Below are 57,671 nucleotides of genomic sequence, written 5' to 3' on the forward strand. Positions count from 1 at the left end.
GTCATCGCAGCCCGGCATGCGAGGAATACCAAGTAAGTGTCCGAGGGGGGACTTGAACCCCCACGCCCGATAAAGGGCACTAGCACCTCAAGCTAGCGCGTCTGCCATTCCGCCACCCGGACCAGGTGTCTGCCGCCTTGCCAGGGCTCTGCCCCGCGGCGACATGGACAACCATACCAAGGTTTCGCAGTGCCTTTCACCTGCGTTTCCTTCCCCAGGGCGGGGGTCCGGGACCTCGCCGCCCGATGCACCTAGGGTCACACCATGAGTGACTGGATGGTTACGCAGAGACCCAACGCGGGGCGCCGCCCCCGTGCGCTGTCGCCGCTCAGGGAGCATCTGCGGGACACGTTCTGGTTCGCCCCGACCGCGGCGATGGTGAGCGTCTTCGTGGTCTGGGTGGGGGCCCGGGCGCTGGACACGGCCGTCGTCGAAGCGCTCCAGGACGACCGCGACTACGACACGCTCGACGAGCTGCTGCGGTTCGCGGAGGACGCGAAGGCCGTGGTGAGCACGGTCAGCTCGGCGATGATGACCTTCATCGGCGTGGTCTTCAGCATCTCGCTGGTGGCCGTGCAGATGGCGAGCGGGCAGTTCACCCCGCGCGTGGTACGGCTCTTCGTCCGGAGCCGGATCACCAAGGCGACCTTCGCGGTCTTCCTGGCGACCTTCGTGCTGACCCTGCTGGTGCTGACCTCCTTCGACACCACCGACGACCCGCGTGCCGTCACCACGGTTCCGCTGGTGCAGTCGGTCCTCACCCTCTGCATGGTCGCGCTGAGCCTGTTGCTCTTCGTGCTGTACGTGAACACCACCTTGCGGCTGATGCGGATCAGCCATGTGATCACGCGGATCGCCGCGGAGTCGTTCCGGGTGGCCACCTCGATGCCCGTGCCGGCGGGCGGGCCGGACGCCGCCCGTCTCGGTGCCGCGACCGCGTGGGTGCCGCACGAGGGCCGGGCGGGGGTGCTGCGGGACGTGAACATCGCGCGACTGGTGCGGGTGGCGCGCAAGCACGGGGTCGTGCTGCGGCTGATCCCGCGGATCGGCGACTTCGTGGTGCCCGGCACTCCCGTGCTGGCCGTGCACGGCGGGCCGGCCCCGTCGCGCAGGGCCCTGCGCTACACGATCTCGGTGGGGGTGGAGCGGACCTACCACCAGGATCTCGGCTTCGGACTGCGCCAGTTGTCCGACATCGCGCTGCGCGCCCTGTCACCCGCGATCAACGATCCGACGACCGCCGTCCAGGCGCTGGACCGCATCGTCCAGTTCCTGGCCGCGCTCGGCCGGCGACCGCTCGACGCCGCCCTGCACCGGGACCGGCGCGGGGCGGTACGGCTGGTGCAGCCCGTGCCGGGGTGGACCCAGCTGGTGGATCTCGGGTTCACCGAGGTACGGGGGTGCGCCACCGGGAGCCCGCAGGTCTCGCGGCGCATGCTGGCCGGGCTGGACGACCTGCTCATGCTCGTGCCGCCGGAACGGCGGGAGCCGCTGCTCCGCCATCGCGAGCTGCTCCGGCAGGCGGTGGACCGGTCCGGGCCGGCCCCCGCGGACCGGGCGTTCGCCCTGCGCCCGGACCGGCAGGGCATCGGCTGACCGGCGCCGGAGACCCGCGGTGACGACCGCGTGGTGATCCGGCGCCGGTCGCGACGGCCTGGCCTCAGGGCAGCATCTGGTACTCCGGGAAGTTGCCCGGCAGCCGCTCCCCCGCCGGTCCCCGTGTCACCGCGCGCACCAGCAGCTCACCGCCGACGAACGCGCCGTGCCAGGACGCGCCGAGCCCGCCGAACAGCTCGTCACGGTCGCCGCGGGAACGGGGCCGGCCGTGGCCGGTCTTGAACGCGCGGATCTGCGGTGCGAGTCGCTCGTAGGTCGCCCGGTCGTCCGTGGACAACGTGGCCACCAGCGCGCCGTTCGAGGCGTTCATCGCGGCCAGCAGCTCCGCCTCCGTGTCGACCAGGACGATGGTGTCGACCGGGCCGAACGGCTCCGCGTGGTGCAGCGGAGAGGACCGGGGCGGGTTGAGGAGCGTGACCGGCTGGACGTAGGCCGAGGTGTCCTGGCCGGGCAGGAAACGGGCGTCGGACGGACTGCCGCGGTGCAGCGGTACCGCGCCGCGCTCGATCGCCTCGGCGACCTGGTCCTGCAGTTCCTTCGCCTTGGCCGCGTTGATGACCGGCCCGATGTCCAGCTCGGGGTACGGGTCGTCAGGCTGCTCCACGGCGAGCGGGTGACCGACCCTGAGCGTGCGGACCGCCGGGAGGTACGCCGCCAGGAACGCGTCGAACAGGTGCCGCTGGACGACGAAGCGCGGGTATGCCGTGCAGCGCTGTTTGCCGTAGTCGAAGAGCTTGGGGACCACCGCCGCGAGCGCGTCCCAGTCCGAGTAGTTCCAGATGCCCCAGGTGTTGAGTCCCTCCTGTTCGAGGACGTGTCGTTTGCCGAGGTCGGCGACGGCCGTGGCCACCGCGGCGCCGGTGTCGCGGCCGCCGACGAACGAGACGCAGCCGATCTCGGGCGCCCGCACCAGCGCCTGGGACAGCTCGCCTCCGCTGCCGCTGACGAGGGTCACTGGGATCCCCTCGCGGGCGGCGAGCGCCGAGGCGAGAGTCAGACAGGCGACGCCGCCGTCGGTCGGGGTCTTGGCGATGACCGCGTTGCCTGCCAGTGCCTGGACCAGCACTGCGTGAACGAGCACGCTCATCGGGTAGTTCCAGCTGGCGATGTTGGACACCGGTCCGTCCAGCGGGGCCCGGCCGGTGACCATCTCCTCGATGCCGTCGACGTACCAGCGGACCCCGTCGATGGCGCGGTCGACGTCCGCCAGGGCGAGCCGCCAGGGCTTGCCGATCTCCCAGACGAGCAGGAGGGCGAGCAGTCGGCGGTGTTCGGCGAGGACGTCGAGGGTGGCCGCGACGCGGGCCCGGCGCTCCGGCAGCGGTACGTGACGCCAGGCGCGGTGCTGGTCGAGGGCGGCGCGCACGGCCTGGCGGGCGGTGGCCCCGTCCAGGCGCGGCGGGCCGGCGATCCGGCTGCCGTCGACGGGGCTGACGGCGGGCAGGACCCGGCCGTCCGCCTGCCAGGCGGCGTTCCAGAGGTTGAGGACCCGCTCGTCGCGGAAGGCCTCGGGCGCGACGGCGAGGCAGCGCTGCCACGCGTCGGGCCAGCCCGTTCCGGACTTGAGGGTGAGGGTGGGTGCCATCGGGTTGCTCCGCTCTCGGTGCACGGTCGGGGGCGGGACCTGGCTCACTGCCGTTGTTCTCCGAGGCGAGCGAGCACGAGGTGCGCGGTCTCGGTCGGCGTGCTGCCCACGCTCACCCCGGCCGCCTCCAGCGCCTCCTGCTTCGCCTGCGCGGTGCCGGACGAGCCGGACACGATGGCGCCGGCGTGCCCCATGGTCTTGCCCTCGGGTGCGGTGAACCCGGCGATGTAGCCGACGACCGGCTTGGTGACGTGCTCGCGGACGTACGCCGCCGCCCGCTCCTCCGCGTCGCCGCCGATCTCGCCGATGAGGACGATGAGTTCGGTGTCGGGGTCCTCCTGGAAGGCGGCGAGGCAGTCGATGTGCGTGGTGCCGACGACCGGGTCGCCGCCGATGCCGACACACGTCGAGAAGCCGATGTCGCGGAGCTCGTACATCAGCTGGTACGTCAGCGTGCCCGACTTGGAGACCAGGCCGATGCGGCCCGGTTTGGTGATGTCGGCCGGGATGATGCCCGCGTTGGACTGGCCGGGGGTGATCAGGCCCGGGCAGTTGGGGCCGACGACCCGGGTGCCCTTCTCCCTGGCGTACGCGGTGAAGGCGACGGAGTCGTGGACGGGGATGCCCTCGGTGATCACGACCGCGAGGCCGATGCCCGCGTCGGCGGCTTCGACCACGGCCGCCTTGGCGAAGGCGGGCGGGACGAAGACGACGGTGACGTCGGCCCCGGTCGCGCGCATCCCGTCGGCGACCGTGCCGAAGACGGGGACGGCCCGGTCGTCGAAGTCGACGGTGCGGCCCGCCTTGCGCGGGTTGACGCCGCCGACGACGTTCGTGCCGGCGGCCAGCATGCGCCGGGTGTGCTTCATGCCCTCGCCTCCGGTCATGCCCTGGACGAGGACCTTGCTCTCCTTGGTGAGGTAGATGGCCATGACGTCCCCTCAGGCTGTGGTGGCGAGTTCGGCGGCACGGCGGGCGGCGCCGTCCATGGTGGTGACCTGCTGGACCAGCGGATGCGCGTGCTCGTCGAGGATGGCGCGGCCCCGGGGCGCGTTGTTGCCGTCGAGGCGCACGACGAGCGGCTTGGTGAGGCGGACGGTGTCCAGCGCCTGGACGATGCCGTCGGCGACGGCGTCGCAGGCGGTGATCCCGCCGAAGACGTTGACGAAGACGGACTTCACGGCCGGGTCGGAGAGGATGACCGACAGTCCGTCCGCCATGATCCGGGCGCTCGCCCCGCCGCCGATGTCGAGGAAGTTGGCGGGACGCGCGCCGCAGCCCGCGACCACGTCCAGGGTCGACATGACGAGTCCGGCGCCGTTGCCGATGACGCCGACCTCGCCGTCGAGCTTGACGTAGTTGAGGCCCTTGGCGGCGGCCGCCGCTTCCAGCGCGTCGTCGTGTTCGGTGTCGTCCGCGCCCCAGCGTGCCTGCCGGAAGCGGGCGTTGTCGTCGAGGGTGACCTTGCCGTCGAGGGCGAGGATCTGCCCCTGCCTGGTGCGGACGAGCGGATTGACCTCGACGAGGAGGGCGTCCTCGCGGACCAGGACCTCCCAGAGCCGTACCAGGACGTCGACGGTCTGCGGCGGCAGTCCGGCCGCCTCGGCGATCTCGCCCGCCTTCGCGGAGGTGACGCCCTCGGCGGGGTCGACGGGGACGCGGGCCACGGCGTCGGGACGGGTGGCGGCGACCTCCTCGATGTCCATACCGCCTTCGGCCGAGGCGATCGCGAGGAAACCGCCCGCCGCGCGGTCGAGTACGTAGGACACGTAGAACTCGGTCCCGATGTCCACGGGCTGGGCCAGCATCACCGTGCCGACCCGATGTCCCTCGATGTCCATACCGAGGATCTGACGGGCGGTGAGCTCGGCGGCTGCCGGGTCCGCGGCGAGCTTCACACCGCCTGCCTTGCCCCGCCCACCGGTCTTCACCTGGGCTTTCACCACGACCCGGCCGCCGAGCCGGCGTGCGATCTCACGGGCCTCCTTGGGTGAGTCCGTCACCTCGGCCCGCGGCACCAAGATGCCGTGTTCTTCGAAGAGTTCCCTTGCCTGGTGTTCGTACAGGTCCATTTCGGCTCCTGACTGAAAGTGCCGCACGCCCCCTGGACACCACCCCACCGGATGCGGGATAACAAGCTTCATACAGTATTCGTCGACTGTATGCAATGTACTGCGAGCCGTTCCAACCCCCTACGAAGGGACAGGACTTCGCCATGCCCGACGACACCCAGGACGTGATCTCCGGTGGTCATCTCGTAGCCAAGGCGCTGAAGGCCGAGGGGGTCGAGCGCATCTACACACTGTGCGGCGGCCACATCATCGACATCTACGACGGCTGCGTCGACGAGGGCATCGAGGTCATCGACGTCCGTCACGAGCAGGTCGCCGCCCACGCCGCCGACGGTTACGCGCGCATCACCGGCAAGCCAGGCTGCGCGGTGGTCACCGCGGGACCGGGGACGACCGACGCCGTCACCGGTGTCGCCAACGCCTTCCGCGCGGAGTCGCCGATGCTGCTGATCGGCGGTCAGGGGGCCCTCACCCAGCACAAGATGGGGTCCCTCCAGGACCTTCCGCACGTCGACATGATGAACCCCATCACCAAGTTCGCGGCGACCGTGCCGGACACGGCGCGTGCGGCCGACATGGTGTCCATGGCGTTCCGCGAGTGCTTCCACGGCGCGCCCGGCCCCTCCTTCCTGGAGATCCCGCGCGACGTGCTGGACGCCAAGGTGCCCGCGTCCAAGGCCCGCGTGCCGCAGACCGGCGCCTACCGCGCCTCGACCCGCTCGGCCGGCGACCCCGAGGCGATCGAAAAGCTCGCCGACCTGCTGGTGCACGCCGAGAAACCGGCCATCCTGCTCGGCAGCCAGGTGTGGACGACCCGGGGCACCGAGTCGGCCATCGAGCTGGTGCGCACGCTGAACATCCCGGCGTACATGAACGGCGCCGGCCGCGGCACCCTGCCGCCCGGCGACCCGCACCACTTCCAGCTGTCGCGCCGGTACGCCTTCTCCAATGCGGACGTCATCGTCATCGTCGGTACGCCCTTCGACTTCCGCATGGGCTACGGCAAGCGGCTGTCGCCGGACGCGACCGTCGTGCAGATCGACCTCGACTACCGGACGGTCGGCAAGAACCGCGACATCGACCTCGGCATCGTGGGCGACGCCGGGCTGGTGCTGAAGTCGGTGGCCGAGGCGGCCTCCGGGCGGATCAACGGCGGCGCGTCGAAGCGCAAGGAGTGGCTGGACGAGTTGCGGGCGGCCGAGCAGACCGCTCTGGAGAAGCGGCTGCCGAACCTGAAGTCGGACGCCTCACCGATCCACCCGTACCGGCTGGTCAGCGAGATCAACGACTTCCTCACCGAGGACTCGATCTACATCGGCGACGGCGGCGACATCGTCACCTTCTCCGGGCAGGTCGTGCAGCCCAAGTCACCCGGTCACTGGATGGACCCGGGTCCGCTGGGCACGCTCGGCGTCGGCGTCCCCTTCGTGCTGGCGGCCAAGCAGGCGCGGCCCGACAAGGAGGTCGTCGCGCTCTTCGGCGACGGCGCGTTCTCCCTCACCGGCTGGGACTTCGAGACCCTCGTCCGCTACGACCTCCCCTTCGTCGGCATCGTCGGCAACAACTCCTCCATGAACCAGATCCGCTACGGCCAGGCCGCCAAGTACGGCAAGGACCGCGAGCGGATCGGCAACACCCTCGGCGACGTCCACTACGACAAGTTCGCCCGGATGCTCGGCGGTTACGGCGAGGAGGTCCGCGACCCCGCCGACATCGGCCCGGCCCTCAGGCGCGCCCGCGAGTCGGGCAAGCCGTCCCTGATCAACGTCTGGGTCGACCCCGACGCGTACGCCCCCGGAACCATGAACCAGACCATGTACAAGTGAGGTGCCCGCGATGACAGGAACCAAGGCCCTCGAAGGCATCCGCGTCCTGGACATGACCCACGTCCAGTCCGGGCCGTCGGCGACCCAGCTGCTCGCCTGGCTCGGCGCGGACGTCGTCAAGCTGGAGGCGCCGACCGGCGACATCACGCGCAAGCAGCTGCGTGACCTGCCGGACGTCGACTCCCTCTACTTCACGATGCTCAACTGCAACAAGCGGAGCATCACCCTCAACACCAAGACCGAGCGCGGCAAGGAGATCCTCACCGAGCTGATCCGGCGCTCCGACGTCATGGTCGAGAACTTCGGGCCGGGCGCGGTCGACCGGATGGGCTTCACCTGGGACCGCATCCAGGAGATCAATCCACGGATCGTCTACGCCTCCATCAAGGGGTTCGGCGAGGGCCCGTACACCAACTTCAAGGCGTACGAGGTCGTCGCGCAGGCCATGGGCGGGTCGATGTCGACCACCGGATTCGAGGACGGGCCGCCGCTGGCGACGGGGGCCCAGATCGGGGACTCGGGGACGGGTGTGCACGCCGTGGCGGGCATCCTCGCCGCGCTCTACCAACGGGAGCGCACCGGGCGCGGGCAGCGGGTCAACGTGGCCATGCAGCACGCCGTACTGAACCTGTGCCGGGTGAAGCTGCGGGACCAGCAGCGCCTGGCACACGGGCCGCTCGCTGAATATCCCAACGAGGACTTCGGCGACGAGGTTCCCAGGTCCGGTAACGCGTCCGGCGGCGGCCAGCCCGGCTGGGCGGTCAAGTGCGCGCCGGGCGGCCCGAACGACTACGTGTACGTCATCGTGCAGCCCGTGGGCTGGCGGCCGATCAGCGAGCTCATCGGCCGGCCTGAGCTGGCGGACGACCCCGAGTGGGCGACGCCCGAGGCGCGGCTGCCCAAGCTCAACAAGATGTTCCAGCTGATCGAGGAGTGGTCCTCGACGCTGCCCAAGTGGGAGGTGCTGGAGCGGCTCAACGCCCACAACATCCCGTGCGGGCCGATCCTCTCCACCAGGGAGATCATCGAGGACCGGTCACTGGTCGCCAACGAGATGGTCGTCACCGTCCCGCACCCCGAGCGCGGTGAGTTCGTCACCGTCGGCAGCCCGCTCAAGCTGTCCGACTCCCCCGTCGAGGTGACCAGTTCGCCGCTCCTCGGCGAGCACAACGAAGAGGTCTACGTCGGCGAACTCGGCCTCGGCGACGAGGAAGTGCGCCTGCTCAAGTCGAACGGAGTGATCTGACGTGATGGCCGAAGACCGCCTCCTGCGGGTGCGGTCCCTCCTGGACTCCGTGCGGGCCGAGGGACGGACCGCGCTGACCGCGCCCGAGGGCAAGGTGATCGCCGACGCGTACGGGATCTCCGTACCGGGCGAGGAGCTGGCGACCGACGTGGACGAGGCCGTGGCGTTCGCGGCGCGCTTCGGCGGGCCCGTCGTGATGAAGATCGTCTCGCCGGACATCCTGCACAAGACCGACGCCGGCGGCGTGATCGTCGGGGTCGAGGGCGCGACGGACGTACGGGCCGCGTTCCACACGATCATCGACAACGCGCGCGCCTACGACGCCGATGCCCGCATCTCGGGCGTGCAGGTGCAGGAGCTGCTGCCCAAGGGGCAGGAGGTCATCGTCGGCGCGGTCACGGACCCGACGTTCGGGAAGGTGGTCGCGTTCGGTCTCGGCGGGGTGCTCGTCGAGGTGCTCAAGGACGTCACGTTCCGGCTCGCGCCGGTGGACGCCGACGAGGCGCTGTCGATGCTGGACTCCATCAGGTCGGCGGAGATCCTGCGCGGAGTGCGCGGCCAGGCCGGCGTGGACCGGTGGGCCGTCGCCGAGCAGATCCGCCGCGTGTCGCAACTCGTCGCGGACTTCCCGGAGATCGCGGAGGTGGACCTCAATCCGGTGATCGCCACCGCGGAGGGGGCGGTGGCGGCCGACATCCGGGTCATCCTCGCCGAGTCGCAGCCCGCGCCTCGCCGGAAGTACTCGAGGGACGAGATCCTCACGTCGATGCGCCGGCTGATGCAGCCGAGTGCGGTCGCCGTCATCGGTGCTTCCAACGAGCAGGGCAAGATCGGCAACTCGGTGATGCGCAACCTCGTCGACGGAGGTTTCGCGGGCGACATCCATCCGGTGAATCCCAAGGCCGATGACATTCTGGGCCGCAAGGCGTACAAGAGTGTCACGGACGTTCCCGGTGAGGTGGATGTGGCGGTCTTCGCTATTCCCGCCAAGTTCGTGGCCGCCGCCTTGGAGGAGGTGGGACGCAAGGGCATCCCGAACGCCGTGCTGATTCCGTCCGGGTTCGCCGAGACCGGTGAACACGAACTGCAGGCGGAGATCGTGGCGATCGCCGAGCGGTACGGAGTGCGGCTGCTGGGGCCGAACATCTACGGCTACTACTCGACCTGGCAGGACCTGTGCGCCACGTTCTGCACGCCGTACGACGTCAAGGGCGGGGTGGCGCTGACCTCGCAGTCGGGCGGCATCGGGATGGCCATCCTGGGCTTCGCGCGCACCACCAAGACGGGTGTGTCGGCGATCGTCGGGCTCGGCAACAAGTCGGACCTGGACGAGGACGACCTGCTGACCTGGTTCGGGGAGGACCCGCACACCGACTGCATCGCGATGCACCTGGAGGACCTCAAGGACGGGCGGGCCTTCGTGGAGGCCGCGCGGGCGACCGTGCCGAAGAAGCCCGTGGTCGTGCTGAAGGCGGGGCGTACGGCGGTGGGCGCGAAGGCGGCCGGCTCGCACACCGGCGCCCTGGCGGGCGACGACGCCGTGTACGACGACATCCTGCGGCAGGCCGGGGTGATCCGGGCGCCGGGGCTGAACGACATGCTGGAGTACGCGCGCGCGTTGCCCGTGCTCCCCGCTCCCAAGGGCGACAACGTCGTGATCATCACGGGGGCCGGCGGCAGCGGTGTGCTCCTCTCGGACGCGGTGACGGACAACGGCCTGTCACTGATGGAGATCCCGCCCGACCTGGACGAGGCGTTCCGGAAGTTCATCCCGCCCTTCGGGGCCGCCGGCAACCCCGTGGACATCACGGGGGGCGAGCCGCCGTCGACGTACGAGGCGACGATCCGGCTGGGGCTGGAGGATCCGCGCATCCACGCGCTCGTCCTCGGCTACTGGCACACCATCGTCACCCCTCCCATGGTCTTCGCGGAGCTCACCGCGCGCGTGGTGGCCGAGTTCCGGGAGCGCGGTATCGAGAAGCCGGTCGTGGCGTCGCTCGCCGGGGACGTGGAGGTCGAGGAGGCCTGCCAGTACCTCTTCGAGCGCGGGGTCGTGGCCTACCCGTACACGACCGAGAAGCCGGTGGCCGTGCTCGGGGCGAAGTACCGCTGGGCGCGGGAGGCGGGGCGGCTGGGGGGCGGTACATGAGGTGAGGGAGCGGGGGGCCGGCCGACGGTGCGCGTCGGCCGGCCCCGGGACCCGCACGCGCACGAAAGGCATGGGACAGGGGGCGCTGGCCAGATCTTTCGACGCAAGGGGTGCGACACGACATGACAACGACCGATCTGCCCACCACGGTTCCCTACCGAGAGGTCACGGACGCGAACGGACGCGTCTACCGCATCGGTGAGACCGACATCGACATCATGGGCCGCAAACGCAAGTGGATGGTCATCCTGCCGTGGATCGGCATGATGGGCATCTCCTCCGCCGAGTACGCGTTCGCGTCCGCCGAGGACACCCTGCACACCGCGCACCACTGGGACAGCATGCACATCTTCTGGATGATGACCGTGTGGGTCTTCTTCCAGGCCGCGGTGGCCTTCCCCGCGGGCAAACTGCGTGAGAGCGGAAAACTTCCGGCCCGCTGGGCGATGATGCTCGGCGCGACGGGCACGCTGCTGGGCTATCTGTCGCTTGCCTTCGCGCCGCACGTGGTCTTCGCCTACATCGGCTTCAGCATGTTCAGCGGCATGGGCGCGGGCATGGTGTACGCCACCTGCGTCAACATGGTCGGCAAGTGGTATCCGGAGCGGAAGGGCGGCAAGACCGGCTTCGTCAACGGCGGCTTCGCCTACGGCTCGGTGCCCTTCGTCTTCCTCTTCAACGGCTACATGGACCTGACCAACTTCCGCTGGGTACTGGTCTCGGTGGGTGTGTTCCTGGCCGCTTTGGTCGCGTGCTCCGGCTACTTCTTCAAGGACCCGCCGAAGAACTGGTGGCCCAGCACGATCGACCCGCTGAACCCGCCGGACGACCCGCGCGCGGCGCGCTCCCTGCGGATGAACCCGCCGGCGGTGCGACAGTACTCCCCCAAGGAGGCGTGGCAGACCGGCCGGGTGGCCCTGATGTGGTTCTGCCTGGCGTGTACGTCCGGCGTGAACATCTTCGGTATCGCCTTCCAGGTGGACATCGGCGAGGAAGCGGGATTCGCGGGCGGCATCGTGGCCACGGCCATGTCCCTGAAGGCGGTCGTCAACGGCACCGGCCGCGGGGTCATCGGCTGGCTCTCCGACCTCTACGGCCGCAAGCGGTGCCTGCTCGTGGTCTGCCTCATCCTGGGCCTCGCCCAGTACGGCATCCTCTGGTCGGCCGAGAGCAAGAACCTCACGCTCTTCCTGATCTTCTCCGCGATCTCCGGCTTCGGCGGCGGCGCCATCTTCCCGATGTTCGCGGCCCTCACCGCCGACTACTTCGGCGAGAACAACAACGCGTCCAACTACGGCATGGTCTACAGCGCCAAACTCGTCTCCGGACTGGGCGCGGGCATGGGTGCCGTGGTCGTCAGCGCCTGGGGACACTCCGGTGCGTTCATCGTGGCCGGCTCCATCTCCCTCTTCGCCGGCTGCGTGGCACTGTTCCTGACCCCGCCGGGACGCGACAAGGAAAGGCGCCGCATCGCACCCAACCCGCAACCGCTCGGCGAGGACACAGCCTGACATGACGGCAGATCCGTACGCAGCAAGCAGTTCGTCCACACCTTCCGACGCCGCACACCGTCCCTACCGCGAGGTCACCGACTCCCACGGCCGCGTCTACCGCGTCGGTGAGACCGACCGGGACATCCTGGGGCACTCGCGCAAGCTCATGGTGTATCTGCCGTGGATCGCCATGATGGCCATCAGCGTCTTCGAGTACGCGTACGGCTCCGCGGAGGACACCCTGTCCCACGCGCACGGCTGGACGCAGAGCAACACCTTCTGGATCCTCAGCGTATGGGTGTTCTTCCAGGCCGGCATCGCCTTCCCCGCGGGCTGGCTGCGGGAGAAGGGCCGTCTGACGGCGCGCACGGCCATGTACCTCGGGTCCGGCATGTGCCTGCTGGGGTTCCTCGCCCTGTCGCACCTGGACAACGTGCTGCTGGCGATCCTCGGTTTCGGCGTGGTCGGCGGGATCGGCGCCGGGCTCGTCTACGCCACCTGCATCAACATGGTCGGCAAGTGGTTCCCGGAACGGCGGGGCGCCCGCACGGGCTTCGTCAACGGCGGGTTCGCGTACGGGTCGCTGCCGTTCATCTTCATCTTCAACTACGGCTTCGACACGGCGAACTACCACCGCGTCCTGGACCTCATCGGCTGTTACGTCATGATCGTGGTGCTGGCCTGCGCGTTCTTCTTCAAGGACCCGCCGAAGAACTGGTGGCCGGCCGACATCGATCCGCTGACCCACTCCGGCGACCGGAAGAACGCCACGAGCCTCGCCAAGAACCCTCCGGCGGTGCGCCAGTACACCCCGAAGGAGGCCATCAGGACGGGCATGCTGCCGCTGATGTGGCTCTCCGTGGTGATGACCGCCGGCGTGTCCATCTTCGGGATCTCCTTCCAGGTCGACTTCGCCAAGGAGGTGGGCTTCGGCCCGCTGGTGGCGGCGTCGTCCATGGGCGTGATGGCGGTCGTCAACGGCGTCGGCCGCGGCGTGGTGGGCTGGCTGTCCGACCGGTGGGGCCGCAAGTCCACCCTGGTGTTCGTCATCGTCGTCCTGGGCCTCGCCCAGTTCGGCGTCATCTGGGCGGGCGACCTGAAGAGCGAGTGGCTGTTCCTGTTCTTCGCGTTCCTCTCCGGCTTCGGCGGCGGCGCGTTCTATCCGCTGTTCGCGGCGCTCACCCCGGACTATTTCGGGGAGAACTACAACGCCAGCAACTACGGGCTGATCTACAGCGGCAAGCTGATCAGCGGCCTGTTCGGCGGCGGGCTGGGCTCCATGGTGGTCGCGGCCTGGGGCTACAACGGCGCGTACGCGCTCGCCGGGGGCGTGTCGATGCTCGCGGCGGCGGTCGCGCTGCTGCTGCGCCAGCCGGGACACGGCCAGGCACAGCCGGTGAACTGACCGTCCCCCCACTTACATGAGGAGGCCCCTCCCCGCCGGGGAGGGGCCTCCTCATGCCGGTACGGCCCTCAGCACTTCTCCCGCAGCGAGTGCAGGTGCGCGCTGGAGCGGCGCGCGAAGGTGAAGGACTCCGCCGGGTTGTCGTGCTCGGCCTGCCAGTGGTGGGCCATGCGGTGGCCGCGCAGCCGGGTCACGGCGGAGATGAACCGCTGGTAGTCGATGTCACCGTCGCCGACGTCGGTCATGCGGTAGCCGTACGGGTTCGACGGGTCGCTCTCCCCGTCCTTCACATGGAACAGCGGGTAGCGGTCGGGCTGCTTGAGGACGTAGTCCAGCGGCTCGAACGGGGCGGGCGTGCCGTCGGGCCGCTCGGAGAAGCGGAACTGCCCGACGTACGCCCAGTAGATGTCCATCTCCAGGTGGACGAGGTCCGGGTCGGTCTCCTTGAGCAGGACGTCGTAGAGGCGGACCTTCGGGTTGTCGGTGGCGAAGCTGAACTCCTCGGAGTGGTTGTGCTGGTAGAACTTCATGCCCCGGGCCCTCGCCGCCGCGCCGTAGGTGTTGAAGTCCTCGGCGGCGCGCTTCCACGCGTCGACGGTCGAGCCGTAGCGGAACGGGCCGGAGGCCGTGCCGATGTGCTTGAGGCCGAGGGCCTGGGCGTCGTCGAGGACCTTGGTGAGGTTCTGGGCGAAGGTGTAGGCGTTCGGGTCGCTGGAGTAGTAGCCGACGTGGCTGCCGATCGGGTTCAGGCCGTGGTTCCGGGCCAGCCGCTTGAGCTGGGCGAGTGTGATGGGGCCGGCCGAGCCCTGGGTGTAGCCGGCGAACTCGACCTCGTCGTAGCCGTACTTCTCCAGTTCGGCGAAGACGGGGCCGAAGCCGAGCGTGGAGACCTTGTCGCGGAGGCTGTAGAGCTGGATGCCGAGGCGGCCGGGCGGCAGGACGGGGCGGCCGCGGCCCTTGGCGCCGGCGGCCGTGCCGGTGGCTCCGGACACGTTTCCGGTGGCGGCTGTCGCGGGGGCGGCGGCACCGAGCAGGGCGGCGGCGGTGGCGCCTGCGGCCACGCCGAGCATGCCTCGTCTGCTGAGGCGGTGGCTGAGCTCGGGGTCGGGCTGGGAGAAGCGGCTCATGCGTGGATCTCCTCGTGATCGCAGGGCGTTGTCAGTGGTGAGTGCTTCACTTGTGACCAGTCGGGACTGAGGGTTGCGGCCTCAGTCGAGACCGGCGAGTCGGAGCAGCAGTGACTTCACATCGGTGGCCGCGACGCGGTCGCCGACAGCGCGGGGGGTGGAGCAGATGAGGAGCGGACCGTCGTCGTCGCTCGCCGGAAGGCGGCCGTGGCTGCCGCGAATAGGTGAGGGGTCCAGGGGCACGACCGCCATGCGGTAGCGCATGCCGAGTTTCTTGCGCGCCAGTGCGGTGGCCGCCTTGACCTTGACGTAGGGGTCGAGGGGATCCATGAAGAGCTCGACCGGGTCGTAGCCGGGTTTGCGGTGGATCTCGACGAGCTGCGCGAAGTCGGGGGCGCGGGCGTCGTCGAGCCAGTAGTAGTACGTGAACCAGGCGTCCGGTTCCGCCACGGCGACGAGTTCGCCGGCGCGCGGATGGTCGAGGTGGTGGGCCTTCTTGCCCTCGTCGTCGAGGAGTTGCTCGATGCCGGGCAGGCCGTCGAGGGCGGCCCGGGCGGCGTCGAGGTCCTCGGGGCGGCGCACATAGACGTGGGCGATCTGGTGGTCGGCGACCGCGAAGGCACGGGACGCCATCGGGTCGAGGTACTCCATGCCGTCCTGGGTGTGCACCTCCAGCAGGCCGGCGCGGCGCAGGTCGCGGTTGATGTCGACGGGCCGGTTCACCCGGGTGATGCCGTATTCGGACAGCGCGACGACCGTGCGGCCCTCGGCGCGGGCGTCGTCCAGGAGCGGTGCCACGGCGGCGTCCAGGTCGGCGGCCGCCTTCAGGGAGCGCGGGTCGTCGGGGCCGAAGCGCTGGAGGTCGTAGTCGAGGTGAGGGAGGTAGCAGAGCGTCAGGTCGGGGTGCCGGGTGCGGATGATGTGGCGGGTCGCGTCGATGATCCACCGACTGGAGACGAGGTCCGCTCCCGGGCCCCAGAAGTGGAAGAGGGGGAACGTTCCGAGTTCTTCGGTGAGTTCGTCGTGCAGCGCGGCCGGCCTGGTGTAGCAGTCGGGTTCCTTGCGGCCGTCGGCGTAGTAGACCGGACGGGGGGTGACGGTGATGTCGGTGTCGGCGCCCATGGCGTACCACCAGCAGATGTTGGCGACGGTGTAGCCGGGGTGGGCGCGGCGGGCGGCGTCCCAGAGTTTGTCACCGGCCACGAGGCCGTTGTGCTGGCGCCAGAGGAGGACGTCGCCGAGTTCGCGGAAGTACCAGCCGTTGCCGACGATGCCGTGCTCCGAGGGCATGGTGCCGGTGAGGAACGTGGACTGGGCGGCGCAGGTGACGGCGGGCAGGACGGTCCCGAGCGGGGCGCGGGAGCCGGACTGGCCGAGCGCCTTGAGGTGGGGCATGTGGTCGAGGAGACGGGGGGTGAGTCCGACGACGTCGAGGACGAGGAGCGGGGTGGGTCCCGTGCGGTCCGGGTGTGCGCCCGGGGCGGACAGGTCGGTGCTCACGGCAGCTCCTTCAGTCCGAGGTCCGTCAACAGGTCACGGGCGAGGGTGAGTTCGGCGGCGATGCCCTCGGCGAGCTGGCTGCGGCCACGGGGGCGCAGCTCGGACGGGAGGGCCTGCCAGGTGTAGGTCTCGACCTCCAGGTGGCGGGTGAGCGGGGCCGGGCCGCCGACGAGCCGGGTGAGTGCGGTCTTCAGGACCGGGAGTGTGGAGGTGAGGGGTGCGGCGGGGGCCGCGTGCAGGGGGACGTGGAAGTGGGCGCGCCAGGGTGCGCCGTCGGGCAGTGCGTGGCCCGCGACGGCCTCGCCGAGGTCGTCGGTGGCGCGCAGGCCGACGGCGGTGGCCGTGCGGGTCTGGTGCAGGAAGCGGGGTTCGGCGAAGGCGGCGAGGGCCTCGCGGACCTCGGGCAGATGGGGGTGTTCGGCGTGCAGGGCGGCGGAGAGCTGGGATTTGACGACGGGGACGCGGGCCTCGCCGAGGGCGTCCAGGGCGGTGTGCGGGTCTTCGAAGGAGGTGGCGAGGTGGCAGGTGTCGACACAGATGCCGATGCGGTCGTGGGCGATCGCGGTGAGCGGTGCGATGGCGTCGCGGGTGGTCTCGATGACGCAGCCGGGTTCCGGTTCCAGCCCGACGCGGACGGAGCGGCCGGTCAGCTCCTCGATGGCGTCGAGGCGTTCGGCGAGGGTGCGCAGGGCGGTGCGGGCGGTCTTGGCGCGTTCGTCGTCGTACGCGGTGCGCCAGGCGAGGGGGAGGGTGGAGATGGTGCCGTCGGCGACGTCGTCGGGGAGGAGCCCGGCGAGGACGCGGGCCAGGGCGGTGGTGTGGTCGAGGCGTTCCGGGTCGGCCCAGTCCGGCTTGTAGACGCGGTACTTGACCTCTTCGGCGCCGAAGCCCTCGTACGGGAAGCCGTTGAGGGTGACGACCTCGAGGCCGCGCCGGTCGAGCTCGGTGCGCAGGCCGCGCAGTGCGGACGGGTCGGTGTCGAGGGCGTGGGCGGCGTCCTTGGCGAGCCACAGCCCGATGCCGAGCCGGTCGCGGCCCAGGCGGCGGCGGACGGGTTCGCAGTGGTCGCGGAGCTGCGCGAGGACGCCGTCGAGGGTCTCGGCGGGGTGCACGTTGGTGCAGTAGGCGAGGTGGACGGTGGAGCCGTCGGGGTGCCGGAAGCGCATGGTTCACGCCCCCGCGGCGGGGACGCGGGCCGGTCCGTCGCCGTCTCCCGGGCCGAGGTCCGGCTCGTGCGGGTCCTTCGGGACGCCGCGGAGGATGGAGTTGCCCTCGTGGGTGGCCTCCGTGCCGGCGACGTCGAGGTTCAGGCGGCCGCTGAGCCCGTAGAAGGCGACGGGGTTGCGCCACAGCACCTGGTCGACGTCGTCCTCGCCGAAGCCCTCGGCCAGCATCAGGTCGCCGACCTTGCGGGTCTTGAGGGGGTCGCTCTTTCCCCAGTCGGCGGCGGAGTTGACCAGGACCTGCTCGGTGCCGTAGGCGCGCAGGATCGCGATCATCCGCTCCTCGTCCATTTTGGTGTCCGGATAGACGGAGAAACCCAGCCAGCAGCCGCTGTCCCTGGCCTCCTTGACGGTGGTCTCGTTGAGGTGGTCGATCAGGACGCGTTCCGGCGACAGTGCGGACTCCCGGACGACGTCGAGGGTGCGGCGCAGACCGGTGAGCTTGTCGCGGTGCGGGGTGTGCACGAGGGCGGGCAGGCCGTGGTCGGCGGCGAGCTGGAGCTGGGCGGCGAGGGCGGTGTCCTCGGCGGGGGTCATGGAGTCGTAGCCGATCTCGCCGACGGCCACGACGTTGTCCTTGACGAGATACCGGGGCAGTGCGTCCAGCACGGGCACACAGCGCGGGTCGTTCGCCTCCTTGGGGTTGAGCGCCAGCGTGCAGTGGTGGGCGATGCCGTACTGGGCCGCACGGAACGGCTCCCAGCCGAGGAGGGAGTCGAAGTAGTCGAGGAAGGAGGCGGGCGAGGTGCGGGGCTGACCGAGCCAGAAGGAGGGCTCGACGACGGCGCGGACACCGGCGGCGTGCATGGCCTCGTAGTCGTCCGTGGTGCGGGACGTCATGTGGATGTGGGGGTCGAAGATGCGCATCAGGACTCCTTGCCGTGGGGGTGGTCCGTGCCGGGGGGCAGAGTCACGGACTCGGTCAGGTCCAGGACGCGGTACAGGTCCTCGGGGACGGTGCGGCCGGCCGCGGTGCGCTCGGCGGCGTAGTCGCCCAGCATGCGGGCGAGTTCACCGTCGCCCCGGGCACGCCGGGACAGGTCCGCCACGTGTTCGACGGGGACGCCGGTGAACAGGCACTTCAGCAGGGCATGGCGCCATTCGTGGGGGGCCAGGTGCCGGGCGGCGTACGGGCCGACGGCGGCGGTGAGGAGCCGGGTGTCGTTGGTGCGCAGGGCGTCCTCCACGAGCGGGAGGGCGCCGGGGCCGGACACGAGGTGGGGCAGGGCGTGCAGGACGGCACGGCGCTCGTCGGCGGTGCCCTGGAAGTACACCCGGGTCAGGGCGTCGGTGCCGGCCCGGGCCGCGTCGAGGATGAGGACGCGTGCGGCATCGGCGTGGGCGGCACCGCAGCGACGGCCGGCCTCGGCGAGGCGCAGTTCCCACGCGGAGATCGGCCCGTGGATGCCGGGGTGGGCGGCGGCCTCGTCGAGGGCGTGCTCGAGCCAGGCACGGGCGGCGGGGTCGAGGTGGGTGGTGAGGTGGCGGCGGAGGTCGTCCAGCGAGGAGGTGAGGGCGGTGTCGGGGGTGGTCTGGGTGCTGTGGGTGTCCGCGGTGGCCAGGGGGTCGGAGTCCTGGCTGTCCCGTGCGACGGCGGCCTCGTGGTCCTGGGTGTCCCGGGCGGCGGTGTTCTCGTGGGCTCGGGCGCCCTGGGAGGCGTCGGTTCTCGCCGCCGGGGTGGTGCGGGGGTGGGTCATGGGGTGCTGCTCCCTTCAGGGGCGGTGGAGGGAGCGCCGTGGGGTGGCGCGGCCTGCTGGAGAGCCGGAGCAGGACGTGGCGAGCCGGTGGGCGCGGTCTGCTCGGCGTGACGGAGGAACGGGAGGGAGTGTCCGGCGTGGTGAGGACCGGCGTGGGAGTGGCGGGGCAGTTCGACGACGGTCAGCCCCTGGTAGCCGGTGGCGGCGAGGGCCGCCAGGACCGGCGGGAAGTCGATCTCCCCGTCCCCGAAGGGGAGGTGCTCGTGGACACCGCGCCGCATGTCCTCGATCTGGACGTGCCGCAGCCACGGGGCGGCGGCGCGCACGCAGTCGGCGGGAGGGAGGGGTTCGAGGCACTGGCAGTGGCCGATGTCGAGGGTGAGGCCGAGGGGTTCGGGGTCGCCGAGGATGCGGCGGAGGTGATGGAAGTCGGCCAGGGTGGCGAGGAGGTGCCCCGGCTCGGGCTCGACGGCGAGCGGAACGCCGGCGGACGCGGCGGCGGCCAGGACGGGCGTGAGGCTCTCGGCGAGGCGCTTCCACGCGGTGTCCGTGTCGGTGCCCTCCGGGACGGTCCCGCTGAAGCAGTGGACCGCGTGGGCCCCGAGGTCGGCCGCGACCCGCACGGCGCGGAGGAGGAGGTCGGCACGACGAGCCCGGTCATCCGGGTCCGGGTCCAGCAGGGAGGGGCCGTGTTTGCGGCGCGGGTCGAGCACATAGCGGGCGCCCGTCTCCACGGTGACGTCCAGTCCGAGCGCGTCCAGCCGGTGCGCGACCCGGCGGGTGCGGGTGGCGAGGTCCGGGGCAAGCGGGTCGAGGTGCATGTGGTCGAGGGTCAGCCCGACTCCGTCGTATCCGAGGTCGGCGAGAAGGCGGAGCGCGTCGTCCAGCCGGAGGTCGGCCAGGCCGTTGGTGCCGTAGCCGAAGCGGAGGGAAGGCAGGGCGGGCCCTGCTGGGGTGGCTCGGCTGCCGGGGGCTCGGGCTTCGGAGCTCATGTGACGCTCACCTTCTTCCCGAACCTCGCTCCGAGCGGGGCGAGGGCCGCGATGAGGAGGGCGGTGGCCGTGCTCCGGGAGCGGGCGGTCAGGGTGGCCTGGAGGGGGATCGTGGCGCGGATGCCGGCGCCGACCGCTCGCTGGGTGAGAGGAGGCGAGGGATTGAGGGCGGCGTGGACGTAGGGGCGGGCGGTGGTCGCGGCGTAGGCGGCTGCGAGGGCGGTGGTGAGGTGTGCCACGGGCTGTCGGCCCGGCTCGCGCCCTCGGGGACGGGCGGGCGGCAGGCCCGGCAGGACGTGGGCGGCTGCTTCCCGACCGCCTTTCGGGGGACTCGCGAGGCGGTGCGTCACCAGGCGGGTCAGCAGGGCCGTCGTCGCAAGCGCCGCCAGGGGAGTCAGAGGTGAGCCGCTCCGGGCCTCCTGCCGGGAGACCGCCGTGACGGCCAGGGTGTGGGTGCCGAGGAGGGCGGCGGAGGGCAGTGCCCGGCGGGTACGGCCGGTGGTGGCCGCGGCGCCCAGGAGCAGGTCCAGTCCGCGGGCCGCGCCCATGGCCACGGGCCCGGCCGTTGTGTGCTTCAGGGTGAGGTCGTACGCCCAGACGGTCACCGCCAGGGGCGCGGCGACGGCCAGGGCGGGGCGGCCGGCGCGGGCGGCCAGGGCCAGTCCGGCTCCGGTGAGGGCACAGGCGGCGGTGAGCGCGGCGGCGGGCCGGATGCGGCCGGAGGGCAGGGGGCGGTGGGGGCGTTCGACGGCGTCCACCTCGCGGTCCGCCCAGTCGTTGAGGGCCATGCCGGCCCCGTACAGGCAGAGGGAGGAGCCGATGGCGAGCAGGGTGCGGGCGTTGGGCGGTGCGCCGGCCGCGGCCGTGCCGGCGAGTGCGTCGCCCGGCACGCTGAACAGGGCAGGGAGGCGCAGGAGTTCGGCCCAGGCGCGTACCCGTGCCGGGCGGCTGGTGCAGCCGCGGGGCGCCGTGCCGCCGGCGTCCCCTTCATGGGAGGTGTCACCCGTGCCGCCTGAGGCTCCGCAAGGGCGTTCGCGCCGCCTCACCGCAGGCCCTCCGTCCCGTTGGTCTGTTCCCCCGGGCGGAGTTCGCGGCCCTCTCCGGCGCTCTGCGGGAGCCCCGCGCCCTCCCCCGGTCCCGCCGGCTCCGCTCCCCGAAGGCTGTGGGCGAAGCCGATCAGTGCCTCGTACTGCTCGGCCAGGCCCGACGGCGCGTCCCCCACGGGGTCCTTGAAGTAGAAGGCGAGGGCGTCGAGCGGGCCGGACAGGCCCGACTCGTGGGCACGGGCGGTCAGACGGGCGAGGTCGAGGACGAGGGGTGCCGCCAGGGCGGAGTCGCAGCCCTGCCAGGTGGTCTGGAGGATCATGCGGGTGCCGAGGAAGCCGTCGAAGGCGATGTGGTCCCAGGCGGTCTTCCAGTCGCCGAGGGCGGGGACGTCGTCGATGTGGGTCTCGCCCTGCGGGGTGGTGCCGAGGGTGTCGGCGAGGACGCGTTCCTTGCCGGCGTTCTTGGCCGCCGCGGCGGCCGGGTCGGCCAGGGCTGCACCGTCACCGCCACCGAGCAGGTTCGTGCCGGACCAGGCGCGGACGGTCAGGGCCCGCTGGGCGAACATCGGGCCCAGCACCGAGCGCAGCAGGGTCTGACCGGTCTTGCCGTCGCGGCCCGCGTAGGGGAGACCGGACGACCGTGCCTGCGAGGCCAGCGCGGGGTGGTGCAGGCCGGTCGACGGGGTGAAGTTCACGTAGGGGCACCCGGCGCGCAGGGCTGCCGCGGCGTACAGGGAGCTCGGCGGGAGGGCGTCGCCGGTGGGCGCGGCTTCCGTGGAGGCCACGTTCACGACCACCGCACGGGACAGGCCGTGGCGCCGCACGAAGTCCTGGATGTCGGCCGCGAAGGCGGCGATCAGTTCGTCGGCGTCGCGGGTGTCCCCGGTCAGGGGGCCGCCGGGCCTGATATCACGGTCGGCGGCGGCCAGTTCGGCGGTGACGGCGGAGGTGAGGCCCGGCGGCAGCACTCCCCCGGCCGCCAGTGCCTCGGCGCGTTTGGGCAGGGGGCAGTCGAGTGTGTCGTGTCCGCCGAAGACGAGGGACGACAGGGCCGGCAGGCCGCTGTCGGCGAAGGGGGGCGTCTCGGTCACCATGCCCGTCGGCGGTTGCAGACCCGCCGTCACGGCGGCGCAGCCCGCCACGACGGTCGTGGCGACGGAGCCGCGCGCTCCGATCAGCCACACCCCCACACGGGACTCGGAACGGGACACTGACATCGGCAGCCTCCTTGTCGTACCAGGACAGGACCCCAGCGGGGAGGTGAGGACGCCGGAGAGGTGAAGACGGCGGGCGGGAGTCCGGCGTCCCCCGCCCGCCGCCGCTCAGTCGCCCTGCGAGACCTTCGCGGGCAGTTCCTTGATCCGGATGTCGCGGAAGGACACCTTGTCCTCGGCTCCGTGGTTCTGGATGCCGAGGTGTCCGTCGACGAGGCTCCGGGCCGGGTCGGTGTTGGTGAAATCGTTGATCTGCACGCCGTTGAGCCACACGCGGAGGCGCTCGCCCTCCACGCGGATCTCGTACGTGTTCCACTCCCCCGGCGGGTTCAGCGCACGGTCGCGCTTCCTGAGATCGGCGGACTTGAAGCCGTACACCGCGCCGGTGGTGCGGTCCGCGGCGTCGGTCGCGTCGATCTGGATCTCGTAGCCGTTGTTCACCGCCGACCAGGGGTCGTCCGAGGCCGGGAAGCCCACGAAGACGCCGGAGTTGTCGTCGCCGGAGTCGCTGGCCATCTTCCAGTCGAGCTTCAGGGAGTACGAGGAGAAGCCCGACGTGGCGTACCAGAGCATGCCCATGCCGCCCGACGACGTGAGCGTGCCGTCGTCGGAGAGGGTGAAGGAGCCCGGGCCCGCCTGCCGCCAGTCGTCCAGCGAGGCGGGAGTGCCGTCGAAGAGCGGCCGGTAGCCCGTCTCCGGTCGGCAGTCGGCCTCGGCCTCACCGATGGCCCAGCGGATTCCGCCCAGCAGGTGCGTGCGGAAGGCGGGTTCGGCGTAGGACTCCTTGGTGTGGCCGCCGCCGGTGTAGAAGGAACGGCCGCCCTGGTAGTTCTGGCACCAGGCGATCGGATGGTCGCCCTGCATGGTGCCGCCGGTGTAGGACGACTCGTCGAGCGAGGCGAGGACGTGGGCTCTCTCCCGCGGGTTTGAGCGGTAGTTGTACCACTCGTCGGTGCGGTTCCACGCCCGTTCCAGTCCGGAGGTCGCCGGGTGGGCGTGGTCCTCGACGTGCACGGTCGCGGGCTGGATCGCCGGGTGCGACTGGAAGTAGGCGCCGGCGAGGCCGCCGTAGAACGCCCAGTCGTACTCGGTGTCGGCGGCGGCGTGCACGCCGACGTAGGCACCGCCGGCGCGGATGTAGCCCTCGAAGGCGCGCTGCTGCCGGGCGTCGAGGACGTCTCCGGTCGTCGACAGGAACACGACCGCGTCGTAGCGCCGCAGGTTGGACGAGGTGAAGGCGCCCGCGTTCTCGGTCGCGTCGACGGTGAAACCGCCCTGTCCGCCGAGCTGCTTCACCGCCGCGACGCCCTCGGGGATGGAGTCGTGCCGGAAGCCGGCGGTCTTGGAGAAGACCAGGACCCGCTTGCCCTCGGTGTCGTCCTGGGACGAGGCCGGGCCCGAGACGCACCCCAGGAGCAGGGCGGCGCCCACGACTCCCGTCGCGTATCTGCTGGTCGATCGCATGTCGGCCGCCTCCTCTCAGCTGGTCGTGAACGTGAAGTCGTCGACGTCGAACAGGGCGCCGGTGCCGCTCCCCCTGAAGACCAGGTAGAGCGTGGTGGTGCCCCTGGGCGCGCGGGACAGGTTCGCCTGGACGTCCTGGAAGGTCTCCCAGCCGCCGGTCACCGGCACGGTCGTCTTGCCGAGCAGGGTGCCCTTGGCGGAGCCCGCGCGGATCTCGAGGGTGCCGCCGGCGCCGCCGGAGGAGACGCGTGCGGTGATCTTCGTGGCGTTGTTCAGGACGTACGGCGTGAAGGAGATCCAGTCGCCGTTGTCGATGTCGCCGACGGTCTTGCCGCCGTGCGCGGTGTCCTTGGTGATGACCGTGACGCCGGAGGCGTTGCCGTAGTGCTCGGCCTGGCGGTGCCGGGGCTGCACCACGTTCTGGTCGTGCGTGGTCAGCGCGGCCTGGCCGCCGCCTCCGTTGTCGGTGTACTCGGCGTCGAGGACTCCGAAGATGTTGGCGTCCTCGTCATGGCCGCCGTCGGCGCTGGTCTGGATGGTGCCGGTGCAGCCGTTGGCCGAGGTCAGGGGGTGGCCGTGGGTGTCGTGGCCGAGGATGAAGGTGACCTTGACCTTGGAGCAGTCGATGGTCCGGTCCTCCGGGTCGGTGACCTTCACCTTGAACGGGACGGCGTCACCGAAGCTGAACAGCTGCCCGTCCTTCGGCGTCTCCAGGACCACGGTCGGCGCGGTGTTGCCGACGACGATCTGCACGCTGGCGCTGCCGGTGCGGCCGGTCGTGTCCTTGACCGTCAGGGTGGCGGTGTAGGTGCCGTTCTTCCTGTAGCGGTAGGTGGGGTTGGCCGCGGTGGACTTGCCGCCGTCCCCGAAGTCCCAGCTGTAGGTGAGGGCGTCGCCGTCCTGGTCGCTGGTGCCCGCGGAGGAGAAGCTGACCCGCAGCGGTGCCTGGCCGGAGGTCTTGCTCGCCGCCGCCTGGGCGACGGGCGAGTGGCCGTCGGTGGCGTTCTCGATGCGGTACAGGGCGGAGTGCTCGTCACCGCCGAACCACGACAGGCCGTAGTCGAGGACGTACAGCGCCCCGTCGGGGCCGAAGGCCGAGTCCATCACCTGCGTGCCGGTCCAGGGCACGTCGTTGATCGACCGCACGGTGCCGTCGGCGTCGCTGGTGATGCGCTTGATCCAGCGGCGGCCGAACTCGGTGGCGAAGAAGTCGCCGTCGTAGGCCTCGGGGAACTTCACCGGCGAGTCGAGCGCCGGGTCGTAGTGGTAGACCGGGCCGCCCATCGGGGACTCGGAGCCGGTGCCGAACTCGGGCACCGATCCGCCGTCGTAGGGGATCCAGGCGGGCTGGGCCGGGGGCAGGTCGGTCAGGCCGGTGTTGTTCGGGGAGGTGTTCTTCGGCGCGTTGCAGTCGAACGCGGCACCCGATGTCCCGGTCGCGAAGTCGTAGTCGACGTAGGCGTCGTTGTCGCCCGTGCAGTACGGCCAGCCGAAGTTGCCGGGGCCGGTGACGCGGGCGAACTCGACCTGGCCGGCCGGGCCGCGCGCGGGGTCGGCGGCGCCGGCGTCGGGGCCGTAGTCACCGACGTAGAGGATGCCGGTCTTCTTGTCGACGCTGAAGCGGAACGGGTTGCGGAAGCCCATCGCGTAGATCTCGGGGCGGGTCTTGTCCGTGCCGGGGGCGAAGAGGTTGCCCTCGGGGACGGTGTAGGAGCCGTCGGCGTTCACCTTGATGCGCAGGATCTTGCCGCGCAGGTCGTTGGTGTTGCCGGCGGACCGCTGGGCGTCGAAGGCCGGGTTGCGGTTCGCGCGCTCGTCGATCGGGGTGAAGCCGTCCGACTGGAACGGGTTGGTGTCGTCACCGGTGGACAGGTACAGGTTGCCCTGCGCGTCGAAGTCGATGTCACCGCCGACGTGGCAGCACAGGCCGCGGGAGGCCGGGACGTCGAGGATCTTCTTCTCGCTAGCGGTGTCGAGGGTGCCGTCGGTCTTCAGGACGAACCGGGAGAGCCGGTTGACGCCGTCGAAGGGCGCGAAGTCGGCGGCGGTGCCGGTCTCGGGGGCGTCGCCCGCGGGGGTGTTCAACGGGGGCGCGTAGTAGAGGTAGATGAAACGGTTCTCCGAGAAGCCGGGGTCGACGCCGATGCCCTGGAGGCCCTCCTCGTCGTGGGAGTAGACGTCGAGCTTGCCGGCGAGCTTGGTGTTGCCGGCGGCGTCGGTGAGGCGGAGTTCGCCGTCGCGGGAGGTGTGCAGGACCGAGCGGTCCGGGAGGACGGCGAGCGACATGGGCTCGCCGACCTCCGCCTCGCCCTTGGCGAGGGTGACCTGCTGGAAGTCCTCGGCCGCGACGGCCGGCTCGTCCGCGGCGGCCGCGCCGGCCTGCGGTGCGGTCAGGGTGAGGGAGGCGCCCGCCAGCAGCGCGCCGCTGAACAGTGCGACCGCTTGGCGCAGGCGTCGTCTGTGAGGCTCGGTTCTGCGGGCTCTGGCAGTGCTGGCGGTGCGGTGGTTCCCGTGCACGAATGCCTCCAGAATGGGGCCGGTTGTACGGGCGGGTGCGTACGCCGGGATGCGCCGTCATCCCGGAGAGCTCAGGGAGTCTCAGTTGCCGAAGGCCGCGTCGAAGGAGGCCGACGGCGGCTCGAAGTCGTAGGCCTTGAGGCGGGTCAGCGCCTCGGGCGCCCCCTGGAGCCGGTCCATGCCGGCGTCCTCCCACTCGACCGAGATCGGGCCCTGGTAGCCGATGGAGCGCAGCATCCGGAAGACGTCCTCCCAGGGGACGTCGCCGTGCCCGGCGGAGACGAAGTCCCAGCCGCGCCTGGGGTCGCCCCAGGGCAGGTGGGAGCCGAGCCGTCCGTTGCGTCCGTCGAGGCGCTTGCGGGCCTCCTTGCAGTCGACGTGGTAGATGCGGTCGCGGAAGTCCCAGAGGAAGCCGACCGGGTCGAGGTCCTGCCACACGAAGTGGCTCGGGTCGAAGTTGAGGCCGAAGGCGGGACGCCGGTCGACGGCTTCGAGAGCCCGCTGGGTGGTCCAGTAGTCGTAGGCGATCTCGCTGGGGTGGACCTCGTGCGCGAAGCGCACGCCCTGCGCGTCGAAGACGTCCAGGATCGGGTTCCAGCGGTCGGCGAAGTCCTGGTAGCCGCGCTCGATCATCGCGTCGGGGGCGGGCGGGAACATGGCGACCAGGTGCCAGATGGCGGATCCGGTGAAACCGATGACGGTGTCGACGCCGAAGGCCGCCGCGGCACGCGCGGTGTCCTTCATGCGGTCCGCGGCCCGCTGGCGGACCCCCTCCGGGTCCCCGTCGCCCCACACATCTCCGGGCAGGATCGCCTGGTGGCGTTCGTCGATGATGGCGTCGCAGACGGCCTGGCCGACCAGGTGGTTGGAGACGGCCCAGCACTTGAGGCCGTACTTGTCGAGGAGCGCCCGGCGGCCGTCCAGGTAGGACGGATCGGCGAGGGCCTTGTCGACTTCGAAGTGGTCGCCCCAGCAGGCGAGTTCGAGGCCGTCGTAGCCGAAGTCGCGGGCGAGCCGGCAGACCTCTTCCAGCGGCAGGTCGGCCCACTGACCGGTGAACAGCGTGAACGTACGCGGCATGCGCGTCAGCCTCCTCAGACCGCGATCGGGGTGTAGACGGAGTTCTTCTCGGCGCTCTCCTCCACGGCCGCGAGCACGCGCTGCACCTGGAGCCCGTCGGCGAAGGAGGGTTCGGGGCGGCGGCCCTCGGCGATGGCGTGGACGAGGTCGCGGGCCTGGTGCACGAAGGTGTGCTCGTAGCCGAGGCCGTGGCCCGGCGGCCACCAGGCGTCCAGGTAGGGGTGGTCGGGCTCGGTGACCAGGATGCGGCGGAACCCGGCCTCGGCGCCGGGTTCGGTGCCGTCGTGGAAGGACAGTTCGTTGAGCCGCTCCAGGTCGAAGGCGAGCGAGCCGCGCTCCCCGTTGAGTTCGATGCGCAGGGCGTTCTTGCGGCCGGTGGCGTAGCGGGTGGCCTCGAAGGAGGCGAGGGCGCCGGAGGGGAAGCGGGCCGTGAACAGGGCGGCGTCGTCGACCGTGACCTGGCCGGTGCCGGCGGACGAGACGGCGGACAGGCCGCTCGTGGCGCCGGTGGGCAGGGGCCGCTCCCGTACGAAGGTCTCCGTCAGTGCGGAGACGCCCGCCAGCCGCTCCCCCACGAGGTACTGCGCGAGGTCGATGATGTGCGCGCCGAGGTCGCCGAGCGAGCCCGAGCCGGCCTGTTCCTTGCGCAGTCGCCAGGTGAGCGGGAACTGCGGGTCGACCAGCCAGTCCTGGAGGTACGTCACGCGCACGTGCCGCAGTGCGCCCAGGCGGCCCTCGGCGACCATCCGGCGGGCGAGCGCGGTGGCCGGCACCCGGCGGTAGTTGAAGCCGACCATCGCCACCTGCCCCCGCTGGTGGGCCTCTTCGGCGGCCCGCACCATCGAGGTGGCTTCCTCGACGGTGTTGGCGAGGGGCTTCTCGCACAGGACGTGCTTGCCGGCCGCGAGCGCGGCGAGGGCGATCTCGGCGTGGCTGTCGCCGGGGGTGCAGATGTCGACGAGGTCGACGTCGTCGCGTTCGACGAGGGTACGCCAGTCGGTCTCGGTGGACGCCCAGCCGTGGCGGTCGGCCGCCGCCCGCACGGCGGTGGCGTCCCGGCCGCAGATCACGGCCTGCACGGGGTTCAGCGGCAGGTCGAAGACACGGCCCGCGGTGCGCCAGCCCTGGGAGTGGGCGGCGCCCATGAAGGCGTAGCCCACCATCCCCACGCGCAGGGGTGGCTTGCCTGCCTCGGTCCCATCTGACTGCGCTTGCGGCTGTCCCATACGGGTGTCCTCCTCGTCCTTGTCGGGGTGGCGCACGTGGGGGGTGCGGGGTGGATCACTTGAAGCCGGTGGACATGTACTGGTCGACGTTGGTCTTGTCGACGACGGCGGAGTAGAGCGTGATCGACGACGGGATCTCGAACTCGGCCAGACCGCCGATGCCCTTGCCCTGGCCGAGGGCGCGGGCGAGGTCGATCGCGGAGGCGGCCATGGTCGGCGGGTAGAGGACGGTCGCCTTCAGCACGCCGTCGTCCTGCTTGATGGCCTGGAAGGCGGACAGGGCGCCGGCGCCGCCGACCATCAGGAAGTCGTCGCGCCCGGCCTGGTCGATGGCCCGCAGGGCGCCCACGCCCTGGTCGTCGTCGTGGTTCCACAGCGCGTCGAACTTCGACTGGGCCTGGAGCAGCTGGGCCATCTTGGCCTGGCCGGACTCGACGGTGAACTCGGCGGCCTGCCGGGCGACCTTCTTGATGTTGGGGTAGTTCTTCAGGGCGTCGTCGAAGCCCTGGGTGCGCTGCTTGGTGAGCTCCAGGTTGTCCAGGCCGGCCAGCTCGATGACCTTGGCGTTCGACTTCCCCTTGAGCTTCTCGCCGATGTAGTGGCCGGCGTTGAGGCCCATGCCGTAGTTGTCGCCGCCGATCCAGCAGCGGTAGGCCTGCGGGGTGTTGAAGATGCGGTCGAGGTTGACGACCGGGATGCCCGCGCGCATCGCCTTCAGGCCGGCCTGGGTGAGGGCCTTGCCGTCGGCGGGCAGCACCACCAGGACGTCGACCTTCTTGTTGATGAGGGTCTCGATCTGGCCGATCTGCTGGGCGGTGTCGTTGGAGCCCTCGGTGATCTCCAGGGTGACGTCGGAGTACTTCTCGGCGCGGCTCTTGGCGTTGTCGTTGATGGCGTTGAGCCAGCCGTGGTCGGCCTGCGGTCCGGCGAAGCCGATGGTGACCTGCTTGCCGGGCTTGTCGTCGGCGGCGGGCTGGTCGTTGGCGGCCGGCTCGTCCTTGGAGTCGGAGGGCTCGTTGCTCGTGCAGCCCGTGAGGAGGGCACCGGCGGAGACGGCGGCGGCCCCGAAGAGCAGTCCTCTGCGGCTCGTGATCTCGGTCATGGCGGTGAACCCTTTCCTCAGGTCGTGCTCGCGGTACGGCGCTGGACCAGCACGGCGGCGACGATGATCGCGCCCTTGGCGATCTGCTGGACGTCGCTCTGCAGGTTGTTCAGGGCGAAGATGTTGGTGATCGTGAAGAAGATCAGGACGCCGAGCACCGAGCCGGTGATGGTGCCGCGGCCGCCGGTGAGCAGGGTGCCGCCGATGATCGCGGCGGCGATGGCGTCGAGTTCGTAGAGGTTGCCGTTGGTGTTCTGGCCGGAGCCGGACAGGACGATCAGCAGGAAGGCGGCGATGCCGCAGCACAGCCCGGACAGCAGGTAGAGGTAGAGCCGCTGGCGGCGGACGTCGATGCCGGCGAGCCGGGCCGCCTCCGGGTTGCCGCCGACGGCGACCGTGCGGCGGCCGAAGGTGGTGCGGTTGAGCACCAGCCAGCCGATGACCGTCACGACGGCGAAGACCAGGACCAGCGGCGGGATGCCCAGGATGTAGGCGTCGCGCTCTCCCAGGTCGAGGACGGACGGCACGGTGACGATCTGTGTCTTGCCGTCGGTGATCTGCAGGGCGAGGCCGCGGGCGGAGGCCAGCATGGCGAGGGTGGCGATGAACGGCACCATCGAGCCGTAGGCGATGAGCACCCCGTTGACCAGGCCGCAGCCGACTCCGACGACGATCGCCGTGAAGAGGATGCCGGCGAAGCCGTACTCCTGGGTGGCGACCGTGGTCGCCCACACCGAGGCGAGGGCGACGATCGCGCCGACCGACAGGTCGATGCCGCCGGAGATGATGACGAAGGTCATGCCGACGGTGACGACGCCGACCACGGAGGCCTGGGTGAGGACCAGTTGCAGGTTGCGGGTGTCGAGGAACTCGTCGGGCTTGGTGATGCCGCCGACGACGATCAGCGCGGCGAGCACGCCGAGCAGCGAGAGGGTGCGGACGTCGGCGCGGGCCAGCAGGCCGCGCCAGGGTGTGGGCCGGGCCTGGGGCACCTTGTCGGTGCTGCTGTCCCGCGGCGGGGAGACGGGCTGCGTCATGACGCCGGGCTTCCTTCCATGACCAGGTCGAGTACGCGGTGTTCGTCGAGTTCGCGCGCGGGTGCCGTGTGGACGACACGGCCCTCGCGCAGCACCAGGACGCGGTCGGCGAGGCCGAGCACCTCGGGCACCTCGCTGGAGACCAGCAGCACGGCGAGGCCTTCGTCGGCCAGCCGGCGGACGACCGCGTACAGTTCGGCGCGGGCGCCGACGTCGACGCCGCGGGTGGGTTCGTCGAGCAGCAGCACCCGGCAGCCGCGCAGCAGCCAGCGGGCGAGGACGGCTTTTTGCTGGTTGCCACCGGACAGGGTGCGCACGGGCACGGACGGGTTGTCGGGCCTGAGCGACAGCTCGCGGGTCGCGGCCCGGGCGGCACCGAGTTCGGCGCCCCGGTCGATCCAGCCGGCGCGCGAGAAGCGGGACATGGAGGAGACCGACACGTTGCGGGTGACGGACTCCAGCATCAGCAGGGCCTGCGCCTTGCGTTCCTCGGGGGCGAGCCCGAGTCCGGCCCGGACGGCGGCCCGGACGCTGCCCGGCTTCAAGGGCCGCCCGTCCACCAGCACCTGACCGGACGTCGGCTTCCTGGCGCCGTAGACGGTCTCCAGGATCTCGGAGCGGCCCGAGCCGACGAGTCCGGCGAGGCCCACGATCTCGCCGGGCCGCACCTCCAGGTCGAGAGGCTCGAACTCCCCGGCGCGGGACAGCCCCCGGACGGTCAGCACCGGTTCGCCGGGCGGTGGGGCCGCGGGCCGGTCGGGGAAGACGTACTCGACGTTGCGGCCGGTCATCAGGGCGACGACCTCGCGGGTCGGTGTGGTCTTCGCGGGCAGTCCGTTCGCCACGGCCCGGCCGTCCTTCAGTACGGTGACCCGGTCGCCGATGCGCCGGATCTCCTCCAGGCGGTGCGAGATGTAGACGACGGCGACACCCGCGGCGGTGAGGTCGCCGACGATGCGGAAGAGGTTGTCGACCTCGTCCGGGTCGAGGGCGGCGGACGGTTCGTCCATGACGATGAGCCGCACGTCGTGGGAGAGCGCCCGGGCCATGGACACGATCTGCTGCTGTGCCGCCGACAGCTCCCCGACGAGGCGGGCCGGGTCGATCTCCCCGTGGCCAAGTCGCTTCAGCAGGGCTCCGGTCGAGGCCTTGGCCGCCTTCCCCCGCACGACGAACCCCGCGGCGGTCGGCTCATGCCCCAGGTGCACGTTCTCGGCGACCGACAGGTGCTCCACCAGGTCGAGTTCCTGGTAGATGGTCGCGATGCCGAGCCGCATGGCGGCGATCGGCGAGCGGAGCGTGACCTCCTCGTCGCGCCAGCGGATGGTGCCCGTGTCGGGCTGGTGGGCGCCGGCCAGGACCTTGATGAGGGTCGACTTCCCGGCGCCGTTCTGGCCGAGCAGACAGTGCACCTCACCGGCCTGGACGTCGAGGTCGACGCCGTCGAGGGCCCGGACTCCGGGGAACGACTTGGTGATGCCGGACATGCTGAGCAGCGGTGATTCTGGTGCCATGCGGATTCCCCTTGGCGGGCGGGCCGGTGTCAGGGCAGGGCAGAGCAGGGCTCGGTACCGAGAGCGTGGTGCTGTGCTGACGTACTGACGTGCGCTTACGCGGGTGAGAACAGGTGGTCGCTGATGAGCCGGGCCGCGCCGATGACTCCGGCGGCGGGTCCCAACTCGCCCAGGACGATGGGCAGGTTGCCGGTCGCGAGAGGTAGTGACTGGCGGTAGACCTGGGTGCGGATCGCGGCGAGCAGGGTGTGGCCGAGGCCGGTCACCCCGCCGCCGATCACCACCAGGCCCGGGTTGAAGAAGCTCACCAGGCCGGCGATGACCTGGCCGGTGCGGTTGCCGCCCTCGCGGATCAGGTCGAGTGCGGTGGCGTCGCCGGCGGCGGCCGCGGCGGCGACGTCGACGGCGGTGAGGCCGCCGTTGGTCTCCAGCCGCGACGCCAGTTCGACGGAGAGCCCCTGCTGGGCGGCCTCCATGGCGTCACGGGCGAGGGCGGCCCCGCTGAAGTGGGCCTCCAGGCAGCCCCGGTTGCCGCAGGCGCAGGGGCGGCCGTCGGGCACGGCCTGGATGTGCCCGATGTCGCCGGCGCTGCCCGTCGTACCGCGGTAGACCTCACCGCCGACGACGATGCCGCAGCCGATGCCCGTGCCGATCTTGACGCAGAGGAAGTCGGCGACGGTGCGGGCGACGCCCGCGTGCTGCTCCCCCATCGCCATGAGGTTCACGTCGTTGTCGACCATGACCGGACAGCCGAGTTCCTGGCTGAGCGCCTCCCGCACGGGGAAGCCGTCCCAGCCCGGCATGATCGGCGGGGCCACGGGGATGCCCTCGGGGTAACGGACCGGGCCCGGGACGCCGATGCCGGCGCCGTCGAACCCCTCCGCGAGCCCCGAGGCCTTCAACTTGGCGGCCATGGCCAGGACTTGCTCGAAGACCGCGACCGGGCCCTCGCGCACGTCCATGGGGTGGTTGATGTGCCCGAGGGTCTCCAGTTCGGCGTTGGTGACGGCGACGTCGACCGAGGTCGCGCCGATGTCGACGCCGAGGAAGCGCAGCTGGGGGTTGAGCCGGATGTTGTGGGAGCGGCGGCCACCGCGCGAGGCGGCGAGTCCGTCGGCCACGACCAGCCCCGTCTCCAGCAGCCGGTCCACCTCGACGGCGAGCTTGGACCGTGAGAGGTCGACCTGGTCGCCCAGCTGGGCACGGGAGTTGGGGCCGCCGTCGCGCAACAGCTTGAGCAGGCGGGCCTGGTGGGCGTTTCCGGGTCGTGCCGTCATACGTCTCACGAGCCCCTCCCCGCCTCAATCGGCCTGTGCGCGCCGGTTTTCCGCCACCTCGGTGGCTTGCTTTCGAAGGGAACGTAGCAGCGGCTGCCGGAGGTGGGAAGAAGTCGCGCAGGAATTGCCCTCCACTTTTTCCACTCACAGGACAAAGGCGCGAGTCACCTGCCTTACCCCACAGGTAATCGACCGTGCGGCGCGCCCGGGTCAGGCTGGCATCAGTCCTGATCGCCCGACGGGAGGTCCCCCATGACCGACACCCCTGTCCCCGAAGCACTGCTGAGGGCCGTGCCGTTCGCCGACGAGCTGGGCATCGCCCTGGAGGAGGCCACCTCGGCCCGGGTCAGGGCCGCGCTCGCCTGGGCCCCCGCGTTGTGCACGGCGGGCGGCGCCCTGCACGGCGGTGCGCTGATGACGCTCGCCGACACAGCCGGCGCGGTGTGCGCGTTCCTCAACCTGCCGCCGGGCGCGAACACCTCGACCATCGAGTCGAAGACGAACTTCTTCCGCGCCGTGCGGTCGGGCACCGTCCACGCCGAGGCGCGAGCCGTGCACGTGGGACGCTCCAGCATCGCCGTGCGGACGGACCTGCGCGACGAGGTCGGCACCCTGGTGGGACAGACCACGCAGACTCAGGCGGTGCTGACCGCCCGCTGAGGCCTACGAACGCGCTCGCGCGTGGTACGACCGCCTTGTGTGCTCGGTGTGTTCGCGCATCAGACGGGTGGCCCGCTGTTCGTCGCGGTCGATGATCGCCGCGATGAGTGCGCGGTGTTCGACCCAGGACTGATGGCCCCGTTGGCGGGCGACCGGCGTGTAGTACCAGCGGACGCGGCGGTCGACCTGGGCGGCCAGTTCGGCGAGGACGGCGTTGCCCGCGAGCTCCATGATCTTCGCGTGGAAGCGGGCGTTCATGGCGACGGCCCCGTCCACGTCGTCGGCCTCGACGGCCTTCTCACCCTCCGCGCACAGCGCTTCCAGCGCGGCGATGCCGGCCTTGTCCGCGCCGGCCGCGGCGAGCCGGGCCGCCTCGGCCTCCAGGAGCGTACGGACCGTGAGGAGCTGGTCGGCCTCCTGCTCCGTCGGCTCGTGCACGAACGCGCCCTGGGCGGGCCGCAGATCGACCCAGCCCTCGGTGTTGAGCCGCTGCAGCGCCTCGCGCACCGGCTGCCGGGAGACCCCCAGATGCCCGGCGAGTTCGCTCTCCACGAGGTGCTGGCCGGGCTGGAGGGCACGGGTGGTGATGAGTTCGAGCAGTGCCTCGTAGACGCGATCACGCAGCGGACCCGGGCGTTCCAGCTTGGGTACCGCCCCTTGGGGCAGGCCTGTCGACAGCATCGCGGTCCCCCTCCTCGGCAGGGCCGTGCACAGCGCGGCGGAAGCCGGTCTCGCCGTAGCGTCAGTATCGATTGTCTTTCGTCTACAGTCTACGGCGCACAAGAGCCAGGGCTTCGGGGAGTTGACCGCGTCACACGGCGACGGGGTTCACGGGCAGCGGACGACCTGCCCCGCGTACGACAGGTTCCCGCCGAAGCCGAACAGCAGGACGGGGTCGCCCGTGGCGATCGCACCCTGTTCGACCAGCTTGGACAGGGCGAGCGGGATGCTCGCGGCCGACGTGTTGCCGGACCCCGTGACATCGCGCGCGACGACCGCGTTCACGGCGCCGATCTTCTCCGCGAGGGGTTCGATGATGCGGAGATTGGCTTGATGCAGTACGACCGCGGCGAGGTCCGCCGGCGCCAGCCCGGCCCGCTCGCACGCCCGCCGCGCGATGGGCGGCAGCTGCGTCGTCGCCCAGCGGTAGACGCTCTGCCCCTCCTGCGCGAAGCGCGGCGGCGTGCCCTCGATCCGCACCGCGTTCCCCATCTCGGGCACCGAACCCCACAGCACCGGCCCGATGGCGGGCTCGTCGGCGGCCTCCACGACCGCGGCCCCGGCCCCGTCTCCGACGAGCACACACGTCGTGCGGTCGCTCCAGTCCGTCACGTCGGACATCTTGTCGGCGCCGATGACCAGGGCCCGGCTCGCTCCTCCCGCGCGGACTGTGTGGTCGGCGGTGGCCAGGGCGTGGGTGAAGCCGGCGCACACCACGTTGAGGTCCATCGTGGCGGCCTGCGGAACGCCGAGACGGGACGCGACCCGGGCGGCCGTGTTGGGCGAGCGGTCGACGGCGGTGGAGGTGGCGACCAGCACCAGGTCGATGTCGGCGGGGGTCAGCCCGGCCGCCGCGAGGGCCTTGGCGGCGGCGTGGGCGGCCAGCTCGTCGACGGGTTCGTCGGGGCCGGCGATGTGGCGGGTGCGGATGCCCACCCGGCTCCTGATCCACTCGTCACTGGTGTCGACCATGCCCGCCAGGTCCTCGTTGGTGAGCACCTTGGCGGGCTGGTAGTGACCGACGGCGGCGATGCGCGAGCCGTTCATCTGGGCGGTCCCCCTCGTTGGAACTTGGGTAGCGGGACCCACCAGTCTGATCAGTGACTCGCGGGTACGACGGCAGGCAAGGCGACAGGAAACAGGTGCCCGCGTTGTCAGCTTCGGTCAGCTCCTCGGACGACCGGACACCTGTCGAACGGCTAGCCGGTGAACAGCTGGGTCGCCTTGCGGACCAGCTCGTACAGCCCGTAGGCGAGCGGGACGCCCACCCACACCCAGGCGAAGGCGATCAGCCACCGCCGGTCCGGGCTAGGCGGACTCTGGCTGCTGTCGCTGGACATGTGCGGCCTCCTTCGGTGCCGGGACGTGATGACGCGGGTGGACGGGCCGGACGAGTTCGTTGGCGACGAAGCCGACGACGAGCAGCCCGATCATGATGACGAACGACAGCCCGTACAGGGACGCGCCGTGCCGGCCCGCCTCCTCCTGCCGGTCGGCGATCCAGTTCACGATGAGCGGCCCGAGCACGCCCGCCGTGGACCATGCGGTGAGCAGCCGCCCGTGGATGGCGCCGACCTGGTGCGTGCCGAACAGGTCCTTCAGATACGCCGGGATCGTCGCGAAGCCACCGCCGTAGAAGGACAGGATCACCAGCGCGCACAGGACGAACAGCGGCTTGGAGGAGTCGCCGAACAGGGCGATGAGCGCGTACATCAGCGCGCCGACGCCCAGGTAGACGCGGTAGATGTTCTTGCGGCCGATCAGGTCGGACGTCGACGACCAGCCGATGCGGCCCGCCATGTTCGCCGCCGACAGCAGCGCGACGAAGCCGGCGGCGGCCGTGACCGACACGGGTGTGGAGGAGTCCGCGAAGAAGTCCGTGATCATCGGCGCGGCCTTCTCCAGGATGCCGATGCCGGCGGTGACGTTCATGCAGAGCACGACCCACAGGCACCAGAACTGCGGCGTGCGGATGGCCTGGTTCGCGGAGACCTGCGGGCCGGTGGGGGCTGGCCGCGCGGCTCCCCGCGCCCCCGGGACGCCGCTCGGAACCCGGACCAGGAGCACACCGAGCAGCATGAAGACGGCGTACGACAGGCCGTGTACCAGGAAGGCGAGCGCGATGCCGGAGCTGTCGCCGCCGAACGACTCCAGCATCTGCGCCGACCACGGCGAGGCGATGAGCGCGCCGCCGCCGAAGCCCATGATGGCGATGCCGGTGGCCATGCCGGGCCGGTCCGGGAACCACTTGATGAGGGTGGAGACGGGTGAGATGTAGCCGATGCCGAGGCCGATGCCGCCGACGAAGCCGTAGCCGAGGACGATCAGCCAGTACTGCTCCACGGCCGCGCCCAGCGCGGAGAGCAGGAAGCCGGACGAGAAGCAGACGAGGGCGACGGTCATGGCCCAGCGCGGGCCGTTGCGCTCCACGAGCGTGCCGCCGAACGCGGCGGACAGCCCCAGCATGACGATGCCCAGCTGGAAGGGCAGCGCGCTCTGCGTGCCGCTGAGGCCGAGCGCGGACTCCAGGGGCGGCTTGAACACGCTCCAGGCGTAGGCCTGGCCGATGGAGAGATGTACGGAGAGAGCGGCGGGCGGGACGAGCCAGCGGCTCCAGCCCGGGGGCGCGACTGGGGGACTCATGAACCCGGGACGGTAGGCAATCGCAGGGGAGTTGAGAAGGCGGCGCGTCGACCGTATGCGGTGAGCGGTATCCAGCATGCGCCGAACGGTCATCGCACGGACCCTTGCTGAGCCAACCTCCATACTGTAGACAATATTTCGTCGACACAAGCCGGACGACTGCCACCTGGCGGCAGCCGATCTGACGGCAGTCACCTCCGCGGTATCCCTCAAACCGAACGGAGTGTTCCCGTGAAAGTCGCAGTTCTCGGCGCCGGTGCCATCGGCGCCTACGTCGGCGCCGCGCTCCACCGCGCGGGTGCCGACGTGCACCTCATCGCCCGTGGACCGCATCTGGCGGCCATGAGGCAGCACGGAGTCCGGGTGCGCAGCCCGCGCGGCGACTTCACCGCGCACCCCCACGCGACCGACGACCCGGCCGAGGTCGGCCCGGTCGACTTCGTCTTCCTGGGCCTCAAGGCCAACGCGTACGCGGCGTGCGGGCCGCTGATCGCGCCGTTGCTGGGTGACACGACGGCGGTCGTGGCCGCCCAGAACGGCATCCCCTGGTGGTACTTCCACCGGCACGGCGGCCCGTACGACGGCCACCGCGTCGAGAGCGTGGACCCGGACGGCGCGGTCAGCGCGGTGCTCGCGCCCGAACGGGCCATCGGCTGTGTCGTCTACGCGGCGACCGAGCTCGAAGGGCCTGGCGTCGTACGGCACTTGGAAGGGACCCGGTTCTCGATCGGCGAGCCCGACCGCAGCGTCTCCACGCGGTGTGTGGCGCTCAGCGAGGCCATGCAGGCGGGCGGCCTGAAGTGCCCGGTCGAACCGGACCTGCGCAACGACATCTGGCTCAAGCTGCTCGGCAACATCTCCTTCAACCCGATCAGCGCGCTGGCCCGCGCGACCATGCGGCAGATGTGCCTGCACGGCGGCACCCGCAGGGTCATCGAGATCATGATGACCGAGACGCTCGCGGTCGCGAACGCCCTCGGCTGCGAGGTCGGCGTCTCCATCGAGCGCCGGCTCGCGGGCGCCGAGCGGGTCGGCGACCACCGCACCTCCACGCTCCAGGACCTGGAGCGCGGCAAACCGCTCGAACTCGACGTACTCCTCGCGGCGGTCGTCGAGTTGGCGGACATCACCGGCGTGGAGGTGCCCACCCTGCGCACCGTGCACGCCATCTCGGACCTGCTCGCGCTGAGGAGCGCCGCATGAGGAGCGTCGTATGAGGAAACGGCAACCGAAGACCTACACCCGGCTGACGCACCCGCTCGTACGGGACTCCCGCGACGAACCCTTCCGGCGGGCGACCTGGGACGAGGCGCTGGACCGGGCGGCCCGGGGCATCGAGCGCAACCGCGGTGCCTTCGGCATGTTCTCCTGCGCCCGCGCCACCAACGAGATGAACTACGTGGCGCAGAAGTTCGCCCGGGTCGTCATGGGCACCAACAACGTCGACTCCTGCAACCGCACCTGCCACGCCCCGAGCGTGGCGGGCCTGTCGGCGGCGTTCGGCTCGGGCGGCGGGACGTCGTCGTACGAGGAGATCGAGCACACCGACGTCATCGTGATGTGGGGCTCCAACGCCCGCTTCGCGCACCCGATCTTCTTCCAGCACGTGCTGAAGGGGATCAGGAACGGCGCCCGGATGTACGCGGTCGATCCGCGCCGGACGTCGACCGCCGAGTGGGCGGAGAGCTGGCTCGGCCTCAACGTCGGCACCGACATCCCGATGGCCCACGCGATCGGCCGCGAGATCATCCACGCGGGGCTCGCCAACCAGGCGTTCATCGAGCGGGCGACGACCGGCTTCGAGGAGTACGTGCGGCTCGTCGAGCCGTGGACGCTGTCGCTCGCCGAGAAGGTGACGGGCGTACCGGCCGCCGCCATCCGCGAGCTGGCGCACGCCTACGCCCGGGCCGAACGCGCCCAGCTGTGCTGGACCCTCGGCATCACCGAACACCACAACGGCACCGACAACGTCCGCGCCCTGATCAACCTGTCCCTGCTCACCGGGCACGTCGGCCGCTACGGCTCCGGCCTGCAGCCCCTGCGCGGGCAGAACAACGTGCAGGGCGGAGGGGACATGGGGGCGATCCCCAACCGTCTGCCCGGCTTCCAGGACATCCTCGACCCGGAGATCCGGCTGAAGTTCGAGTCGGCCTGGGACACGGTCATCCAGCCGCACTACGGCCTGAACCTCACGGAGATGTTCGAGGCGATGGAGGACGGCACGCTCAAGGCCGTCTACTGCGTCGGCGAGAACCCGGCCCAGTCGGAGGCCGACAGCGAACAGGCCGTCCGGCGGCTGAAGGCCCTCGACTTCCTGGTCGTCCAGGACATCTTCCTCACGAAGACGGCCGAGATCGCGGACGTCGTCCTGCCCGCCACGGCGGGCTGGGCGGAGACCGAGGGCACGACCACCAACAGCGAGCGCCGCGTCCAGCGCGTCCGCAAGGCGGTCACCCCGCCCGGCGAGGCCCGCGAGGACATCGACATCATCTGCGACCTCGCGGCCCGCCTCGGCCACGACTGGAAGTACGCCGACGCCGAGACCGTGTGGAACGAGCTGAGGTCGGTATCGCCCGACCACTACGGCATGACGTACGAGCGTCTGGAGGAGCACCAGGGCATCCAGTGGCCCTGCCCCAGCACCGACGGGCTCGAACCGACCTACCTGCACGGGCGGTTGTGGGAGCCGGACCCCGGCAAACGCGGTCCGCTCGCGCCCTTCGGGATCGTGCAGCACGACCCGCCCGTGGACCTCACCGACGAGGAGTACCCGATCCGGCTCACCACCGGGCGGCGGCTCGACTCGTACAACACCGGGGTGCAGAGCGGCGGTTACGCCTCACCGCTGCGGCGCGGCGAGTACATCGAGCTGTCCCCGGAGGACGCCGAGCGCTACGGGGTCGTGGTGGGCGAGCAGGTGCAGGTGACCTCGCGGCGCGGGTCGGTGACCGCGCCCGTGTGGGTGGACACCGCGCTGCGGCCCGGGCTCGCGTTCATGACCATGCACTTCCCCGACGAGGTGGACACCAACGCGCTGACGATCGAGGCGAACTGCCCGATCGCGGGGACGGCGGAGTTCAAGGCGTCGGCGATCCGGATCGACAAGCTGCCCATCGCGACCATCGTGGGGTGAACGTACGTGGACCTGCACTTCGGTGACAGCAAACCGACGGACGAGGAACGGGCCGCCGTCGACGCCCTGCTCGGGCCTCCGGAGTCCTCCTGGGAGGGCGCCGCCCGCGATGAGATGGGGGCCGCGGATCTGCGGTGGGCCCGTGGCGGGCGCGAGGCCCGGGACCGCCGCGACCTGCTGTTGCCGGGGCTGCACGCGATCAACGACCGGGTCGGCTGGATCAGCGACGGCGCCCTCGACTACCTGTGCCGGCGGCTGACGGTGCCGCCGGCGGAGGCCTACGGGGTCGCCACCTTCTACGCCATGTTCTCCGTCAAGCCGCGTCCGGCGACCGTGCTGCACGTCTGCACCGACCTGGCGTGCGCGGCGGCCGGGGCGCCGGAGCTGTGCGCGGGGATCGAGGAGCGGCTGGGGCCGGGCAGCGGGGTGAGCGTCGAACGCAGCCCGTGCCTCGGCCTGTGCGAACGCGCGCCCGCGGCACTCGCGATCAAGGCCGGGGACCCGGTCCGCACGGCGGTGTCGGCGCCGGCGACCGTGCACGACGCCGTGCTCGCCGCGAGCGCGCCCGACTCGGCGCCCGAGGAGCCGCCCGCCGCCCTGGCGGTGCCCCAGGCCGGGCAGGACGGCCTGATGCTGCTGCACCGGGTCGGCGTGGTCGACCCCGCGTCCCTCGACGACTACCGCGCCCACGGCGGCTACACCGCCCTGCGCCGGGCCTTCGAGCTGGGACCCGCCGGAGTCATCCGCGAGGTCACCGACTCGGGCCTGGTCGGGCGGGGCGGCGCCGCCTTCCCGACCGGCCGCAAGTGGCAGGCCACGGCGTCCCAGCCGGACCATCCGCACCACCTCGTCTGCAACGCCGACGAGTCCGAGCCCGGCACGTTCAAGGACCGCGTGCTCATGGAGGGCGACCCGTACGCGCTCGTCGAGGCGATGACGATCGCCGGCTACGCGACCGGCGCCCACCGGGGCTACCTGTACCTGCGCGGCGAGTACCCGCGCGCCCTGCACCGGCTCGAGCACGCGATCGCGCAGGCACGCTCACGTGGACTGCTCGGCGACGACGTCCTCGGCCAGGGCTACTCCTTCGACATCGAGATCCGGCGCGGCGCCGGCGCCTACATCTGCGGTGAGGAGACGGCCCTGTTCAACTCCATCGAGGGCTACCGGGGCGAGCCCCGCTCGAAGCCGCCGTTCCCCGTGGAGAAGGGCCTGTTCGGCAAACCGACGGTCGAGAACAACGTCGAGACGCTGGTCAACGTCCTGCCGATCCTGAACCTGGGCGCACCCGCCTACGCGGCGATCGGCACGGAGCGCTCGACCGGGCCGAAGCTGTTCTGCGTGTCCGGGACCGTGGAGCGGCCGGGTGTCTACGAGGTGCCGTTCGGCGCGACGCTGGGTGAGGTGCTGGCACTGGCCGGGGTGCGGGACGGGCTGCGGGCGGTGCTGCTCGGCGGGGCGGCCGGCGGTTTCGTCCGGGCCGACGAGCTGGACATCCCGCTCACCTTCGAAGGGACACGGGAGGCGGGCACCACGCTCGGCTCGGGGGTCGTCATGGCCTTCGACGACAGCGTGCCCCTCCCCCGCCTGCTGCTGCGCATCGCGGAGTTCTTCCGCGACGAGTCGTGCGGGCAGTGCGTGCCGTGCCGGGTCGGGACCGTGCGGCAGGAGGAGGCGCTGCACCGGATCGTGGAGCGCGCCGGCGCCGCCGCCGCGGACGACATCGCCTTGCTCAGGGGGGTCGGCCGCGCGATGCGGGACGCCTCGATCTGCGGTCTCGGGCAGACCGCCTGGAACGCCGTGGAATCCGCCATCGACCGTCTGGGGGCGTACGAATGACCGTCACACCGCTGGGGATCCCGCGCCGCATGCTGGAGTTCACGATCGACGGCGAGGAGGCCCGGGTCCCCGAGGGCTCGACGATCCTCGACGCCTGCCGGGCGGCCGGCAAGGACATCCCGACCCTGTGCGAGGGCGACACCCTGCGCCCGAAGAACGCCTGCCGCGTCTGCGTCGTCGAGGTCGAGGGGGCCCGCACCCTCGTCCCGGCCTGCTCCCGCAAGGCCGAGCCGGGCATGGAGGTGCACACCGACAGCGAGCGCGCCCGGCACAGCCGCAAGGTCGTCCTCGAACTGCTGGCGTCCTCCGTCGACCTCTCCACCACCCCGCGGGTCGCCGAGTGGCTCAAGGAGTACGAGGCGAAGCCGGACCGCTTCGGCCCGGACGCGGCCCGGCTCAACGAGGAGCCGAAGGTCGACAACGACCTGTACGTACGCGACTACGACAAGTGCATCCTCTGCTACAAGTGCGTGGACGCCTGCGGCGACCAGTGGCAGAACACCTTCGCGATCTCGGTGGCCGGGCGGGGCTTCGACGCCCGGATCGCCGTGGAGCACGACGCCCCGCTGACCGACTCGGCGTGCGTGTACTGCGGGAACTGCATCGAGGTGTGCCCGACGGGCGCGCTGTCCTTCAAATCCGAGTTCGACATGCGCGCGGCGGGTACGTGGGACGAGTCACGGCAGACCGAGACGACCACGGTGTGCGCGTACTGCGGAGTGGGCTGCAACCTGACGCTGCACGTGCAGGACAATGAGATCGTGAAGGTCACCTCACCGCACGACAACCCGGTGACCCACGGCAACCTCTGCATCAAGGGCCGCTTCGGCTACCAGCACGTACAGAACCGGGACTGATCAGGACATGGGACGAGTCACGGAACGACGCAAGGTGCTCCGCATCCGGGACGGGGCGGTCTCCAGCCGTCCGGACACACTCGTCGCCGAGGAACCCCTGGAGATCCGGCTGAACGGCAAGCCCCTCGCGATCACCATGCGCACCCCCGGCGACGACTTCGCCCTGGCGGCGGGCTTCCTGGTGAGCGAGGGGGTGCTGGGCGGGCAGCAGGACCTCCGGAACATCGTCTACTGCGCCGGGGCGACAGCCGACGGCTCGAACACGTACAACGTGGTCGACGTGCAGACGGCCCCGGGGGTGGTGATTCCCGACATCACGCTGGAACGGAACGTCTACACGACCTCCTCCTGCGGGCTGTGCGGCAAGGCGTCGCTGGACGCCGTGCGCACGACGGCCCGCTGGCCCATCGCCGACACTCCCGCGGTCCGGGTCACTCCCGAGCTGCTCGCGAGCCTGCCCGACCGGCTGCGTGCCGCCCAGCGGGTCTTCGACCGGACCGGCGGTCTGCACGCGGCGGCCCTGTTCTCCGAGGACGGCGAGCTGCTGGACGTCCGGGAGGACGTGGGCCGGCACAACGCGGTCGACAAGCTGGTCGGCCGTGCCCTGCAGAACGGGGAGCTGCCGCTGCCGCGGGCGATCCTGCTCGTCTCGGGCCGGGCCTCGTTCGAGCTGGCGCAGAAGGCCGTGATGGCCGGCATCCCGGTCCTGGCGGCGGTGTCGGCGCCCTCCTCGCTGGCGGTGGACCTGGCAGCCGAGACGGGCCTGACGCTGGTGGGCTTCCTGCGGGGCAGCTCCATGAACGTGTACGCGGGTGAGGACCGCATCGCCCTGCGGGCCGCGGCCGCCCAGGGCTGAGCAGGTTCCCCCGCGACACGGCGGCGGGGCCCCGACCGGCGGGGAGCGCCCCCTGCGCCGCAGGGGCCCCGTCTCGGCCTGCCCTCCCGACGACTGGGGGGCGTGGTCAGTGCGCCGTGTCGGATATCCGGAGCAGCATGCCCGTGAACTGCTCGCGCTCGGCCTGCGACAGCGGTGCGAGCAGCTCGTCGTTGGCCGCGCGGGCCGCCTTCTCGCAGCGCTTGAGCAGTCGGGCTCCCTCCTCGGTGAGGGACACCGCGTTCTTCCGCCGGTCCTTCGGGTCCGGCTCGCGCACCACCAGGCCCGCCGCCTGGAGGTCGTTCAGGATGCCGACCAGGTCCTTGGGGTCCAGCCGGACCCCGCGTCCGAGGTCGGCCTGGGCGACGGGGCCGAGGTCACGGACGGCGGACAGCACCACGTGGTGCCACATCCGCATGTCCTGCTCGGCCAGCGCCGCGGCCACCAGGGCCCGGCCGCGGGCGGCGGCCCGGCCGAGCAGCCAGCTGGGCAGGGAGCGGATCGCGGGGAGGGGAGCTTCCGACATGGCCGCAGCCTAACCAAGAAATCGTTGGTTCTCCCTATGATCCTCCTATACCGTTGGGCATCCCAACGAAATCGTGGGGACCACCAACGACACCCGGAGGTGCGATGCGCCGCGTCCGCTACGAATCCCGAGGCGGCCCCCTGTTCGTGGAGGAGGCACCGGTGCCCGAGCCGGGCCCCGGCGAACTGCTCGTGCGCGCGGAGGCGATCGGCGTCACGCTCCCGGTGGTACGCAAGGTCACCGAGGCGGCGGAGCCGGTCCCGCTCGGCGGCGAGATCGCCGGGGAGGTCACGGCCGTCGGCGAGGGCGTCACCCGCTTCAGTACCGGCGACCGCGTGACGGGGCTCTGCTTCGGCCACGGCTACGCCGACTTCGCGCTCCTGCACGAGGCCATGGCCTCCCCCGTCCCGGCGGACGCCACCGCCGTCGACGCGGTCGCCCTGGTCCGCAGCGGCCTGGTCGCCCTCGGCGCCCTGGAGGCGGCACGGCCGGAGCCGGGCGAAGCGGCCCTGGTCACGGCGGCGGCGAGCGGTGTCGGCCACCTGGCCGTGCAGCTGGCCAGGACGCGGGGCGCCGGACGGGTCGTGGGGGCCGTCTCCGCCCCGGCCAAGGCCGCCTTCGTCCGCGGCCTCGGCGCCGATCACATCGTCACCTACGGCGACGACAGCTGGGGCACCCCGGTCGACTACGCCCTGGACGCGGTCGGCGGGGAGCTGCTCGCCCCGGCCCTCGCCGCGCTCGCCCCGGAGGGACGGCTCGTGGCGTACAGCTCGGGCGGCGGCACCGTCCAGGCGTACGACCTGCTCGTGGGTGCCAAGTCGGTGATCGGGTTCCAGATGGCCCGCATCGCGCGCGGGAAGCCGGAGTTGTACGAGCAGTGGCGCAAGGAGCTGTGGCGGCTGTTCGCCGCCGGAGAGCTGAAGCCCGTCGTCCACGGGGAGTTCGCCCTTCAGGACGCGGCGAAGGCGCACGGGGAGATCGAGGCGAGGGCCAACCTCGGCAAGGTCGTCCTGATCCCCTGACGCACGCTTCTTGTGGGGGGTCTGTGAAGCCAAGTACCGTCTGTGGCCCACACATGGGACGTGGGATGTCCGCTTGTCCGAATGTCCGCTCCCCGGATGTCCGTTCCCATGCCTCGGTGGTCCAGCCGACAGACGCATGAAGGGCAGGTCGCACCATGCCGTCAAGTCTTCGCGCACGCCTGAGATCCACCCTGACAGCCGTTCTCACCGCCGCGGCGCTGCTCACGCCCGCAGGCCCGGCCGGTGCACAACCCGCCACGGACTTACCGGAGTTCGAACAACAGGTCCTCTTCAAGGCCTCCCAGGACCCCGGTTACGCGTGCTTCCGGATCCCCGCGATCGTGCGGACGACGGCCGGCACGCTGCTCGCCTTCGCCGAGGGCCGCGTCCTCAACTGCGGTGACGCGGCCGACATCGACATCGTCCTCAAGCGCTCCACCGACGGCGGCCGCACCTGGGGACCGCTCCAGGTCGTCAACGAGGGCGCGGGCGACACGCACGGCAACCCGGCGCCCGTCGTGGACCGCAGGACCGGCCGGATCCTGCTGGCCGAGACGTACAACACGGGCCGTACGGACGCCGGCAACTGCTCCGTCCCCTGCGACCGCACCCCGCATCTCCAGTACAGCGACGACGACGGCCGGACCTGGTCCGAGCCGCGCGACCTGAGCGGCGAGATCCTGCCCGGGCACTGGAACTCCTGGTACGCCACCGGGCCCGTGCACGGCATCCAGCTCAGCCGCGGGAAGCACGCCGGGCGGTTGGTGTTCGGCGTCAACACCGAGACGTGGGACGGCAGCAGGGTCACCGCGAACCACGCCGCGCTCATCGTCAGCGACGACGGGGGCGACACGTGGCGGATCGGTGCCACGGACTCCTGGCCGATAGCGCAGGACGGCACGTTCCGGCAGAAGCCGTCGGAGGTGACGCTCACCGAACGCGCCGACGGCGCCCTCCTCGTCAGCGGCCGGGAACAGGACGGCACCGACCCGGGCCACCGCTCCCAGACCCTCAGCCGGGACGGCGGCGACAGCTTCGCCACGCCCTTCCGCGGCCTCCCGGACCTCTACACGCCACAGGTCCAGGGCGCGACACTGCGCCTCGGCGACAGGCTCCTGCTGTCGGCCCCGGCCGATCCCGACCGCCGCCGGACGATGATGGTCCGCTCCTCCTACGACGGCGGGCGCACCTGGGACAGCGTGGACCGGGGCACGGTCGTCACCACGGACTGGTCCGGCTACTCCGACATGGCGGCGGTCGACGCCTCGACGGTGGGCCTGCTGTACGAGGGCGGCGCGGTCGACGCCCGCGACGAGATCCGCTTCGCCCGCTTCACCGAGGACTGGCTGGAACCGCGCCGTGGCGCCGACCCGACCACCCGCGACGTCGCGCCGGGCGCGCGGCCCGCGGCGGTGCTCGGCGGTGCCGGGCGAACGGCCGGCGTCCGCGGCGGTGCGCTGTCCTTCGACGGCGCCGACGACGCCGTGCGCCTGCCGTACCGGTCCCGGCTGGCGCTCGCCGACGGCGACTTCACGGCCTCGCTGTTCTTCCGCTACACCGCCACGACCGGCGAACAGCCCTTCCTGTGGATGGGCGGCATCGGCAACAGCCAGCCGCAGGTCTGGCTGCGCGGGGAGCCGGCGAGCGACCGGGTGCGGGCACTCATCACCACCCGGTCGGGCGCGACGACCGTCCGGACGGCCTCGGTGTCGACCGCCGGCGCCCACAACGACGGCCGCTGGCACCACCTGGTCCTGCGCCGGGGCGGCGGGAACCTGACCCTCTTCCTCGACGGCACACCGGTCAGCACCCCGGACGTGCCGGGCTCGGTCAGCCGTAACTCCCCGTTCGGCGTGCACATCGGCCAGCGCATGGACAGCCGGGCGTTCCTGACGGGGGCCATCGACGACGTCCGCGTCTGGAACCGGGCCCTGACCGACGGGGAGTTGACCGCCGCCACCAAGGACGCCGCCACGAGGGGCACGGTGCTGTGGCTCCCCATGGACCAGGTGAGCGGCAGCCACTAACGTCACCCAGCGTGCCCGACGACGCAGGTGCAGCACGAGCACGGCAGCGCACGGGAACCGGGATCGGCCTGCTGCTGGTCCTGGTTCTCGGGGCCGCGCTGCTCATCGCCCTCCCCGAGGAGGAGAGTCCGCACGACGACACCGCCTGCCGGGCGCGCACGGTCCGCTCCTGGCAGCAGGACGACGGCCTCACCGCCGAGTTCGCCCGCTACGGCGACGACGCGACCCGCACCGACGACTGGACCGGCGGCGACGGAACCCACTCGGTGCGGCTGCCGGACGGCCGGGTGCTGTGGCTGTTCTCGGACACCTACCTGGGCCGCGTCCACGGCCCGCCCAACCCGGCCGGCGAGTCCCACGCCTGGCGGGACACCACCGCGCCGCTGGTGCGCAACTCGGCCGTGCTGATGCGCGACGGACGGCTGGAGACCACCCTCCCCGCCCCGCTCTTCCCCGACCCGGCGCCGAACCAGTGGCGCTGGCCGGTCGCCGCCCGCGTCGAACCCCGCTCCCCCGGCTCCTCGGAGCAGGTCGTCCGGGTACTGCTGTGGGTGCGCACGGCCGGCCAGGCCCCGTGGATCTACGGCGTGCCCACCGCGACCGAGGTCGCCACGCTGTCGCTGCCCGAGCTGCGCCTGGAGTCGGTCGTCAAGGTGCTCGACCAGCAGCTGGTCCCCGACCCGTCCCGGCGGGTGCTGTTCGGCACGACGCTGGTCGAGGAGGACGGCTGGAGTTACGTCTTCGGCGGTGACGACGGCCGGGCCGCCTCCCGCCCGGCCTCGCACGCGTACGTGGCGCGGGTGCCGGAGGGCGGGCTCGGGGATCCGGCGGCCTGGCGGTACTGGACCGGCTCGGCGTGGGCGGCCGGCGCCCGCCCCCGGCCGGTGCTCGGGGACGGGCAGCGCAGGGGCGTGGGCAGCGCGTTCTCGGTCGTCCGGGACGGCGGGACGTACGTGCTGTTCACGATGGCCGCGGGCACCAAGGGCCTGACCACCGTCGCCTCGTACTGGGCGTGTTCCCCGGCCGGGCCGTGGCACGGGCCCGCGAAGGAGTTCAGCCCGTCGCTGCCGCAGGGCCAGGTGGCCGCCTACAACCCGCAGGCGCACCCGGTGCTGAGCGGCGGCGGGCGTCTCGTGCTGAGCTACGACGTCAACTGGCTGGAGACGACGGGCGCCGCCGCCCAGCTCAGCCGGAACGTGTCCCTGTACCGACCGCGGTTCGTGGCGCTGCGGCTGGCTCCGCCGCGGTGACCTCCGGGCGCGGGTCGTGCGAGCGGCGCTTGGCGATCACCGCGCAGACCATCAGCTGCATCTGGTGGAAGAGCATCAGCGGCAGCACGGCCAGCGAGGCCTGCGCGCCGAACAGGACGCTCGCCATCGGCAGTCCGGCGGCCAGGGACTTCTTCGAACCGGCGAACTGGAGGGTGATCCGGTCCTCCCGACGGAAGCCCAGCGCCTTGCCGCCGTACCAGCTCAGCAGCAGCATCACGGCGAGGATCACGGCCTCGACGACGAGCAGCCCGGCCAGCCGGAGGGGGCTGACCTGGTGCCAGATGCCCTGGACCATGCCCTGGCTGAACGCGGTGTAGACGACGAGCAGGATCGAGCCGCGGTCCACGAGTCCGAGGATCTTCTTGTGACGGGTGATGAAGCCGCCGATCCAGCGGCGCAGCAGTTGCCCGGCGAGGAACGGCACGAGCAGTTGCAGCACGATCTTCAGCAGCGAGTCGGCGGAGAACCCGCCGCCGCTGCCGCCGAGCAGCGAGGCCGCGAGCAGCGGGGTGGCGACGATCCCGACGAGGGAGGAGAAGGAGCCCGCGCAGATCGCGGCGGGCACGTTGCCGCGGGCCATCGAGGTGAAGGCGATCGAGGACTGCACGGTCGACGGGACGAGCGTGAGGAAGAGCAGGCCCTGGTACAGCGGGTGCGTCAGGATCACCGGCACCAGCCCGCGGGCCGCCAGGCCGAGCAGCGGGAAGACGACGAAGGTGCAGGCCAGGACGGTGACGTGGAGCCGCCAGTGGCGCAGGCCGTCCAGTGCCTCACGGGTGGACAGCCGGGCGCCGTAGAGGAAGAACAGCAGGGCGATCGCCGCCGTGGAGGCACCCGACGCGACATCGGCGACCGTCCCGCGGGCCGGGAACAGTGCGGCGACACCCACCGTCCCGAGGAGGAGGAGGATGTACGGGTCGATCGGCATCCGACGCGGTCGGCGCAGGCGTTTCACGGTGCTCCACTTGCTCAGTACGTACAGGCGGTACAGGGCCGGTACGGCCCCCTTCCATCCTGCTCCTCACCCCGGCGATCGGGAATCCCGCACACCGCTCTCACTGTCATCACGTTCCGCGATAACCTGGGAGGCATGTACGACCCGTCCCATCTGCGCACCTTCCTGTCGGTGGCACAGACGCTGAGCTTCACGCAGGCCGCCCGCCGGCTCGGGCTGCGGCAGTCCACCGTCAGCCAGCACGTGCGGCGGCTGGAGGACGCCACGGGGCGGACGCTGTTCTCCCGGGACACGCACTCGGTGGAGCTCACGGAGGACGGCGAGGCCATGCTCGGGTTCGCGCGCCGGATCCTGGAGGTGCACGAGCAGGCGACGGCGTTCTTCACGGGCACCCGGCTGCGCGGCCGGCTGCGCTTCGGCGCGTCGGAGGACTTCGTGCTGACCCGGCTGCCGGAGATCCTCGAGGGCTTCCGGCACGACCACCCGGAGGTCGACCTGGAGCTGACGGTCGAGCTGTCGGGCACGCTGCACGAGCAGCTCGCCGCCGGGAAGCTGGACCTCGTCCTGGCCAAGCGGCGCCCCGAGGACCCGCGCGGCGAGCTGGTCCGGCACGACAGCCTGGTGTGGATCGGCGCGGAGCGCCTCCGGCTCGACCCGGACCGGCCCGTGCCGCTCATCGTCTATCCGCCGCCGGGCATCACCCGCGCGCTCGCCCTGGAGGCACTGGAGCGACAGGGCCGCGAATGGCGCGTGGTGTGCACGAGCGGCAGCCTCAACGGCCTCGTCGCGGCGGCCCGGGCGGGGCTCGGGGTGATGGCCCACTCCCGCGGCCTCATCCCGCCGGGCCTGGTCCGGGTCCCGGACCGGGCGGGGCTGCCGGAGCTGGGGCAGGTCGACTTCGTCGTGGTCCACGGCCGGCGGCGCTCCTCCGCCCAGGGCGCGGCGGATGCCCTGGCCGCGGCGATCCTGGCTGGCGGCGACCGGCTGAACCGGAGTGACGAAATCCGCCTCCGGGGCGCTGACACAAGAGACGACCGGACGCCGCACGCGAGGAGCCTCGCGCCGTAACCGGGTCGTACAGATTCGGTGGAGATTACGGCACCGAAACTTACTCAACCGTCAGGATTCTGTCCGACCCTTCCCCATGTGAGCGTATTTTCCCTCCCTGACCAGCGCGGACAAGAGCGCCGCTCGCCCTTTCCGCCCCTCCCGCCCTCTGCCCGGTTGGGGTAGCTTTCACGGCGCTGTGCGGAGCGTCACTCAACCGAAGCGCTGAGGAGCGGGGAGCGGGGTTTGCGCGAGTTCACCAACCCTCCGTTGGCGTTGGCACCTCCGGTGGGCGGTCTGGCCGACGTGGTCTTCCAGCATGCCCGGGAGGACCCGCTGCACATCGCGCTGGGCCGCAAGGACGAGTCCGGGCAGTGGCGGGACGTCACCAGCGCCGAGTTCCGCGACGAGGTGCTCGCCCTGGCCAAAGGCCTGCTGGCGAGCGGCATCCGGTTCGGCGACCGGGTCGCGATCATGTCCCGCACGCGCTACGAGTGGACCCTGTTCGACTACGCGCTGTGGACGATCGGCGCCCAGGTCGTGCCGGTCTACCCGACGTCCTCGGCCGAGCAGTGCTTCTGGATGCTGTACGACGCCGAGGTGACGGCCGCGGTCGTGGAGCACGAGGACCACGCGATGACGATCGCGACCGTCATCGACCGGCTGCCCCAGCTGCGCCGCCTGTGGCAGCTCGACTCCGGCGCCGTGCACGAGCTGTACGACGCCGGCGCGCACCTCGACGACGAGGTGGTGCACCGCCACCGGCAGGCCGTCACCCCCGACTCGGTCGCCACGATCATCTACACCTCGGGCACCACCGGCCGCCCCAAGGGCTGTGTCATCACGCACGGCAACTTCATGTACGAGGCGGACACCGTCATCGAGCGCTGGGAGCCGGTGTTCCACTCCAAGCGGGGCGACGAGGCCGCCACCCTGCTGTTCCTGCCGCTCGCCCACGTCTTCGGGCGGATGGTCCAGGTCGCCGGGATCCGCGGCAAGGTGAAGTTCGGCCATCAGCCGCAGCTGAACGCGGCGGCCCTGCTGCCCGACCTGGCCGCGTTCAGGCCGACGTTCTTCCTGGCCGTGCCGTACATCTTCGAGAAGGTGTTCAACGCGGCCCGCCGCAAGGCCGAGAAGGAGGGGCGCTCCGGCCCGTTCGAGAAGGCCGTCGACATCGCCATCAAGTACGCGGACGCGATGGAGGCGAAGGCCTGGGGCACCGGCCCCGGCCCGTCCGCCGGCCTGCGCATGCAGCACCAGTTGTTCGACAAGCTCGTCTACGCCAAGATCCGCGCCGCGATGGGCGGCCGTATCAAGCACGCCATGTCGGGCGGCTCGGCGATGGACCGGCGGCTCGGCCTGTTCTTCGCCGGGGCGGGCGTGCACATCTACGAGGGCTACGGCCTGACCGAGTCCACGGCCGCCGCGACCGCCAACCCGCCCGGACGCACCCGGTTCGGCACCGTCGGGCAGCCCATTCCCGGCATGACCGTGCACATCGCGGACGACGGCGAGATCTGGCTGCACGGCCAGAACGTCTTCCAGGGGTACCTCAACAACCCCAAGGCGACCGACGAGACCCTGCACGACGGCTGGCTGGCCACCGGCGACCTAGGCGCGCTCGACGAGGACGGCTACCTCACCATCACCGGCCGCAAGAAGGAGATCCTGGTCACATCGGGCGGCAAGAGTGTTTCGCCCGGTGTGCTGGAGGAACGCGTCCGTGACCATCCGCTGGTCAACCAGTGCATCGTCGTCGGCAACGACCGCCCGTACATCGCGGCCCTCGTGACCCTCGACCAGGAGGCCGTGGAGCACTGGCTGACGATGCGGGGCAAGCCGCGGATGTCCGCGGCGGAGCTGGTGCGCGACGCGGACCTGGAGACGGAGGTGCGACGCGCGGTGGTCGCGGCCAACACCCTTGTCTCGCAGGCCGAGTCGATCCGCACCTTCCGCATCCTGGCGCAGCCGTTCACCGAGGAGCACGGGCTGCTGACCCCGTCCCTGAAGCTGAAGCGGAAGGCGATCGAGAAGGCGTACGAGAACGAGGTCGAGGCACTGTACCGGGCATGAATTGCCAGGTGACAGGTGAATCACACGCCTGAATTCTCCCGTCAGGAATGCATCACGGCTCGTGATCGTTGACGATGGGAGGCACACCTGACCACAAACCGAAGGATCGAGAGCTCGTGAGCAAGGTCCCCCCGATCATCCTGAACAACGGCGTCGAGATGCCCCAGCTGGGCTTCGGTGTCTGGCAGGTGCCGGACGACGAGGCCGAGTCGGCCGTCGCGACGGCGCTGGAGGCCGGGTACCGCAGCATCGACACAGCGGCGATCTACGGCAACGAGGAGGGCACCGGCAAGGCCATCACCGCGTCCGGTCTCCCCCGCGAGGAGCTCTTCGTCACCACGAAGCTGTGGAACGCCGACCAGGGGTACGACTCCACGCTGCGCGCCTTCGACACGTCGCTGGAGAAGCTCGGCCTGGACTTCGTCGACCTCTACCTGATCCACTGGCCGCTGCCGGCCCGGGGTACCTACGTCGACACGTACAAGGCGTTCGAGAAGCTGCACGCCGACGGCCGGATCCGGGCCATCGGTGTCTCCAACTTCCTTCCCGAGCACCTGGAGCGGCTGATCGGCGAGACGTCGGTCATCCCGGCCGTGAACCAGATCGAGCTGCACCCGCACCTCCAGCAGAGCGCCGCCCGCGAGTATCACGCGGAGCAGGGCATCGCCACGGAGGCCTGGTCGCCGCTCGGCCAGGGCAAGGGCCTGCTGGAGGTCCCGGCGATCGTGGCCATCGCCCGGAAGCACAACCGGACTCCGGCCCAGGTCGTCCTGCGCTGGCACATCCAGCTGGGCAACGTGGTCATCCCGAAGTCCGTGACGCCGGCGCGGATCAAGGAGAACATCGAGGTCTTCGACTTCAGCCTGGACACCGAGGACCTGGCGGCCATCAGCGCCCTCAACGAGAACCGCCGTTTGGGCCCGGACCCGGCGACGTTCGACGGCGCCTGAGCGGTATCCGCCCCTCGCCCCCACGACTGCCCGCAGCCGCTCGGCTGCGGGCAGTCCGCGTTGGGGCGGCGCCCGCCCCAACGCCCGTCACTACCCCGCCCGGACCGCCGTGTGCACCGTGTGGGCCTCCAGGACGAACACGTCCGGGCGACGGTGCAGGCTCGCCTCGTCGTCGGGGTCGAGGAGCCGGTCGAGGGTCGCGAGGTCGTCCGCGTCGAGCCCGTCCGTCAGCCGCTCCCGCAGGTGCGACAGGGACGCCACGACATAGGCACGGGCCCGGTCCGAGGCGGGGGCGGGGAGGTCGAGCAGGAAGGTGTGCGTCCGGGTGTGCTTCAGGCCCGCGGCGGCCAGCAGAGCCGGCCAGTCCTCCGCCACCGCGACATGGCCCGGCAGCTCCGCACGCATCCGTGTGAACCACTCCGCCTCCACCGCGTCGATCCGCGCCTGGAGCCCGGGCCTGCCGATGCCGATGTCGCGCGGCAGGAACCGCGGGGGCAGTCCGCCCTCCATGAGCGCGAGGGTGCCGCCGGGGGCCAGCCGCGCGGCGAAGGCGGTGAGGGCGGCCCGCTGGTCGCCCAGGTGGTGCAGACTGCGGCTCGCCCAGAGCAGGTCGGCAGGGTAGTCCAGCTCGTCGAGCACGTCCGGGAGTTCGCCGGCGATCGTTGCGAAGCGGTCGGCGACCCCCAGCCGCCCGGCCCGGGCCCGCGCCCGCTCCAGCAGCGGCTCGGAGCCGTCCACCGCGACGATCCGCGCGCCCGGGAACGTCTCGGCGAACAGGCAGGACACGACGCCCGGCCCGCTGCCCGCGTCGACGATCAGGCCCGGCTCGGTCACCTCCTGCGCCAGCCAGGCCATGGCCCGCTCGTACAGGGACGCGAACAGCTCCGCCTGGGACTCCAGCCTCGGGCCCATCTCGGCCCAGTCGATGTCCGTGGGGCCGTGGTGATGTCCGTGGCCGTGCCGGGACTCGTGGTTGTGGTCGTGGTCGTGCGCCATGGTGGTCAGCCTCTCCCTCGGATGCCGCCAGCCTGCGCCGACGCACCGGGAGAAGGCCACCGCTCTTGCCGCTCCCGCAAAAAAGTTCCGCCGGGGCGCAAAGCCCCGGCGGACCCGTGGGGACGGGGCGTTCAGCCGGTCACGAGAGCGGCGGGTACGCGTTCTGCATCAGCTGCCGGAACTGGGCGGAGAACCAGTGCCCGGACAGCGGCGCGTCCGGCAGGGCACCGGACATGTTGTAGTTGTTACGCGGGTTGCCCGTGTAGGTCGGGTCGCACATGCGGTCGAAGCCCTTGCCCTCGTCGTTCGGGATGGCCTTGCTCGCCCCGTCGGACTCACCCGGCGGCTTCATCCACACGTACGCGTCGATCCCCGCCGCAGGGGCGGCCTGCGGGCGCTCGCCGAGACCGGCTCCGGCCTGGTTGCACCAGTTGCCGGTGTTGAGGCGACGGTCGTATCGCCCGCCGTCGACGTACGTGTCGACGCTCGTCGTCGCGCCCGGTCCGGTGGGCCGTGCGGTGCCGCCCCAGCCGTTGCGGGAGGTGTCGATCAGCATGCCGATGTTCGAGTTGAAGCCCGCCGAGACCAGCTGGTTGCGGAAGGCCTGGGCGTAGGACAGCTCGTCGACGTAGCGGTTCCAGTCGACCCATTTCGACTCGCGGACGGACTTGCCGGCCACGGTGTCGTTGATGGTGAAGTTGTTCTCCTTCAGGGCGCTGTAGTTCGCCGTGTTCGTGATGAAGCCGTGGACGTCGTTCACCGTGGCGCCCTCGGCGGTCGCCGCCTCCTTCATGATGGTGGCGGTGGGGCCGAAGTTGTCGTCCCAGCCGATCCAGCCGTGGTGCCCGGCGTCGACGTAGTTGTAGACGTTGGGCACGTCGCCGAGCTTGTTGAGCGCGTAGCCGACGCCCTTGACGTAGTTGCCGTTGGCCTTCATCACGTCGCACTGCGGGACGGCCGTCGGGCGGCTGCCGGTGTTGGTGACGAGGTTCGGCAGCGAGTCGATCTCGACCGTGGTGACGATCCGCAGCGAGGAGTACTTCGAGTCGGCGAGGATCGCCTTGATCGGGTCGATGTACTCCGTCTTGTACCGGTCGATCTCCGTCGGCCCGAGCTCGCCGTTGGAGGCGAGGGCGGAGCAGTCCCGGCCCGGCAGGTTGTAGATGACGAGTTGGACGACGAGTTCGCCGGAGCCCTTCTGGCGCAGCGCCTCGTCGAGGTGAGCGCGCAGGCCCATCTTGCCGCCCGCGCCGTTGATCGCGGCGATCCGGTCCAGCCACACACCGGTCGGCTGGTTGGAGACCCGGCTGCCGCCCGGCTCGGCCGCGGCCTTCGCGGACCACTCCGGGTTCACGTACACCTTGGCGCCCTCGTAGGGGTTGTTCACCCGGTTGGCGGGGCCGCCCGGGTCCGGCGGATCCGTGGGGCCGCCGGGGCCGCCGTCGACGTTGCAGGTCACGCCGTCGAGGGTGAAGGTGGCCGGGATCGCGTTGCTGCCGGTGTAGGAACCCTGGAAGCCGAAGCTGACCGAACCGCCCGTCGCGAGCTGGGCGTTGTAGCTCTCGTTGGCCGCGGTGACGTCGGCACCGCTCTGGCTGATCTTGGCGTTCCAGCCGCTGGTGACCTTCTGGTTGCCGGCGTACGACCACTTCAGCGACCACGAGGACTTGGCGGCGCTGTTGTTGGTGATGGTCACGGCGGCGGTGAAGCCGGTGCTCCACTGGTTCTGGATCTTGTAGTCGACGGTGCAGGGGACGGCGGCGGTGCCGATGCCGCCCGGGTCGACGGCGAACGCCGTGCCGGTGGCTCCGGCCACCAGGGCCATGGCGGCCAGTAACGCTGTTCTCGTACGGCTCATGAGTGCGGGTTTCCCTTTCGGTGGTGGGGGTGTCAGCCGTTCAGGGCGCGCTCCGACAAGGACGTGAAGAACCCGGCACCGGCACTCGCGCAGCCGGGGACGACCGCGAAGGCGGCGGCTAAAAGTACTGAACGCGAGGGGTGTCGCATGAGCGACTCCTTGCAGGTCGGGCCCGTCGTGACGGACGCGCCGACTGATGGAATCGCTCCCACTGGTGTCAAGGAAGGTAGCGGCAAGTGTCGGCAAAGAACAGGGGAGGCACTGACTTTCGCTCACCAAGCGGCGTCGAATCTTTTCGACTCTTCAAGGACCTTGACCGATACCACACCCGTCCTCACTATGGGAGCGCTCCCACTGGTTCAAGCCTTGACTTCTCCGAGCCGCAAGGAGGAACCAGCACCATGCATCCCCCACCCCGGAGACGGAGAGCCGTGCGGCGTCTGTGGACCGCCGCGCTCGCAGCTCTCGCGCTTCCGTTGACGATGCTCTCCTCAGGGTCGACTTCCGCGCAGGCGGCCGCACTTCAGTGCAGTGTCGATTACAAGACGAACGACTGGGGCTCCGGCTTCACCGCGGACCTCACCCTCACCAACCGCGGCACGGACGCCATCGACGGCTGGACGCTGACCTACGCCTACTCCGGCAACCAGAAGCTGGGGAACGGCTGGAACGGCACGTGGTCGCAGTCCGGCCAGAACATCACCGTCAAGAACGCCGCCCACAACGCGCGGGTCGCCGCGGGCGCCGCCGTCTCCACCGGCGCCCAGTTCTCCTACAGCGGCACCAACACCGCGCCGACCTCCTTCTCCGT

Annotated in this window: 46 protein-coding genes and 1 tRNA gene (1 of these 47 running past the window's edge); 19 read left to right on the plus strand and 28 right to left on the minus strand. The window is 71.2% G+C overall.

The window, feature by feature from the left end; all coding sequences use genetic code 11:
• Positions 1-37: 37 nt before the first annotated feature.
• A tRNA-Leu gene (locus tag GTY47_RS32010) sits at positions 38-122 on the minus strand.
• 142 nt (positions 123-264) lie between these two features.
• On the opposite strand from GTY47_RS32010, the gene GTY47_RS32015 reads away from it, so the two are divergent.
• The gene (locus GTY47_RS32015; protein ID WP_010045885.1) at positions 265-1,596 is read left to right on the plus strand and encodes a DUF2254 domain-containing protein; all 1,332 of its coding nucleotides are present in this window, start codon (positions 265-267) and stop codon (positions 1,594-1,596) included.
• Positions 1,597-1,660: 64 nt separating this feature from the next.
• On the opposite strand, the gene GTY47_RS32020 is transcribed toward GTY47_RS32015, so the two are convergent.
• Genes GTY47_RS32020 through sucC form a run of 3 tightly spaced genes read right to left on the minus strand, consistent with a single transcriptional unit; the run spans position 1,661 to position 5,274 of the window.
• A complete protein-coding gene (locus tag GTY47_RS32020; RefSeq protein ID WP_029181591.1) occupies positions 1,661-3,202 on the minus strand; it encodes an aldehyde dehydrogenase family protein in 1,542 nt (513 codons plus the stop codon).
• 44 nt (positions 3,203-3,246) lie between these two features.
• Positions 3,247-4,134 (minus strand): succinate--CoA ligase subunit alpha, encoded by an 888-nt coding sequence (gene sucD / locus GTY47_RS32025; protein WP_010045889.1) that lies wholly within the window; start codon positions 4,132-4,134, stop codon positions 3,247-3,249.
• A 9-nt stretch (positions 4,135-4,143) separates the two neighbouring features.
• A complete protein-coding gene (gene sucC / locus GTY47_RS32030) occupies positions 4,144-5,274 on the minus strand; it encodes an ADP-forming succinate--CoA ligase subunit beta (RefSeq protein ID WP_010045892.1) in 1,131 nt (376 codons plus the stop codon).
• 143 nt (positions 5,275-5,417) lie between these two features.
• Here sucC and GTY47_RS32035 point away from each other — a divergent pair, with 143 nt between their 5' ends.
• From GTY47_RS32035 to GTY47_RS32055, 5 genes are all read left to right on the plus strand, one after another.
• Entirely contained in the window at positions 5,418-7,100 is a 1,683-nt protein-coding gene (locus GTY47_RS32035) for a thiamine pyrophosphate-binding protein (protein ID WP_010045893.1), read from the plus strand.
• A 10-nt stretch (positions 7,101-7,110) separates the two neighbouring features.
• Complete coding sequence (gene frc, locus GTY47_RS32040) at positions 7,111-8,346, plus strand: formyl-CoA transferase (RefSeq protein WP_010045894.1); 1,236 nt, start codon at positions 7,111-7,113, stop codon at positions 8,344-8,346.
• 4 nt (positions 8,347-8,350) lie between these two features.
• Positions 8,351-10,495 carry an acetate--CoA ligase family protein gene (locus GTY47_RS32045; RefSeq protein ID WP_010045895.1) on the plus strand — a complete coding sequence of 715 codons (2,145 nt, stop codon included), beginning with the start codon at positions 8,351-8,353 and terminating at the stop codon, positions 10,493-10,495.
• A 122-nt stretch (positions 10,496-10,617) separates the two neighbouring features.
• Positions 10,618-12,006 carry an OFA family MFS transporter gene (locus GTY47_RS32050; RefSeq protein ID WP_010045897.1) on the plus strand — a complete coding sequence of 463 codons (1,389 nt, stop codon included), beginning with the start codon at positions 10,618-10,620 and terminating at the stop codon, positions 12,004-12,006.
• A 1-nt stretch (position 12,007) separates the two neighbouring features.
• Entirely contained in the window at positions 12,008-13,393 is a 1,386-nt protein-coding gene (locus tag GTY47_RS32055) for an OFA family MFS transporter (RefSeq protein ID WP_010045898.1), read from the plus strand.
• A gap of 68 nt (positions 13,394-13,461) precedes the next feature.
• On the opposite strand, the gene GTY47_RS32060 is transcribed toward GTY47_RS32055, so the two are convergent.
• The 16 genes from GTY47_RS32060 to GTY47_RS32135 form a co-directional block, all read right to left on the minus strand.
• Positions 13,462-14,520 (minus strand): sugar phosphate isomerase/epimerase, encoded by a 1,059-nt coding sequence (locus GTY47_RS32060; RefSeq protein WP_010045899.1) that lies wholly within the window; start codon positions 14,518-14,520, stop codon positions 13,462-13,464.
• Between the two features lie 81 nt (positions 14,521-14,601).
• On the minus strand, positions 14,602-16,020 hold the full coding sequence (locus tag GTY47_RS32065) for a nucleotide pyrophosphatase/phosphodiesterase family protein (protein WP_010045901.1): 1,419 nt from the start codon (positions 16,018-16,020) through the stop codon (positions 14,602-14,604).
• A complete protein-coding gene (gene eboE, locus GTY47_RS32070) occupies positions 16,017-17,186 on the minus strand; it encodes a metabolite traffic protein EboE (protein ID WP_010045903.1) in 1,170 nt (389 codons plus the stop codon). The genes GTY47_RS32065 and eboE overlap by 4 nt, the downstream gene beginning before the upstream one ends.
• Before the next feature lie 3 nt (positions 17,187-17,189).
• On the minus strand, positions 17,190-18,110 hold the full coding sequence (locus tag GTY47_RS32075; protein ID WP_010045905.1) for a TatD family hydrolase: 921 nt from the start codon (positions 18,108-18,110) through the stop codon (positions 17,190-17,192).
• Positions 18,110-18,940 (minus strand): EboA domain-containing protein, encoded by an 831-nt coding sequence (locus GTY47_RS32080; RefSeq protein WP_010045907.1) that lies wholly within the window; start codon positions 18,938-18,940, stop codon positions 18,110-18,112. The genes GTY47_RS32075 and GTY47_RS32080 overlap by 1 nt, the downstream gene beginning before the upstream one ends.
• Positions 18,937-19,932, minus strand: coding sequence for a sugar phosphate isomerase/epimerase family protein (locus GTY47_RS32085; RefSeq protein WP_010045910.1), 996 nt, complete (start codon positions 19,930-19,932; stop codon positions 18,937-18,939). Before GTY47_RS32085 ends, GTY47_RS32080 begins: the two co-directional genes overlap by 4 nt.
• Positions 19,929-20,846, minus strand: a complete 918-nt coding sequence (locus GTY47_RS32090; RefSeq protein ID WP_202458908.1) for an SCO3242 family prenyltransferase — start codon at positions 20,844-20,846, stop codon at positions 19,929-19,931. The genes GTY47_RS32085 and GTY47_RS32090 overlap by 4 nt, the downstream gene beginning before the upstream one ends.
• Positions 20,847-20,974: 128 nt before the next feature.
• Positions 20,975-22,195, minus strand: coding sequence for an inositol-3-phosphate synthase (locus tag GTY47_RS32095; RefSeq protein ID WP_040904058.1), 1,221 nt, complete (start codon positions 22,193-22,195; stop codon positions 20,975-20,977).
• A gap of 105 nt (positions 22,196-22,300) precedes the next feature.
• Positions 22,301-23,656: a ThuA domain-containing protein gene (locus GTY47_RS32100; RefSeq protein ID WP_029181593.1), complete on the minus strand. Its 1,356-nt coding sequence runs from the start codon at positions 23,654-23,656 to the stop codon at positions 22,301-22,303.
• A gap of 15 nt (positions 23,657-23,671) precedes the next feature.
• Positions 23,672-26,173, minus strand: a complete 2,502-nt coding sequence (locus GTY47_RS32105) for a PQQ-dependent sugar dehydrogenase (protein ID WP_010045919.1) — start codon at positions 26,171-26,173, stop codon at positions 23,672-23,674.
• 81 nt (positions 26,174-26,254) lie between these two features.
• Positions 26,255-27,253: a sugar phosphate isomerase/epimerase family protein gene (locus GTY47_RS32110; protein ID WP_010045921.1), complete on the minus strand. Its 999-nt coding sequence runs from the start codon at positions 27,251-27,253 to the stop codon at positions 26,255-26,257.
• Positions 27,254-27,267: 14 nt separating this feature from the next.
• Positions 27,268-28,479: a Gfo/Idh/MocA family oxidoreductase gene (locus tag GTY47_RS32115; RefSeq protein WP_029181594.1), complete on the minus strand. Its 1,212-nt coding sequence runs from the start codon at positions 28,477-28,479 to the stop codon at positions 27,268-27,270.
• 55 nt (positions 28,480-28,534) lie between these two features.
• A complete protein-coding gene (locus tag GTY47_RS32120; RefSeq protein WP_010045925.1) occupies positions 28,535-29,581 on the minus strand; it encodes a substrate-binding domain-containing protein in 1,047 nt (348 codons plus the stop codon).
• 17 nt (positions 29,582-29,598) lie between these two features.
• Positions 29,599-30,618: an ABC transporter permease gene (locus tag GTY47_RS32125; protein ID WP_010045928.1), complete on the minus strand. Its 1,020-nt coding sequence runs from the start codon at positions 30,616-30,618 to the stop codon at positions 29,599-29,601.
• The gene (locus tag GTY47_RS32130; RefSeq protein ID WP_029181595.1) at positions 30,615-32,132 is read right to left on the minus strand and encodes a sugar ABC transporter ATP-binding protein; all 1,518 of its coding nucleotides are present in this window, start codon (positions 32,130-32,132) and stop codon (positions 30,615-30,617) included. The genes GTY47_RS32125 and GTY47_RS32130 overlap by 4 nt, the downstream gene beginning before the upstream one ends.
• Positions 32,133-32,227: 95 nt before the next feature.
• Positions 32,228-33,409, minus strand: coding sequence for an ROK family transcriptional regulator (locus tag GTY47_RS32135; protein WP_029181596.1), 1,182 nt, complete (start codon positions 33,407-33,409; stop codon positions 32,228-32,230).
• 252 nt (positions 33,410-33,661) lie between these two features.
• Here GTY47_RS32135 and GTY47_RS32140 point away from each other — a divergent pair, with 252 nt between their 5' ends.
• Complete coding sequence (locus tag GTY47_RS32140) at positions 33,662-34,069, plus strand: PaaI family thioesterase (protein WP_010045935.1); 408 nt, start codon at positions 33,662-33,664, stop codon at positions 34,067-34,069.
• Between the two features lie 3 nt (positions 34,070-34,072).
• On the opposite strand, the gene GTY47_RS32145 is transcribed toward GTY47_RS32140, so the two are convergent.
• The 4 genes from GTY47_RS32145 to GTY47_RS32155 form a co-directional block, all read right to left on the minus strand.
• A complete protein-coding gene (locus tag GTY47_RS32145) occupies positions 34,073-34,750 on the minus strand; it encodes a GntR family transcriptional regulator (protein WP_010045937.1) in 678 nt (225 codons plus the stop codon).
• 147 nt (positions 34,751-34,897) lie between these two features.
• Positions 34,898-35,836: a beta-ketoacyl-ACP synthase III gene (locus GTY47_RS32150; RefSeq protein ID WP_010045939.1), complete on the minus strand. Its 939-nt coding sequence runs from the start codon at positions 35,834-35,836 to the stop codon at positions 34,898-34,900.
• Positions 35,837-35,988: 152 nt separating this feature from the next.
• On the minus strand, positions 35,989-36,129 hold the full coding sequence (locus tag GTY47_RS40490) for a hypothetical protein (RefSeq protein WP_010045941.1): 141 nt from the start codon (positions 36,127-36,129) through the stop codon (positions 35,989-35,991).
• Positions 36,098-37,432, minus strand: coding sequence for an OFA family MFS transporter (locus GTY47_RS32155; protein WP_010045942.1), 1,335 nt, complete (start codon positions 37,430-37,432; stop codon positions 36,098-36,100). The genes GTY47_RS40490 and GTY47_RS32155 overlap by 32 nt, the downstream gene beginning before the upstream one ends.
• Before the next feature lie 231 nt (positions 37,433-37,663).
• Here GTY47_RS32155 and GTY47_RS32160 point away from each other — a divergent pair, with 231 nt between their 5' ends.
• From GTY47_RS32160 to fdhD, 5 genes are read left to right on the plus strand one after another with little or no spacing between them, the layout of a single operon-like run.
• The gene (locus GTY47_RS32160; RefSeq protein WP_010045943.1) at positions 37,664-38,635 is read left to right on the plus strand and encodes a 2-dehydropantoate 2-reductase; all 972 of its coding nucleotides are present in this window, start codon (positions 37,664-37,666) and stop codon (positions 38,633-38,635) included.
• Between the two features lie 10 nt (positions 38,636-38,645).
• The gene (locus GTY47_RS32165; RefSeq protein WP_010045944.1) at positions 38,646-40,565 is read left to right on the plus strand and encodes a molybdopterin-dependent oxidoreductase; all 1,920 of its coding nucleotides are present in this window, start codon (positions 38,646-38,648) and stop codon (positions 40,563-40,565) included.
• 6 nt (positions 40,566-40,571) lie between these two features.
• Positions 40,572-42,404, plus strand: a complete 1,833-nt coding sequence (locus GTY47_RS32170) for an NAD(P)H-dependent oxidoreductase subunit E (RefSeq protein WP_010045945.1) — start codon at positions 40,572-40,574, stop codon at positions 42,402-42,404.
• The gene (locus tag GTY47_RS32175) at positions 42,401-43,261 is read left to right on the plus strand and encodes a 2Fe-2S iron-sulfur cluster-binding protein (protein ID WP_010045946.1); all 861 of its coding nucleotides are present in this window, start codon (positions 42,401-42,403) and stop codon (positions 43,259-43,261) included. The genes GTY47_RS32170 and GTY47_RS32175 overlap by 4 nt, the downstream gene beginning before the upstream one ends.
• 7 nt (positions 43,262-43,268) lie before the next feature.
• Entirely contained in the window at positions 43,269-44,117 is an 849-nt protein-coding gene (fdhD, locus tag GTY47_RS32180; RefSeq protein ID WP_010045947.1) for a formate dehydrogenase accessory sulfurtransferase FdhD, read from the plus strand.
• 106 nt (positions 44,118-44,223) lie between these two features.
• Here the strand turns inward: fdhD and GTY47_RS32185 are convergent, their stop codons facing one another.
• Positions 44,224-44,661, minus strand: a complete 438-nt coding sequence (locus GTY47_RS32185; protein WP_010045950.1) for a MarR family winged helix-turn-helix transcriptional regulator — start codon at positions 44,659-44,661, stop codon at positions 44,224-44,226.
• 104 nt (positions 44,662-44,765) lie between these two features.
• On the opposite strand from GTY47_RS32185, the gene GTY47_RS32190 reads away from it, so the two are divergent.
• The 3 genes from GTY47_RS32190 to GTY47_RS32200 all read left to right on the plus strand — a co-directional run bounded on the left by GTY47_RS32190 (position 44,766) and on the right by GTY47_RS32200 (position 48,960).
• Entirely contained in the window at positions 44,766-45,683 is a 918-nt protein-coding gene (locus GTY47_RS32190) for a zinc-binding dehydrogenase (protein WP_010045952.1), read from the plus strand.
• A gap of 155 nt (positions 45,684-45,838) precedes the next feature.
• Positions 45,839-47,710 carry an exo-alpha-sialidase gene (locus GTY47_RS32195; protein WP_010045956.1) on the plus strand — a complete coding sequence of 624 codons (1,872 nt, stop codon included), beginning with the start codon at positions 45,839-45,841 and terminating at the stop codon, positions 47,708-47,710.
• An 11-nt stretch (positions 47,711-47,721) separates the two neighbouring features.
• Positions 47,722-48,960, plus strand: coding sequence for a DUF4185 domain-containing protein (locus GTY47_RS32200; protein WP_010045958.1), 1,239 nt, complete (start codon positions 47,722-47,724; stop codon positions 48,958-48,960).
• Here the strand turns inward: GTY47_RS32200 and GTY47_RS32205 are convergent.
• On the minus strand, positions 48,896-49,909 hold the full coding sequence (locus tag GTY47_RS32205; RefSeq protein WP_010045960.1) for a bile acid:sodium symporter family protein: 1,014 nt from the start codon (positions 49,907-49,909) through the stop codon (positions 48,896-48,898). The genes GTY47_RS32200 and GTY47_RS32205 overlap by 65 nt on opposite strands.
• Before the next feature lie 162 nt (positions 49,910-50,071).
• On the opposite strand from GTY47_RS32205, the gene GTY47_RS32210 reads away from it, so the two are divergent.
• The 3 genes from GTY47_RS32210 (at position 50,072) to GTY47_RS32220 (ending at position 54,006) form a co-directional block, all read left to right on the plus strand.
• The gene (locus GTY47_RS32210; RefSeq protein ID WP_010045962.1) at positions 50,072-51,004 is read left to right on the plus strand and encodes a LysR substrate-binding domain-containing protein; all 933 of its coding nucleotides are present in this window, start codon (positions 50,072-50,074) and stop codon (positions 51,002-51,004) included.
• A 225-nt stretch (positions 51,005-51,229) separates the two neighbouring features.
• Complete coding sequence (locus GTY47_RS32215; protein WP_010045964.1) at positions 51,230-53,056, plus strand: AMP-dependent synthetase/ligase; 1,827 nt, start codon at positions 51,230-51,232, stop codon at positions 53,054-53,056.
• A 74-nt stretch (positions 53,057-53,130) separates the two neighbouring features.
• Positions 53,131-54,006 carry an aldo/keto reductase gene (locus GTY47_RS32220; protein ID WP_050810319.1) on the plus strand — a complete coding sequence of 292 codons (876 nt, stop codon included), beginning with the start codon at positions 53,131-53,133 and terminating at the stop codon, positions 54,004-54,006.
• Positions 54,007-54,096: 90 nt separating this feature from the next.
• Here GTY47_RS32220 and GTY47_RS32225 read toward each other — a convergent pair whose 3' ends face one another.
• Complete coding sequence (locus GTY47_RS32225) at positions 54,097-55,002, minus strand: class I SAM-dependent methyltransferase (protein WP_010045969.1); 906 nt, start codon at positions 55,000-55,002, stop codon at positions 54,097-54,099.
• Between the two features lie 139 nt (positions 55,003-55,141).
• The gene (locus GTY47_RS32230) at positions 55,142-56,860 is read right to left on the minus strand and encodes a glycoside hydrolase family 6 protein (protein ID WP_029181597.1); all 1,719 of its coding nucleotides are present in this window, start codon (positions 56,858-56,860) and stop codon (positions 55,142-55,144) included.
• A 401-nt stretch (positions 56,861-57,261) separates the two neighbouring features.
• On the opposite strand from GTY47_RS32230, the gene GTY47_RS32235 reads away from it, so the two are divergent.
• Positions 57,262-57,671: the start of a glycoside hydrolase family 48 protein gene (locus tag GTY47_RS32235; RefSeq protein ID WP_029181598.1), read on the plus strand. Its footprint extends 2,509 nt past the window's final position; the window shows 410 of its 2,919 coding nt (coding positions 1-410); the start codon lies at positions 57,262-57,264; its stop codon lies off the right edge, out of view.

The organism is Streptomyces sp. SID5464 (assembly GCF_009862985.1).
GTDB lineage: Bacteria > Actinomycetota > Actinomycetes > Streptomycetales > Streptomycetaceae > Streptomyces > Streptomyces chartreusis_D.

Coding starts and splice junctions, on each gene's coding strand:
- GTY47_RS32125 (WP_010045928.1), bottom strand. CDS start 30,618: ATGACGCAGCCCGTCTCCCCGCCGCGGGACAGCAGCACCGACAAGGTG.
- GTY47_RS32155 (WP_010045942.1), bottom strand. CDS start 37,432: ATGAGTCCCCCAGTCGCGCCCCCGGGCTGGAGCCGCTGGCTCGTCCCG.
- GTY47_RS32190 (WP_010045952.1), top strand. CDS start 44,766: ATGCGCCGCGTCCGCTACGAATCCCGAGGCGGCCCCCTGTTCGTGGAG.
- GTY47_RS32110 (WP_010045921.1), bottom strand. CDS start 27,253: ATGCCGCGTACGTTCACGCTGTTCACCGGTCAGTGGGCCGACCTGCCG.
- GTY47_RS32230 (WP_029181597.1), bottom strand. CDS start 56,860: ATGAGCCGTACGAGAACAGCGTTACTGGCCGCCATGGCCCTGGTGGCC.
- GTY47_RS32075 (WP_010045905.1), bottom strand. CDS start 18,110: ATGCGCATCTTCGACCCCCACATCCACATGACGTCCCGCACCACGGAC.
- GTY47_RS32165 (WP_010045944.1), top strand. CDS start 38,646: ATGAGGAAACGGCAACCGAAGACCTACACCCGGCTGACGCACCCGCTC.
- frc (WP_010045894.1), top strand. CDS start 7,111: ATGACAGGAACCAAGGCCCTCGAAGGCATCCGCGTCCTGGACATGACC.
- GTY47_RS32115 (WP_029181594.1), bottom strand. CDS start 28,479: ATGGGACAGCCGCAAGCGCAGTCAGATGGGACCGAGGCAGGCAAGCCA.
- GTY47_RS32195 (WP_010045956.1), top strand. CDS start 45,839: ATGCCGTCAAGTCTTCGCGCACGCCTGAGATCCACCCTGACAGCCGTT.
- GTY47_RS32175 (WP_010045946.1), top strand. CDS start 42,401: ATGACCGTCACACCGCTGGGGATCCCGCGCCGCATGCTGGAGTTCACG.
- GTY47_RS32015 (WP_010045885.1), top strand. CDS start 265: ATGAGTGACTGGATGGTTACGCAGAGACCCAACGCGGGGCGCCGCCCC.
- GTY47_RS32020 (WP_029181591.1), bottom strand. CDS start 3,202: ATGGCACCCACCCTCACCCTCAAGTCCGGAACGGGCTGGCCCGACGCG.
- GTY47_RS32050 (WP_010045897.1), top strand. CDS start 10,618: ATGACAACGACCGATCTGCCCACCACGGTTCCCTACCGAGAGGTCACG.
- GTY47_RS32205 (WP_010045960.1), bottom strand. CDS start 49,909: ATGCCGATCGACCCGTACATCCTCCTCCTCCTCGGGACGGTGGGTGTC.
- fdhD (WP_010045947.1), top strand. CDS start 43,269: ATGGGACGAGTCACGGAACGACGCAAGGTGCTCCGCATCCGGGACGGG.
- GTY47_RS32035 (WP_010045893.1), top strand. CDS start 5,418: ATGCCCGACGACACCCAGGACGTGATCTCCGGTGGTCATCTCGTAGCC.
- GTY47_RS32135 (WP_029181596.1), bottom strand. CDS start 33,409: ATGACGGCACGACCCGGAAACGCCCACCAGGCCCGCCTGCTCAAGCTG.
- GTY47_RS32140 (WP_010045935.1), top strand. CDS start 33,662: ATGACCGACACCCCTGTCCCCGAAGCACTGCTGAGGGCCGTGCCGTTC.
- GTY47_RS32100 (WP_029181593.1), bottom strand. CDS start 23,656: ATGCGATCGACCAGCAGATACGCGACGGGAGTCGTGGGCGCCGCCCTG.
- GTY47_RS32150 (WP_010045939.1), bottom strand. CDS start 35,836: ATGAACGGCTCGCGCATCGCCGCCGTCGGTCACTACCAGCCCGCCAAG.
- sucD (WP_010045889.1), bottom strand. CDS start 4,134: ATGGCCATCTACCTCACCAAGGAGAGCAAGGTCCTCGTCCAGGGCATG.
- GTY47_RS32055 (WP_010045898.1), top strand. CDS start 12,008: ATGACGGCAGATCCGTACGCAGCAAGCAGTTCGTCCACACCTTCCGAC.
- GTY47_RS32095 (WP_040904058.1), bottom strand. CDS start 22,195: ATGTCAGTGTCCCGTTCCGAGTCCCGTGTGGGGGTGTGGCTGATCGGA.
- GTY47_RS32080 (WP_010045907.1), bottom strand. CDS start 18,940: ATGACCCACCCCCGCACCACCCCGGCGGCGAGAACCGACGCCTCCCAG.
- GTY47_RS32085 (WP_010045910.1), bottom strand. CDS start 19,932: ATGAGCTCCGAAGCCCGAGCCCCCGGCAGCCGAGCCACCCCAGCAGGG.
- GTY47_RS32060 (WP_010045899.1), bottom strand. CDS start 14,520: ATGAGCCGCTTCTCCCAGCCCGACCCCGAGCTCAGCCACCGCCTCAGC.
- GTY47_RS32120 (WP_010045925.1), bottom strand. CDS start 29,581: ATGACCGAGATCACGAGCCGCAGAGGACTGCTCTTCGGGGCCGCCGCC.
- GTY47_RS40490 (WP_010045941.1), bottom strand. CDS start 36,129: ATGTCCAGCGACAGCAGCCAGAGTCCGCCTAGCCCGGACCGGCGGTGG.
- GTY47_RS32220 (WP_050810319.1), top strand. CDS start 53,131: ATGGGAGGCACACCTGACCACAAACCGAAGGATCGAGAGCTCGTGAGC.
- eboE (WP_010045903.1), bottom strand. CDS start 17,186: ATGCGCTTCCGGCACCCCGACGGCTCCACCGTCCACCTCGCCTACTGC.
- sucC (WP_010045892.1), bottom strand. CDS start 5,274: ATGGACCTGTACGAACACCAGGCAAGGGAACTCTTCGAAGAACACGGC.
- GTY47_RS32210 (WP_010045962.1), top strand. CDS start 50,072: ATGTACGACCCGTCCCATCTGCGCACCTTCCTGTCGGTGGCACAGACG.
- GTY47_RS32225 (WP_010045969.1), bottom strand. CDS start 55,002: ATGGCGCACGACCACGACCACAACCACGAGTCCCGGCACGGCCACGGA.
- GTY47_RS32185 (WP_010045950.1), bottom strand. CDS start 44,661: ATGTCGGAAGCTCCCCTCCCCGCGATCCGCTCCCTGCCCAGCTGGCTG.
- GTY47_RS32130 (WP_029181595.1), bottom strand. CDS start 32,132: ATGGCACCAGAATCACCGCTGCTCAGCATGTCCGGCATCACCAAGTCG.
- GTY47_RS32145 (WP_010045937.1), bottom strand. CDS start 34,750: ATGCTGTCGACAGGCCTGCCCCAAGGGGCGGTACCCAAGCTGGAACGC.
- GTY47_RS32045 (WP_010045895.1), top strand. CDS start 8,351: ATGGCCGAAGACCGCCTCCTGCGGGTGCGGTCCCTCCTGGACTCCGTG.